The 43,560-nt window shown below is 60.7% G+C and carries 30 protein-coding genes (1 of these 30 only partly in view); 7 read left to right on the top strand and 23 right to left on the bottom strand.

What is annotated here, in order from left to right; genetic code table 11:
* The 13 genes from pseC to glnE form a co-directional block, all read right to left on the bottom strand.
* Nucleotides 1-914 carry the 5' portion of a UDP-4-amino-4,6-dideoxy-N-acetyl-beta-L-altrosamine transaminase gene (gene pseC / locus B7O88_RS09980; RefSeq protein ID WP_088275694.1) on the bottom strand. The gene continues 247 nt to the left of window position 1, outside the view, so the window shows 914 of its 1,161 coding nt (coding positions 1-914); its start codon is at nucleotides 912-914; its stop codon lies off the left edge, out of view.
* Nucleotides 915-917: 3 nt separating this feature from the next.
* Nucleotides 918-1,916 carry a UDP-N-acetylglucosamine 4,6-dehydratase (inverting) gene (gene pseB, locus B7O88_RS09985; protein WP_088275695.1) on the bottom strand — a complete coding sequence of 333 codons (999 nt, stop codon included), beginning with the start codon at nucleotides 1,914-1,916 and terminating at the stop codon, nucleotides 918-920.
* An 11-nt stretch (nucleotides 1,917-1,927) separates the two neighbouring features.
* Nucleotides 1,928-3,028 carry a hypothetical protein gene (locus B7O88_RS09990; protein WP_088275696.1) on the bottom strand — a complete coding sequence of 367 codons (1,101 nt, stop codon included), beginning with the start codon at nucleotides 3,026-3,028 and terminating at the stop codon, nucleotides 1,928-1,930.
* Nucleotides 3,029-3,031: 3 nt separating this feature from the next.
* Complete coding sequence (locus tag B7O88_RS09995) at nucleotides 3,032-4,780, bottom strand: carbamoyltransferase family protein (RefSeq protein WP_088275697.1); 1,749 nt, start codon at nucleotides 4,778-4,780, stop codon at nucleotides 3,032-3,034.
* A gap of 33 nt (nucleotides 4,781-4,813) precedes the next feature.
* Nucleotides 4,814-6,235, bottom strand: a complete 1,422-nt coding sequence (locus B7O88_RS10000; RefSeq protein WP_088275698.1) for a lipopolysaccharide kinase InaA family protein — start codon at nucleotides 6,233-6,235, stop codon at nucleotides 4,814-4,816.
* Nucleotides 6,232-7,008: a lipopolysaccharide kinase InaA family protein gene (locus B7O88_RS10005; protein WP_088275700.1), complete on the bottom strand. Its 777-nt coding sequence runs from the start codon at nucleotides 7,006-7,008 to the stop codon at nucleotides 6,232-6,234. Before B7O88_RS10005 ends, B7O88_RS10000 begins: the two co-directional genes overlap by 4 nt.
* On the bottom strand, nucleotides 7,005-7,751 hold the full coding sequence (locus B7O88_RS10010; RefSeq protein ID WP_088275701.1) for a lipopolysaccharide kinase InaA family protein: 747 nt from the start codon (nucleotides 7,749-7,751) through the stop codon (nucleotides 7,005-7,007). The genes B7O88_RS10005 and B7O88_RS10010 overlap by 4 nt, the downstream gene beginning before the upstream one ends.
* Entirely contained in the window at nucleotides 7,748-8,569 is an 822-nt protein-coding gene (gene rfaP / locus B7O88_RS10015) for a lipopolysaccharide core heptose(I) kinase RfaP (RefSeq protein ID WP_088275702.1), read from the bottom strand. Before rfaP ends, B7O88_RS10010 begins: the two co-directional genes overlap by 4 nt.
* A complete protein-coding gene (locus B7O88_RS10020; protein ID WP_088275703.1) occupies nucleotides 8,566-9,687 on the bottom strand; it encodes a glycosyltransferase family 4 protein in 1,122 nt (373 codons plus the stop codon). Before B7O88_RS10020 ends, rfaP begins: the two co-directional genes overlap by 4 nt.
* Nucleotides 9,687-10,748 (bottom strand): lipopolysaccharide heptosyltransferase I, encoded by a 1,062-nt coding sequence (gene waaC / locus B7O88_RS10025; RefSeq protein ID WP_088275704.1) that lies wholly within the window; start codon nucleotides 10,746-10,748, stop codon nucleotides 9,687-9,689. Before waaC ends, B7O88_RS10020 begins: the two co-directional genes overlap by 1 nt.
* Before the next feature lie 5 nt (nucleotides 10,749-10,753).
* Nucleotides 10,754-11,800: a lipopolysaccharide heptosyltransferase II gene (gene waaF / locus B7O88_RS10030; RefSeq protein WP_088275705.1), complete on the bottom strand. Its 1,047-nt coding sequence runs from the start codon at nucleotides 11,798-11,800 to the stop codon at nucleotides 10,754-10,756.
* Nucleotides 11,801-11,882: 82 nt separating this feature from the next.
* Nucleotides 11,883-12,806, bottom strand: a complete 924-nt coding sequence (locus B7O88_RS10035) for a branched-chain amino acid transaminase (protein ID WP_088275742.1) — start codon at nucleotides 12,804-12,806, stop codon at nucleotides 11,883-11,885.
* Nucleotides 12,807-12,879: 73 nt separating this feature from the next.
* Entirely contained in the window at nucleotides 12,880-15,834 is a 2,955-nt protein-coding gene (gene glnE, locus B7O88_RS10040) for a bifunctional [glutamate--ammonia ligase]-adenylyl-L-tyrosine phosphorylase/[glutamate--ammonia-ligase] adenylyltransferase (RefSeq protein ID WP_088275707.1), read from the bottom strand.
* 279 nt (nucleotides 15,835-16,113) lie between these two features.
* On the opposite strand from glnE, the gene aceE reads away from it, so the two are divergent.
* Both aceE and aceF read left to right on the top strand, forming a co-directional pair.
* Nucleotides 16,114-18,771 carry a pyruvate dehydrogenase (acetyl-transferring), homodimeric type gene (gene aceE / locus B7O88_RS10045; protein WP_088275708.1) on the top strand — a complete coding sequence of 886 codons (2,658 nt, stop codon included), beginning with the start codon at nucleotides 16,114-16,116 and terminating at the stop codon, nucleotides 18,769-18,771.
* 11 nt (nucleotides 18,772-18,782) lie between these two features.
* Nucleotides 18,783-20,420 carry a dihydrolipoyllysine-residue acetyltransferase gene (gene aceF, locus B7O88_RS10050; RefSeq protein WP_088275709.1) on the top strand — a complete coding sequence of 546 codons (1,638 nt, stop codon included), beginning with the start codon at nucleotides 18,783-18,785 and terminating at the stop codon, nucleotides 20,418-20,420.
* Between the two features lie 408 nt (nucleotides 20,421-20,828).
* On the opposite strand, the gene clpB is transcribed toward aceF, so the two are convergent.
* The 3 genes from clpB to rluD form a co-directional block, all read right to left on the bottom strand.
* Nucleotides 20,829-23,396: an ATP-dependent chaperone ClpB gene (gene clpB / locus B7O88_RS10055; RefSeq protein WP_088275710.1), complete on the bottom strand. Its 2,568-nt coding sequence runs from the start codon at nucleotides 23,394-23,396 to the stop codon at nucleotides 20,829-20,831.
* A gap of 129 nt (nucleotides 23,397-23,525) precedes the next feature.
* Nucleotides 23,526-24,257, bottom strand: coding sequence for a peptidoglycan editing factor PgeF (pgeF, locus tag B7O88_RS10060; protein WP_088275711.1), 732 nt, complete (start codon nucleotides 24,255-24,257; stop codon nucleotides 23,526-23,528).
* Nucleotides 24,254-25,213, bottom strand: coding sequence for a 23S rRNA pseudouridine(1911/1915/1917) synthase RluD (gene rluD / locus B7O88_RS10065; protein WP_088275712.1), 960 nt, complete (start codon nucleotides 25,211-25,213; stop codon nucleotides 24,254-24,256). The genes pgeF and rluD overlap by 4 nt, the downstream gene beginning before the upstream one ends.
* 178 nt (nucleotides 25,214-25,391) lie before the next feature.
* Between rluD and B7O88_RS10070 the strand changes: the two genes are divergently transcribed.
* On the top strand, nucleotides 25,392-26,384 hold the full coding sequence (locus B7O88_RS10070; protein ID WP_088275713.1) for an outer membrane protein assembly factor BamD: 993 nt from the start codon (nucleotides 25,392-25,394) through the stop codon (nucleotides 26,382-26,384).
* A 172-nt stretch (nucleotides 26,385-26,556) separates the two neighbouring features.
* Here B7O88_RS10070 and B7O88_RS10075 read toward each other — a convergent pair whose 3' ends face one another.
* Nucleotides 26,557-28,188 (bottom strand): NAD+ synthase, encoded by a 1,632-nt coding sequence (locus B7O88_RS10075; protein WP_088275715.1) that lies wholly within the window; start codon nucleotides 28,186-28,188, stop codon nucleotides 26,557-26,559.
* Nucleotides 28,189-28,316: 128 nt separating this feature from the next.
* Here B7O88_RS10075 and B7O88_RS10080 point away from each other — a divergent pair, with 128 nt between their 5' ends.
* From B7O88_RS10080 to B7O88_RS10090, 3 genes are read left to right on the top strand one after another with little or no spacing between them, the layout of a single operon-like run.
* Nucleotides 28,317-28,556, top strand: coding sequence for a PP0621 family protein (locus B7O88_RS10080; protein ID WP_200818442.1), 240 nt, complete (start codon nucleotides 28,317-28,319; stop codon nucleotides 28,554-28,556).
* Nucleotides 28,537-30,129 carry an ATP-binding protein gene (locus tag B7O88_RS10085; RefSeq protein ID WP_088275716.1) on the top strand — a complete coding sequence of 531 codons (1,593 nt, stop codon included), beginning with the start codon at nucleotides 28,537-28,539 and terminating at the stop codon, nucleotides 30,127-30,129. The genes B7O88_RS10080 and B7O88_RS10085 overlap by 20 nt, the downstream gene beginning before the upstream one ends.
* Nucleotides 30,130-30,167: 38 nt before the next feature.
* The gene (locus B7O88_RS10090; RefSeq protein ID WP_088275717.1) at nucleotides 30,168-31,511 is read left to right on the top strand and encodes a sigma-54-dependent transcriptional regulator; all 1,344 of its coding nucleotides are present in this window, start codon (nucleotides 30,168-30,170) and stop codon (nucleotides 31,509-31,511) included.
* A gap of 15 nt (nucleotides 31,512-31,526) precedes the next feature.
* On the opposite strand, the gene thiO is transcribed toward B7O88_RS10090, so the two are convergent.
* Nucleotides 31,527-32,621, bottom strand: coding sequence for a glycine oxidase ThiO (gene thiO / locus B7O88_RS10095; protein WP_088275718.1), 1,095 nt, complete (start codon nucleotides 32,619-32,621; stop codon nucleotides 31,527-31,529).
* A gap of 473 nt (nucleotides 32,622-33,094) precedes the next feature.
* Here thiO and mqo point away from each other — a divergent pair, with 473 nt between their 5' ends.
* Nucleotides 33,095-34,576 (top strand): malate dehydrogenase (quinone), encoded by a 1,482-nt coding sequence (gene mqo / locus B7O88_RS10100; RefSeq protein WP_088275719.1) that lies wholly within the window; start codon nucleotides 33,095-33,097, stop codon nucleotides 34,574-34,576.
* Here the strand turns inward: mqo and B7O88_RS10105 are convergent.
* From B7O88_RS10105 to B7O88_RS10125, 5 genes are all read right to left on the bottom strand, one after another.
* Nucleotides 34,573-35,634, bottom strand: coding sequence for a M48 family metallopeptidase (locus B7O88_RS10105; RefSeq protein ID WP_160003168.1), 1,062 nt, complete (start codon nucleotides 35,632-35,634; stop codon nucleotides 34,573-34,575). The genes mqo and B7O88_RS10105 overlap by 4 nt on opposite strands.
* A complete protein-coding gene (locus tag B7O88_RS10110) occupies nucleotides 35,612-36,943 on the bottom strand; it encodes a YjgN family protein (RefSeq protein WP_088275722.1) in 1,332 nt (443 codons plus the stop codon). Before B7O88_RS10110 ends, B7O88_RS10105 begins: the two co-directional genes overlap by 23 nt.
* A 118-nt stretch (nucleotides 36,944-37,061) precedes the next feature.
* Nucleotides 37,062-37,820: a substrate-binding periplasmic protein gene (locus B7O88_RS10115; RefSeq protein ID WP_160003167.1), complete on the bottom strand. Its 759-nt coding sequence runs from the start codon at nucleotides 37,818-37,820 to the stop codon at nucleotides 37,062-37,064.
* A gap of 131 nt (nucleotides 37,821-37,951) precedes the next feature.
* Nucleotides 37,952-39,205: a serine hydroxymethyltransferase gene (glyA, locus tag B7O88_RS10120; RefSeq protein WP_088275724.1), complete on the bottom strand. Its 1,254-nt coding sequence runs from the start codon at nucleotides 39,203-39,205 to the stop codon at nucleotides 37,952-37,954.
* A gap of 105 nt (nucleotides 39,206-39,310) precedes the next feature.
* Nucleotides 39,311-43,186: a bifunctional diguanylate cyclase/phosphodiesterase gene (locus tag B7O88_RS10125; protein WP_140418576.1), complete on the bottom strand. Its 3,876-nt coding sequence runs from the start codon at nucleotides 43,184-43,186 to the stop codon at nucleotides 39,311-39,313.
* Nucleotides 43,187-43,560: the final 374 nt, after the last annotated feature.

The following is a 43,560-nucleotide window of genomic DNA, read 5'->3' on the forward strand; positions in this document are numbered from 1 at the left end:
AGCTGCAGACGGATTGGGTAGAGATGCAGACCGGAGTAACTGTCGGCGTGTTGCCAGGGACAGGTGACGGGCAACGCCGCCAGCAGCTGATCATAGCGGCGGGCGAGCGCGTGGCGGCGAGCAACAAAGTCGTCCAACCGAGCCAACTGGCTGACACCCAGCGCCGCCTGCAGTTCGGTCATGCGGTAATTAAAGCCCAGTTCGATCTGCTGGTAATACCAGGGGCCGTCAGACTCACCGACCATCAGCGACGGATCACGGGTAATGCCGTGGCTGCGGTAGAGCGCCATGCGCGACGCGAGCGTTTCGTCATTGGTGACCGCCATTCCTCCTTCGGCGGTAGTGATGATCTTCACCGGATGAAAGCTAAAAATAGTGATGTCACTAAAGCGACCACTACCGACATACTCACCCTTATAGCGCCCGCCGATGGCGTGCGAGGCATCCTCGATCACGGAAAAGCCAAAGCGTTTGGCCAGCGCGCCAATGGCCTGCATGTCACAGGGCTGGCCGCACAAATGAACCGCCACCACTACCTTGGGCAGCCGCCCCTGCTTTTCGGCGTCAATCAGCTTGTGCTCAAGGGCCACCGGACACAGATTGTAGGTACGTGGATCGATGTCGACAAAATCCACTTGCGCCCCACAGTAAAGAGCGCAGTTAGCCGATGCCACAAAGGTCACCGGAGTTGTCCACAGCCAGTCACCCTGCCCCAGCTCTAGCGCCAGACAGGCGATATGCAGCGCCGAGGTCGCACTATTGACCGCCACCGCGTGAGCCGCACCGACCTTGCGGGCCAGCGACTGCTCAAATTGCGGCACCATGGGGCCTTGCGTCAGAAAGTTCGAGCGCAATACGGCGACTACCGCCTCGATATCCTGCTCGCTGATCTCCTGGCGTCCGTAGGGGATCATTTATCAGATACTCCCGATCTTTTCACGGTTGGCGTCGATCCACTCCTGCAGCTGAGCGTCAGTCATCCACTCGCTGTTGTTGTCACTGGCGTAGACAAAGCCCTCAGGCACCTTCTTGCCATCCTTGATCCGCTTGGCGCAGGTAGCCCACTCGTGGATGGTCGGGAGAATTTTGAAGTGCTCCGGGTACTCGTAGGTGTAGTAGGCATCTTCAGCGCTGATCATTTGCTCGTGCAGCTTTTCGCCTGGACGAATACCGATAACCTCCTGACGGGCATCCGGCGCAACGACCCGCGCCAGATCGGTCACTTTCATCGAGGGAATCTTCTTCACGTAGATCTCGCCCCCCTCCATGTCAGCAAAGGCATGCCACACCAGCTCAACGCCCTCCTCCAAGGAGATCATGAAGCGCGTCATGCGCTGATCGGTAATCGGCAACACCCCCTTGTCTTTGATCGACATGAAGAACGGAATGACCGAGCCGCGCGAGCCCATGACATTACCGTAGCGAACCACTGAAAAACGGGTACCGTGCTCACCCGAGTAGGAGTTGCCGGCAACAAACATCTTGTCGGACGCCAGCTTGGTCGCGCCGTACAAGTTGATCGGCGAGCTGGCCTTGTCGGTCGACAGGGCCACAACACCTTTGACGCCCTTGTCGATACAAGCGTCGATCAGGTTCATCGCGCCGTTGATGTTGGTCTTCACACACTCGAACGGGTTGTACTCGGCGGTAGGAACAATCTTGGTTGCAGCAGCATGGACCACATAGTCCACGCCGTCTAGAGCCCGGTACAGGCGGTCCTTGTCGCGCACGTCGCCAATAAAGAAGCGCAGGCGTGGATCGCCTTCGTATTTTTTGGCCATGTCCCACTGTTTCATTTCATCACGGGAGAAAATGATGATCTTCTTGGGGTTGAAGCGCTCCAGCGTCATGGGGACAAAGGTGTTGCCGAACGAGCCAGTGCCGCCGGTAATGAGAATGGTCTTGTTGGTCAGCATGGGAATCCCCTTCAGAGCAGATGCGTTTGGATGGCACGAGCGACCCGCTCGTTGGCCATGCGATCACGAGAGCCAAACACCCAGGAGAAATAACGCTCACGTTGGGCGGCATAGGCAGTCTGATCGGTCAGGGCCTTATCTAGTACAGTTGAAAAATCCGGTGTCTGATCACCGATATAAAGATTAGGTCCGCAATCATACAGGGTCAGCAACCGCGATAGGTCATCAGGGTGCATGGCTTCACGCTCGCCAATCTGACGAATGACGTCTCGCGAGCACTCGGGCGTTTCTATCATCAACTGCGGAACATCATAAAACAGCGCTTCCTCGCTGGGCGAGTTGGCATCCGAGACCACCAAATCCGAGACTGACAGCACCTCCGACAGTGCGCACTCACTCAAATCCAGAAACACATTGCCTCGCGCCTCAATCAGAGCACGCACCCGTTTGAAGCTGTCCCTATCGGCACGACGAGAGGTCAGAGACTGGCTCGGATGGGGACGCAGGATCAAATTGAAATGCGGCGCCGCTGTGTTTACCAATTGTTCCGCTGCGCGCTGCCAGGAGCCGAATCCCCGCCGACTAGAAGTGTAGAGCACAGTCTGACGCTGAGGATCAAGCCCCAGTCGCTGCAAGACCGTTGATCGCTGCTGTACCGAGCGTTCAGGATACTCGCAAAACGGCAGAAACCCAGTATCTACAATATTCAGCCGCTCCGCCTCTGGAAAGCGCTCAAGCATCCCTTTCATACGCGGCCCAATGGCACAGAGCAGGTCAAAGTGACTATTGCGCAACAACGCCTCCCTACTGAGCATCATGTAGGTGCCGTGAAAGACCGTACCCTTTTTTGCCCCGTACGGTTTAAGAAAGCTACCATATGGCGAGCCGGTAACAATCGCGTCTGCATCCTTCAATAGCCGGTTGCCGCGCACCAGAAAACCGAATCGCTTGGAATAGCGCGCAACCTCAAGCTCAGGGTACAGGCGCCGAAAAGCACGCAGAGTCGAAGTGCGGCTGGATACAAAGGTTCCAGGTAATACACGTGCGACCTGGGCCAGGTGCGGAACCGCCTGAAACATCTTTGAGAAATAGACAACGCCATCCGCAGTCATCGATCAGTGCCCGCCGTCCTTTTCCTTCATCACCAGAATATCTTCCATAATCAAAAATTGCAGATCCGACCCGTAGAACATGTTCAGCGCATCGGTCGGTGAGCAGACCATCGGCTCACCACGGCGGTTAAGCGAGGTATTGAGCACCACCCCGTTGCCAGTCATTGCTTCCAGTTCCTTCATCAGATCGTAGTAGCGCGGATTGAATTCGCGCTTGAGTACCTGGGCACGCGCGGTACCGTCCTCGTGCACAACCTCCGGTACACGCTCGGCCCAGCCTTCCTTGACGTCGAAGGTGAACGTCATGAAGGGCGACGGGTGATCAACGCTGAGCATCTGCGGGGCAACGGTATCCAGCATTGAGGGGCAGAACGGGCGCCAGCGCTCGCGGAACTTGATCTGCTCGTTGATGCGATCGGCTACGCCTGCAATACTCGGGCAACCGATAATCGAACGACCGCCCAGTGCCCGCGGGCCAAACTCCATGCGACCCTGGAACCAGGCGACCGGATTACCTTCAACCAGCACCTTGGCGATTTCCTGCGGCACATCGTCGATCTTTTGCCATTGGGGCTTGTTCGGATGACGGGCGCAGGCAGCAATGATGTCTTCGTTACTGTATGAGGGGCCCAGGTAGACGTGTTCCATCTTCTCGACCGGCACGCCGTTCTTGACCGAGACAAAGGCAGCAGCACCCACAGCGGTGCCGGCGTCACCAGAAGCCGGCTGTACGAACAGCTCCTTGACGTCCGGCCGCGCGATGATGCGCTGGTTAAGCTTGACGTTCAGTGCACAGCCACCGGCAAAGGCAAGTCGGCCGGTTTCCTTCAGAATGTCGCCGAGATAGTAGTCAATCATCTCCAGCGCCAATTTTTCGAACAGCGCCTGCATCGCGGCAGCGTAATGAATATAGGGGTCGTCGGCGATGTCGCCTTCACGCTTGGGCCCCAGCCATTCGATCAGCTTGGGCGAGAAGTAGTAGCCCTTGCCTTTTTCCTTGTAGCGGCGGAAGCCGATAACGTTGGCGTAATCGGTGTTGATGATCAGCTCGCCATTTTCGAACTTGGCCAGCCGGGAGAAGTCGTACTTGGCGGCGTCACCGTAGGGCGCCATACCCATGACCTTGAACTCGCCGTCGAGCATTTCGAAGCCGAGGTATTCGGTAATTGCGCCGTACAGACCGCCCAGCGAATCCGGATCGTAGAATTCCTTGATCTTGTGGATCCTGCCGTTTTCACCCCAGCCGAAGAAGGTGGTGGCGTACTCACCCTTGCCGTCGATGCCGAGAATCGCAGTCTTTTCGCTAAAGCCCGAACAGTGATAGGCACTGGATGCATGCGCCAGGTGATGCTCCACCGGCTCCAGACGCACCTTCTTGGCCTCAAAGCCCAGCTGTTCGAGGCACCAGAGAATCTTCTTGCGATAACGTTTGAAGCGGCGATTGCCGGTCAGCAGCGCGTCCAGTGAACGATCAGGGGCATACCAGTAACGCTTGGCGTAGTGCCAGCGCGCCTTGCTGCCAAATAGACTGATGGGCGCAAACGGAATGCAGACAACGTCCACATCGGCAGGCGTGATGCCGGCCTGCTCAAGACAGAACTTCGCCGACTCGTAGGGCATCCGGTTCTTGGCGTGCTTGTCACGCACAAATCGCTCTTCTTCGACGGCAGCAATCAGTTTGCCATCAATATAAAGGGCCGCAGAAGGGTCATGGCTCAGGGCGCCAGACAGGCCAAGTACAGTAAATCCCACGGGAATCCTCTTTTTTCGAAGTCCAAAATTAGGTTAAAAACGCGGCATGCGCTCTTCCAGCCAGCATGCAAGCGGGCTTGCAGCAGGCCAGTTACGGATAAACCGTTGTCGATCCTTCTGCCATGCACGCTGCCAGCCAGCAATACGTGTGTGCGCCTGCATCGCGTCCAGATCGATCAAAATCACCCTTCCATCCAGCCACAGCAGATTCGTTGCCTTGAAATCTCCGTGACTGATTCTGGCCTCGACCAGTTGAGCAAAAAGCTTAAGCAGTGCTGTCGCGGTAGCATCGTCTGGCAACCTCTGACCATCTTCGCCGAGATGGCGCAGCAGGTCGACCCCGTAACAGTATTCAGTTATCAGCCACGACCGCAGTCGCAGCGGGCCGAAACGCTGCTCCATCATGGCCAGCGGTGCCGGGGTGGGGATGCCGAGAAACTGCAGCCGATGCGCTGCCAGCCAGGAGTGCCAGGCGCGGCTTGGTCGCCAGAAGCGGGTCAGCCAGTGACCGAACCCCTTGATGTTATAGCGCTTGATAACCACCGACTTTCCATCAGCGACAGCGCAGCCAACCGTACTGCTTCCGCCGTCCTTGAGCAGCGTTTGGCCGGCCAACGCGTCATCTGGTGCAGCGAGCAGCGATGCCAGACGTTGATACTCGGTGCGCACGACTGCAGTAAACCGCGCCCAGCTGCGTTTGACCGAGAACTGGGTGCAATCACGCAGAGTCTTGCCGAGAAAGTCGTCGAGCCGGCGCTGACGCACGCGCTTGATCTGAGCTGCCAGCCGGTCGGGATTGAGCACCAGTGGGTTGTGCTGCAGGTAACCGATCAGCAGCAGCTCGCAGAGCTCATCCCACTCTGGATCAAGCTGGGCAAAAAAGATCGCCAGGTTGTCTTCTGCCTGTGCCGGAGTAAGCGGAGTGCCCGGGCTCAAGGCCTCTACGGCATCGCCATCAATGACGTACAGCTGCGCTTCGTGATACAGGAAGTTGCCCAGATGCAAATCGGTCTGAACCAGGCCGCGGTGGTGCATGGTGCCAATCAGGCTGAGAGCTTGACCGAGCAGATTCAGCGCGTCAGCGTCGCCCGGCTGCCGGGCGGGCAGCGCTTCCCAGCGTTGCTGCAGGGTTTCAGCACCAATCAGGTAGGCGCTGAGCAAATAGCGGCCGCCCCCTTCAATTTCGCCCTCGCCCAGCAGCTCAGGCGTGGCGACGCCCTGCGTTTGCAGCGCCCGAATACCGGACGCCTCGCGCGCGCAGTGACGCTCGGCACCTTGCGCAATAAACAGCTTGAGCAGCCGCACCGAGCCGGCAATTTCAACCTGAGCGACCAGTCGCTTGCCGGGCAACACGCGCAACCAGCGCTGTACCCTCGCTTCTCCCTCAGGCAGCGACAGGACAAGCGACAGCGGCGGTTCGCGACCAGCGCCGCACAGATCGGTTGTCAGGCTCATCGCTTCATTCCCTTTCCAGTGGTACGGCGCAGCAGGGCACGGACAAAGGCTCGTGCTTCAGCGTCAAGGCGAGGCTTGCCCAGATAGGCCAGGACAAAACGCAGGCGCTGACTTCGGCTGGGCACCAGACTGCGCCGATGCAGGGTATCCAGATCCCGAATCTGATCGCGCTGCCCGAAAATGGCCCGTCGGGTTTTCTCCAGATCGATCAGTCGTGCGCCAGCACCATCGCTGTGCAGTCGTAAAAACACATGCTTGGGATACAGGCAGTTATGAATACGATCGGCATTATGCAGTGCGCGAACCAGCGCAGCCGCAGACTGGATCAAGGTACGAATTTCGGCTGACGACAGCTGACTCCAGCGCTCGAACCACTCATCCAGCGGAGCGTAGTCGTCCAGCGCACGGGTCAACAACACCGCCTGCGCATGCCCCCTTTCGTTGCGCTGGGCGAAGAACGCCGCCTCGAGCGCCGGAATACCCTGCCTGGCATAGGTTTGAATGGCGCGGAACTCGCGGGCGAAGGTCGGCTCCCCCAGGGGGCTTTTAAGGGTACGGGTGCAGTGGTTGTCCTGTCGCTTGAGATAAAAGCGCTGCACTTGACCGTTGGCATCCTCCAGCTCCAGACGACAGACACTGCTCCAGCCACCGCGCCCCGTATTCGGCGCGTCAACGGCATCAGCCTTGAGCGTCCAAAGCGCCTCGAAGCTGTCGAGACTATGCCGGGACAACACATCCCGGGCGTTGACGGCAATGAAGGGAGTACGCGTCATTCTCGGCCCTTGAAGAAGCTCAGGATCGCGCGCAGTTGTTTGCGATCTGCACCATCGAGACGCTGTTTGCCCAGATACAGCTTGTAGAACGCCAGCCGCTGGCTACGGCTAAGGTGATGCTTGGCAACTTTGTCGAGGCAGGCCAAATCCTTGATGATCCGGTAGCGCAGCATGGGGCCCCACCAGAAACTGCCGCCAGGACAGTCAATGAAGTACACATTGCCAAGCGCACGTTTGTCTACCAGCAAGTTGCGCCACTTCAGATCGTTATGGGTAAAACCCTGATCGTGCATCATCTTGGTCGACCATGCGATTTGCCGCGACACATGGGCAACCCATTTCCGATCTCGCAGACGCACATCATCACGGTTGGCGAGCTCGGCCAGATCTCGCGTATCAGCCAGTTCTTCGGTAACCAGCGCTCCTCTGATGAACTTTCCAGCGCTTCGTTCGAGCCCGAATGCCGCCACGTTGACTGAAGGAATACCCCAGGCATGGAACATCAACAGGTTCTTCCATTCGCTCTGCACTCGGCAGCGCCCAAAGTATTGCCGAATACCTTTCCCATTGCTGGTGTAACGCTTGACGTAGTAGTGACGATCCCCGACAAATACTTTATGCACAGTGCTAATCGGGCTGAAGGTAATCAACTCACCTTCTAGCGCAAACACCTTATCCAGATCGGCGAACAGCCGACCACTCTCCCCGGTAGCGTACTCGGGGTTCAGGGTCCAGCGTTTCATTCATCGGCCCCCGGCGCATACTTGCGCTCGAAACGGGCCAGCAACTTCTGCGCCTTACGCTCGAGCAGAGCCAGCAGAGGCGCTTCGAGCCGCAGGGTCTCACGCAGCGGGGCTGCAAAATAGGCGCGCAGAAACCGCAGCTTGTCGCGTCGGGTCAGGCTGATCTCGAGTGCCGAGAAATACAGCCCGGCCAGATCCTTGTCGCGCCAGCGCCGGGGCACGGTCGGACGAATTTGCGCGCGGTGCAGATCGATGATCGACAGCTTGAAATCACTCGCATCCATCGGCCGGTCGGTATGCAGCAGGAAGTGACAGATGTAGCAATCGCGGTGATTGACGCCAGCTCGGTGCATGGCCGCAGTCATCTCGGCTACCCGGCGGATCAGCGCCCATTTGATGCCCGGAGCCGGCGGCTTATGCAGCCAGTCACGACTGTAATCTTCAAGACTGATGGTCGGCGCCAGCTCTTCGGTAATGATGAACGAGTGCTGTGCAGCAGGGTTGCTGCCCCGCTCACCAAAGGCTACCGCCGTCATGGTATTGATGCCGGCAGCGGTCAGTGCCTTTATCGCCTGCCACTCCTGCCCTGCGCCCAGCACCGGGCGCTTGAGGGTCGACCAATTCTTGAAAATCTCGGCCCACCCGACGCCACGATGAATCTTGACGAAATAACCCTTGCCATTGACTTCCGTGCGCAGCGTGCGGCGTGCTTCAAGTTCGCGAAATACCTCGCCTTGCAGCGCTTCCACCGCATCGAAGGCGTCGCGATTGGCCCACAGACTGAGGAAAGGCTCGCGCAGAATCAGGGTATTGCTCACGCGCCAGCTCCCAGGATCACATCCGCAGCACGCTCAGGCAGGCTGTAGAGATCGGCCTGATCGGCAAACCGCAGGGCATTGGCTTTCCACTCCTTGCGCAAGGCTGAGTTGTTCAGCATGTCGCTCAACATCTGGTCGAGCTGACTCTGCTTGAATGGTGACGGCACAACCAGGCCACAGTCTGCCTCGCTGATGTAATGGGCGTAACCGCACACATCCGTCACCAGCACCGGCAGACCCGCCACCAGCGCTTCAAGCAGCACAGTGCCAGTGTTTTCGTTGTAGGCGGGATGAATCAGCAAATCGGCGCCCAGCAAAAAGCGCGGTACATCGCTGCGCCCCTTCATGAAGATCACCCGGTCATCCACCGCCAGCGAGCGCGCGATGCGCTGGAAGGTGCCGGGATCATCCTGACCGATCACCATCAGCCTGGTGCGCTTGCGCAGGTCAGCTGGCAGCGCCGCGAGTGCGCGAATCGAGCGGTCCACACCCTTGGTGATAAACCCGGAGCCGATCTGCACCAGCAGCAGTTCGTCGTCCGCCAGACCGAACTCAGCGCGGAATTCGGCGCGAATCTCGGCCGCGTTGGCCGGTGCCCGACGATCCGGTGCGATGCCCGGCGGCAGCAGATGGAAGCGATCCAGCGGGGTTTTATAGTGTTTGGTAAACAGCGGCTGCTGTACCTCGGAGATCATCAGAATCTGCGTCTTGCCAGCAGGCGAGAATACCGCCCGCTCGTACTCGGCAAAGTGGCGGTAACGGCTGGAGATGCGATACAGCGGGTTGCGCAGGGTCTGCGCCTTGTCTTCGAAGCAGGGATCGGCAGCATAGTAAACATCCAGCCCCGGCATCTTGTTGAAGCCAACCACCCGGTCGACAGGGCGTTTGGCCAGGTCAGCCTGGATCCAGGCGGTGAATTTCTCGTTACGGCGATGATTACTCAGGGCCTTGACGGGGGCCACCAACACTTCAAACCCCTCGGGAGTATCACCTTCCCAGATCAGGGTATAGACGCGAATACGGTGTCCGCGCTCCTGACACACCTTGGCGATGCGCATGAAGTCACGCTGCAAACCGCCAAAGGGAAAATACTTGTAAAGCACAAAAGCCAGCTGCATCAGACGATTCTCTTGTTGGACAGCAGCGGTCGCAGGTGCTGCATGACCCTGTCGGGGTCAAGTCGAGTAAAGCACAGTGGTTGCTCGCGGGTCAGATCGAACCGGCGGGCATCCTCAGGGGTCGGCTGGTAGCTGCACTGCTTGCGCAGACAGGGTGCACAGGCAAAATCACTGGCCAGATGCTGCTGCGCGCGACCGTAGGCGCCGGTGAAGCCCGGATTGGTTGGCCCGAACAGCGACAGGGTCGGCACATCCAGCGCCGCTGCCAGATGGCCGAGCCCGGTATCGACTGCGACACAGGCGCTGGCACCGGCCAGCTGGCGGGCAACATCGCGCAGCGGCAGCCGAGGCAGTACGATAGCGCCTTCGAGCCCCTCGGCAATGCGCAGCGCACGGGCCTGCTCATCGAGGCTGCCCCACGGCAGGCGCACGTCAACACCGCTGGCAACCAGCCGCTCGGCCAGTTGCCGCCAATACAGCTCGGGCCAGTGTTTGGTCACCCAGGTGGTGCCGTGCAACAGCACCACGTAAGGGGTGCTGGCAGATTCGGCACCCAATGCCGCGCGGTCGAGACCGTAATCCCCCAGCCCTTCCTCCAGCGTGTAGCCAAGCGCCTGGGCAAACAGCTGACGTGTCCGCTCCACCGCATGCTGGCCCCACGGCACTGGCAGCCGACGTTGATAAAAGCGTGCGGCCAGCGGCTCACGGGCCGAGTCCCGATCCAGCCCTACCACCTCGGCGCTGGTATAGCGGGTCAGCCAGGCGCTCTTGAGCAGGCCTTGGGCATCGATCACCAAATCATAGTCAGTCTCGCGCAGACGGCGTTTGAAGTTGCCCCACTCACCGCTGCGCACTGCCTGAAACGGCTTCTTGCGCCAACGACGAATGGCCACCGGAATCACGGCCTCCACGGCCGGATGCCAGTACGGAATTTCGGCAAAGCCCTCTTCCACCACCCAGTCGAAACGGATGCCGGGGATAGCGCGCGCAGCATCGGTCAATGCCGGGAGGGTATGAATGACATCCCCGAGCGAGGACGTCTTGATCAGCAGCACCCGCATCAGGATCAGCTGTCCTGCGGGTCGGGCAGCAGATCGCCTACCAGCCGATCCAGCGCTGCGTCCACCTGGGCAGGTGCCAGATCACGCAGACAGTTGTAATGACCAAATCGGCAAGTCCGATCAAAGCAGGGGCTGCAATCCAGGCCCAGCCGCACCATTTCCACCTGGTCAGCCAACGGCGGCGTAAAACCGGGCGAGGTCGAGCCGTAGACCGCCACCAACGGGCGATTCAGCGCCGCAGCCACATGCATCAGCCCCGAGTCATTGCTGACCACCGCATCAGCGCACGACAGCAGGTCAATCGCCTGAGCCAGACTGGTATCGCCACACAGGTTGGTCGACTCTTCGCGCAACCCTGGAATCAGGCGAGCGCGAATTTGTTCGGCAACCGCATGGTCATTTTTCGAGCCGAACAGCCAGACCTGCCAGCCCTGCCGAATGCGCGCTTCGGCCACGGCAGCATAGTGCTCCGACGGCCAGCGCTTGGCCTCGCCAAATTCGGCCCCCGGGCACAGCGCCAGCACCGGACGATCACGCTCCAGGCCAAAATGCGCCAATGCCGCATCACGCGATGCCGGATCAATCTGCAGCGACGGACGCGGATAGGGTGTCGGCAACTCGGTGCCCGGCTCATAGGCCAGCGCCATAAAGCGCTCGATCATCAGCGGGTAGGCGTCCTTGTCCAGCTTGCGCACGTCGTTGAGCAGACCGTAGCGCATCTCGCCACGCCAACCGGTGCGCAGCGGAATATCGGCAAAGAAGGGAACCAGCGCTGACTTGAGGGAGTTGGGCAGCAGAATCGCCTGATCGTACTGACCGGCCAGACTGCGACCAATGCGCCGCCGGGTAGCAAGCTCCAGCGCGCCATGACCGAGCGGAAAGCTCAGCGCGCTGCGCACTTCCGGCATGCGCTCGAGAATCGGCCGGCTCCAGTCAGGCGCCAGCACATCGATCATGCAGTCGTCACCATGGCGTTGCTTCAGACAGGTGAACAGCGTCTGCGCCATCACCATGTCGCCAACCCAGCTGGGACCGATAATCAGGATGTTCATAAGCTTCAAGCTTCAAGCCTCAAGCAACAAACCCCGAGCGGCGCGCAAATACTTGCCGCTTGAGGCTTGCCGCTTGCAGCCATCAACCGACCAGTGTCCGCCATTCGGCGTGCTCTGCGGTCTGGCCGGTGACCAGATCGAAGTACGCCTTCTGCAGTTTTTCAGTGATCGGACCGCGACGGCCTGCACCGATCTGGCGGCAATCCAGCTCGCGAATCGGCGTAACTTCGGCGGCGGTACCCGTGAAGAAGGCCTCGTCGGCGATATACACCTCGTCGCGGGTAATACGCTTCTCGACAACCGGGATATTGAACTGCGACGCCAGCGCCAGCACAGTTGCGCGAGTAATGCCGTTCAGGCAGGCAGTCACTTCCGGGGTGTAGATGGTGCCGTTCTTGACGATGAATACGTTCTCGCCCGAGCCCTCGGCAACATAGCCTTCCGGATCCAGCAGCAGCGCCTCGTCGGCACCGGCGGAGACCGCTTCCTGCAGCGCCAGCATGGAGTTCATGTAGGCACCGCTGGCCTTGGCACGGGTCATGGTGATGTTGACGTGGTGACGGGTGAAGGAACTGGTGCGAATCTTGATGCCGCGCTCAAGTGCTTCTTCGCCCATGTAGGCACCCCAATGCCAGGCTGCGATGGCAACATGTACCTTCAGGTTGTCAGCGCGGATGCCCATGCCTTCGGACCCGTAGAACACCAGCGGGCGAATATAGGCGGTTTCCAGGTTGTTCTCGCGAACCACGGCGCGCTGCGCCTCGTTCAGCTGTTCCTTGGTAAAGGGAATCTTCATGCCCATGATGTGGGCGGAATCGAACAGGCGATCGGTGTGAGCGTCCAGACGGAAGATGGCGGTGCCATCCGGGGTCTTGTAGGCACGGACGCCTTCGAATACGCCCATGCCGTAGTGCAGCGAGTGCGTGAGCACGTGAATATTGGCTTCACGCCAGGGAATCATTTCACCATCAAACCAGATTAGACCATCACGATCGGCCATCGACATAGCAGCCAGCTCCATACGTATCTATTCAATCAGTCTTGCGTTCTTGGTTTCTGCCTGAGCGCGCCCTAGCCGATCACACCCGCGTATCGGGGATCGGCTCCTGGGGTGGCAGCACCTGCTGCCAGAGCTTGATGACCCCGTGTCGGAAATCATGAAACTGGTCGCCGCTTACTTTGCCCGGCTGATTCTGTAGAGCCAGGCGATGAGCTGCAGCCCGGTAGGCCTTGTAAGCCTCCTGCAGGCTGGTGACATCCTCACCGGCGATCAGACCGGCGTTTTGCAGCTCATCAAGAATCCTGATGTTGTCGGTGTAGCGCAGTAATTCGGGGTACCGGCACGACCAGGCAAGAACCGCATATTGCACCATAAATTCGATGTCAACGATACCACCTGCGTCCTGCTTGAGATCAAACAATTGCGCTGCGGTGAAGGCATCTGCCGTTGTACCGGCCCGCGTTGCCTTGGTACCGAGGTTGTCGCGCATCTTCTGGCGCATGTCGCTGACCTCGCGCAGCAGCGTTTGCTCATCGCGCTGGCGGCCCAACACCTGAGCCCGAAGCGCCTGAAAGCGTTCGGCAAGACGTTCACAGCCGACCAGCGCACGTGCCCGCACCAGTGCCTGATGCTCCCAGGTCCAGGCCTCATCCAGCTGATAGCGCGAGAACGACGCCAGCGAGCTGACCAGCAGCCCGGAATCGCCGGACGGCCGCAGGCGCATATCCACCTCGTACAATGCCCCGGAAACCGTCTGGGTATTGAGCATGTGGATCACCCGCTGCCCCAGCCGGGTGAAGAACTTGCTGCCCTCAATCGGTCGCTCACCATCGGTATCGGCCTGCGGATCACCGTCGTGGATAAACACCAGGTCCAGATCGGAGCCATGCCCCAGCTCAATACCGCCGACCTTGCCATAACCAACAATGATGAAATCCAGTTCGCAGCGCGATCCGTCGGCCCGCGCCGGGCGGCCGTGGCGGGCAACCATTTCGCGCCACGCCAGCATCAGCACCTGCTGCAGGATCGCTTCCGCCATCCAGGTCAGGTAATCACTTACCTTCATCAGCGGCAGGGTGCCCGCGATTTCCGAGGCAGCAATGCGCAGCACGTGCGCACGCTTGAAATAGCGCAGGGTTTCCATCTGCTGCTCAAGATCGTCCTCGGGGATGCGCAGCAACTGCTGACGCAGCTCGTCGGCCAGCTCCTCTGCGACCGGTGGCCGGTAAAGTCGTCCGGCGTTCAGCAGCTCATCCAGAACCACCGGGTAGCGGGCAATCTGCTCGGCGATCCAGGGGCTGGCCGCACACAGCACCAGCAGCTCACGCAGTGCACCCGGATTCTCGGTCAGCAGCACCAGATAGGCAGAGCGCCTCGCCACTGCCTCGACCAGGGGCAGCACGCGCTCCAGAGCCAGATCGGGATTATCCTGCTCGCAGGCCATGGCCAGCAGCCGCGGCATGAAGATATCCAGCCGCTCACGCCCCGCCCGCTGCATGGCGCGCACCCTGGCCGAACCGAGCAGATCCTGCAGGCGTTTCCAGGCCGCCGGCGCTTCGGTGTAGCCAGCCTCTGTCAGTTGCTGCAGTCCCTGCTCCGGCTCCAGGGTGCCATCCCACAACGGCACCCAGTCAACCTGACTCGACTGCAGCTCGCCCTCGTCTTCGTCCGGGTCTGCAATCACGCCGGCAAAATGCCGGGCTACACGCCAGCGCTCTGCATCCAGGTGTTCACGAAAAGTCTCCCAACCGGAGAAACCGAGCATCCAGGCAATCCGCGCCTGACCTTGCGGATCAGTCGGCAGCATCTGCGTCTGACGGTCATCAACCGCCTGCAGGGCGTGTTCGGTATCACGCAAAAAGCCATAAGCATCGGTCAGTTCCTGCACTGCTTCAGCAGGCAGGTAGTTATTCTCACCCAGGGTTTTCAGTACCCCCAGAATCGGCCGCTGCTGCAAGCTGCGGTCACGCCCTCCGTGAATCAACTGGAACGCCTGACCGATAAACTCGACCTCGCGGATGCCACCAGAGCCCAGTTTGACGTTGTCGTGCAGGCCCTTGCGCTGCACCTCGCGCTGAATCATCTGCTTGAGCGTGCGCAGCGCATCAATCGCGGCGAAATCCAGGTAACGCCGGTAGACAAACGGCCGCAGCATCGCCAGCAGCTCGGCGCCGGCCTGCTGGTCACCAGCCACCACCCGCGCCTTGATCATGGCATAGCGCTCCCAGTCGCGCCCCTGGCTCTGGTAATACTGTTCCAGCGCGTCAAAGCTGAACACCAGCGCACCGCTGTCGCCATAGGGTCGCAGGCGCATGTCAACACGGAACACAAAGCCATCGACCGTGGGCGCATCCAGCGCCTTGATCAGCTTCTGCCCCAGGCGAATGAAAAACTCCTGATTCGACAGGCTGCGACGACCACCGCGGGTCTCACCTGCCTCGGGATAGGCAAAGATCAGGTCAATATCGGACGACAGATTCAGCTCGACCGCGCCCAATTTGCCCATACCCAATACCACCATGTGCTGCGGCACACCGTCACGACTGACCGGCTCGCCGAAGCTGGTACAGCAAAGCCGGTACAGCCACTGATAGGCCTCGTCGATGCAGGCGTCGGCCATATCCGAGAGATCACGGGTGGTTTCCTTCAATGCCGCCCGGCGGGTCAGGTCGCGCCAGATGATGCGCACCTGCTGCCACTGACGAAAGCGGCGCAGACGCTGCGCCAGTTGCTCCTCACTGTCACAGCCTTCCAGCACCTGCTGCAGCAGGCCACGCAGCTCGCCCTCTTCGAGTGAGCGGGTCAAACGCCCCTGCTCCACCAGCCGCCAGGCCAGCAAAGGATCACGGCGTAACTGCTCTGCCACGAAGTCACTGGCTGCCAGCACCTGCGCCAGCTCTGTTTCAAAAACCTCACCGAGCTCCGACCGACGCTCGGCCAGCCCCGCCTGGGCGAGCGCGGCCGCCCACTGGGCAAGATGATGATCACGGGTTGCCTGCAGGGACTCCGGCAGCGGGGGCAGCGTAGATGGCATGGTCTATCCTGTTCATGAACCGAAACAGCAGCTTGCCACGATGGCTGCCGACGGGGAAGCGGCGCAACATGACCAGATAGTCTGAATGTAGTACAACTACAAATTAGACCTTTGCGGACTGGATAAAGCTGATTTTATGTAGTAAAACTACAGAACAAATTCCAACACACCCTGTCACAACACCCACAGGTGTTTGGCAAGCCCAGGTCGACACCCTCCGATCGGCAGGTTCGCGACCGCTTCCGGCACTTGCAAGGCCCACAAGGTCTGGAGACCACAATGAAGCACGATGATATTGATCCACTCGAAACCCAGGAATGGCTCGACGCGCTGGAGTCCGTCCTCGACAACGAGGGTGAAGACCGCGCGCACTACCTGATGACCCGGCTTGGCGAGTTGGCCAGCCGCAGCGGCACCCCGCTGCCCTACGCCATTACCACACCGTATCGCAACACCATTCCGGTCACCCACGAAGCCCGCATGCCAGGCGACCTGTTCATGGAGCGCCGCATTCGCTCGCTGGTCCGCTGGAACGCGCTGGCCATGGTCATGCGCACCAACCAGCAGGACCCGGATCTGGGTGGCCACATCTCCACCTTCGCCTCCAGCGCGACTCTGTACGACATCGGCTTCAACTATTTCTTCAAGGCGCCAACCGAGGAGCACGGTGGTGACCTGGTCTTCTTCCAGGGCCATGCCTCGCCCGGCATCTACGCCCGCGCGTTCATGGAAGGCCGCATCAGCGAAGAGCAGATGGAGAACTTCCGCCAGGAGGTCGACGGCAAGGGGCTGTCCTCCTACCCGCACCCGTGGCTGATGCCCGACTTCTGGCAGTTCCCGACCGTCTCCATGGGCCTGGGCCCGATTCAGGCGATCTATCAGGCGCGCTTTATGAAGTACCTCGAGCACCGCGGCTTTATCGAGCCGGGCAAGCAGAAGGTCTGGTGCTTTGTCGGCGACGGTGAAACCGACGAGCCGGAAACCCTCGGCGCCATCTCACTGGCCGGTCGCGAGAAACTGGATAACCTGATCTTCGTGATCAACTGCAACCTGCAGCGTCTGGACGGCCCGGTGCGCGGCAACGGCAAGATTATCCAGGAACTGGAAGGCAGCTTCCGCGGTGCCGACTGGAACGTCATCAAAGTCATCTGGGGCCGCATGTGGGACCCGCTGTTCGCCAAGGACGACAACGGCCTGCTGCAACAGCGTATGGAAGAAGCCGTCGACGGCGACTACCAGAATTACAAGGCCAAGGACGGTGCGTTCGTGCGCGAGCACTTCTTCGGCACCCGCCCCGAGCTCAAGGAAATGGTCAAGGACCTCTCCGACGAGGAAATCTGGAAGCTCAACCGGGGCGGCCATGATCCGTACAAGGTGTATGCCGCGTACCATGAGGCGGTCAACCACGAAGGCCAGCCGTCGGTCATTCTGGCCAAGACCATCAAGGGCTACGGCACCGGTGCCGGCCAGGGTCAGAACACCGCGCACAACACCAAGAAAGTCGATATCGACAGCCTGAAGAAATTCCGCGACCGCTTCGACATTCCGGTCAACGACGACGAACTGGAAAAGCTGCCGTTCTTCAAACCGGAGGAAGGCAGTGCCGAATACAAGTACCTGCACGCCCGCCGCGAAGCACTGGGTGGCTACATGCCCCAGCGCCGCGTCGAGAGCAAGCGCGTGCCGGTTCCGCCGCTGGACACCCTGAAAGCCATTCTGGACGGCACCGGCGACCGTGAAATCTCGACCACCATGGCTTTCGTGCGCATCCTGTCGCAACTGGTCAAGGACAAGGAACTCGGCCCGCGCATCGTCCCCATCGTGCCGGACGAAGCCCGTACCTTCGGCATGGAAGGCATGTTCCGTCAACTCGGCATCTATTCCTCGGTCGGTCAGCTGTATGAGCCGGTCGACAAGGATCAGGTGATGTTCTATCGCGAGGACAAGAAAGGTCAGATCCTCGAGGAAGGCATCAACGAAGCCGGTGCGATGTCCAGCTGGATTGCGGCCGGTACAGCCTACAGCACTCACAACCAGCCGATGCTGCCGTTCTACATCTTCTATTCGATGTTCGGCTTCCAGCGTATCGGCGATCTGGCCTGGGCCGCCGGCGACAGCCGCGCCAAGGGCTTTTTGATAGGCGGCACCGCAGGCCGCACCACCCTGAACGGTGAGGGTCTGCAGCACGAGGACGGTCACAGCCACCTGCTGGCATCGACCATCCCCAACTGTCGCAGCTACGACCCAACCTACGGCTATGAACTGGCGGTGATCATCCGCGAGGGCGCGCGCCGCATGATGGAGGAGCAGGAGAACGTCTACTACTACCTGACCGTCATGAACGAAGCCTACACCCAACCGGCCATGCCCAAGGGCAAAGGTGTGGAAGATGGCATCATGCGCGGCATGTATCTGCTCGACTCCACCGGCAAGCCGGGCGATCTGCACGTGCAGCTGATGGGCTCTGGCACCATCCTGCGCGAAGTACGCGAAGCCGCCGCCATCCTCAAGAGCGACTTTGGCGTCAGCGCCGACATCTGGAGCGTTACCAGCTTCAACGAACTGCGCCGCGACGGTCTGGCAGTCGAGCGCGACAACCGCCTGCACCCGACTCGCAAGCCCAAGACCAGCTTCGTCGAGCAGTGTCTGGACAAGCGTCAGGGCCCGGTCATCGCCGCTACCGACTACATGAAGCTGTATGCCGATCAGATTCGCCAGTGGGTGCCGGCGCCCTACAAGGTGCTCGGCACCGACGGCTTCGGCCGCAGCGACAGCCGTCGCAAGCTGCGTCACTTCTTCGAGGTGGATCGCCACTGGGTTGCCTATACCGCACTCAGCGCGCTGGTCGAGCAGGGCAAACTCAAGCCCAAGGTGCTGACCGATGCGCTCAAGGCCTTTGGCCTGGATGCTGACAAACCCAATCCGCTGGACTGCTAAGGAGCGACGCCATGAGTGAACTCATCAAGGTGCCCGACCTCGGCGGTGAAGGCGAGGTCATTGAAATTCTGATCAAGGAAGGCGATCAGGTCGAAGCTGAACAATCGCTGGCTGTTGTCGAGTCCGACAAGGCCAGCATGGAAATCCCCTCGCCCAAGGCAGGCAAGGTCACGTCGATCAAATTCAAGCTGGGCGACAGCCTGAAAGAGGGCGACCCGCTGATCGAACTGGAAGTCGAGGGCGACGCACAACCAAAGCAGGCTGACAGCAATGACAAACCTGCCGAAACCGCGTCCAAGGCTGAGCAGAAGCCCGAGCCGAAAGCCGAAGACAGCAAGCCTGCCGCCAGCGCCAGCAGCCGCAGCGAAGCCGTCAAGGTCCCGGACCTGGGTACCGACAGTGCACGCGTGATCGAAATTCTGGTCAGCAAGGGCGATCAGGTCGACGCCGACCAGTCGCTGCTGGTACTGGAGTCGGACAAGGCCAGCATGGAGCTGCCCGCGCCCTTCTCCGGCGTGATCGAGTCGATCGACATCAAGCTGGAGCAGGACGTCAAGACCGGCGACGTGATCATGCACATGCAGGTCAAGGGCGGCGACAGCTCGGCCAAGCAGGATGCTCAGCCGCAGGCCGCTCCGAGCGCAGAAGCCAAAAGCGAGGCGCCCGCTGCAAACAGCAGCAAGGCCAGCGAAGAGCCGGCCAGCCCGCCGCCCGTCGGTGGCCCCAGCCGCGAAGGCGCCAAGGTCCATGCCGGCCCGGCCGTACGCATGCTGGCCCGCGAGTTCGGTATTGATCTGACCGAGGTCAAGCCGACCGGCCCGCGCGAGCGCATCCTCAAGGAAGATGTGCAGAAGCACGTGCAGGCGGTCATGCAGCAGCGCAAGGCTGCACCTGCTGGCGCAGCTGGCGGCAGCGGCATCCCGCCGGTGCCGGAGGTCGACTTCTCCCGGTTTGGCGAGATCGAAACCGTCGACATGACCCGCCTGCAGCAGGTCGGCGCCAGCAACCTGCACCGCAGCTGGCTCAACGTGCCGCATGTCACCCAGTTCGACCTGGCCGACATCAGCGCGCTGGAAGCCTTCCGCAAGGAGCAGAAAGCGGCTGCCGACAAGGCCGGCGTCAAGCTGACCGTGCTGCCGTTCCTGCTCAAGGCCTGTGCCCATCTGCTGCGTGAGCAGCCGAACTTCAATGTCTCGCTGGCGACCAATGGCAAGCAGCTGATTCAGAAGCAGTACGTGCACATCGGCTTCGCCGTCGACACCCCGGACGGCCTTTTGGTGCCGGTGATCCGTGATGTCGACAAGAAGAGTCTGCTGCAGCTGGCAGCCGAAGCGGCCGAGCTCGCCGACAAGGCGCGCAACAAGAAGCTCGGAGCCGACGCCATGCAGGGCGCCTGCTTCACCATCTCCAGCCTGGGCCACATCGGCGGCACCTACTTCACGCCGATCGTCAACAGCCCGGAAGTGGCGATTCTTGGGGTCTCCAAGGCGACCATGCAGCCGGTCTGGGATGGCACCAGCTTCCAGCCGCAGTTGATGCTGCCACTGTCCCTCTCCTACGACCACCGCGCCATCAACGGCGCAGCGGCCGCGCAGTTCACCAGGCGTCTGGGTGAATTGCTGGGGGATATTCGGACGATGTTGCTGTAAGCGTTCGCTAGCACTAAAAAAGCCTCGGGATTTCTCGGGGCTTTTTTGCCTCTGCGACGTCGCTTTTCGCCCTGACGGCGACCAGGGGGAAATGCTTGGCCATTTCCCCCTGCACCCCCTAGGCCACCCCGACTACGCGGCCCTTCGGGTTCGCTGCGTTGCTCGGTCTGGCGGGGGCCGGCAGAACTCGGCTCTGCGAGCCTCAGACATGCTGCCGTCCTATTTCCCGCCAGCCCTGCGCTACTCGCCCGCGTAAACGGGGACCCATAGACCGTGCAATCTGGCCCCCAACTTGTAGGGCCACAGCATGCTGTGGCCGTGCTGCCACCCCAACCTACCGACACCCGAAAACCAACAAAAAACCCCGCACGGTCTCCCGTGCGGGGTTTCTCATCAATACAACATCAATCAGGCCGTAAACACAAACTCGTCGCCTTCGACCTTGGCGTGAATAGTCACGCCCGGGGCAAAGTCGCCAGCCAGGATACGCTGAGCCAGCGGGTTTTCGATCCAGCGCTGGATCGCGCGCTTGAGCGGCCGCGCGCCATACACCGGGTCATAGCCAACCGAGATCAGTTTCTCCAGAGCCTCATCGCTGAGCTGCAGATCCAGTTCGCGTTCGGCCAGACGCTGACGCAAACGGCTGAGCTGGATATCAGCGATACCGGCGATCTGATCCTTGCCGAGCGGCTCAAACACAACCACCTCGTCAACCCGGTTGATAAACTCCGGCCGGAAGTGTTGCGTCAGGGCGTCCATCACCGCCGCATGCTGCGCTTCGCGATCACCCACCAGTTCCTGAATCTGCGCAGACCCCAGGTTGGAGGTCATCACCACCACGGTGTTGCGGAAATCGACGGTGCGGCCTTGGCTGTCGGTCAGACGGCCGTCTTCCAGCACCTGCAGCAGCACGTTGAACACATCCGGATGCGCCTTCTCGACCTCATCCATCAGGATCACCGAGTACGGCTTGCGACGTACCGCCTCGGTCAGATAACCGCCTTCTTCATAGCCGACATAGCCCGGAGGCGCGCCGATCAGACGAGCCACCGAATGCTTCTCCATGAACTCGGACATGTCGATCCGCACCATGGCGTCTTCGGTATCGAACAAAAACTCGGCCAGCGCCTTGCACAGCTCGGTTTTACCGACACCGGTCGGACCAAGGAACATGAACGAGCCACTCGGGCGGTTCGGGTCGGCCAGACCGGCCCGCGAACGGCGCACCGCGTTGGAAACCGCCACCACCGCTTCGTTCTGACCGATAACCCGCTTGTGCAGGGCATCTTCCATACGCAGCAGCTTGTCACGCTCGCCTTCGAGCATCTTGGCCACCGGAATCCCGGTCCACTTGGAGACGACCTCGGCGATTTCCTCGTCGGTGACCTTGTTGCGCAGCAGCTGGTTTTCCGGCTTGGTGTGCTGCTCGGCCATCTGCTGGCTGCGCTCCAGATCCGGGATCACGCCGTACTGCAGCTCGGCCATGCGGTTCAGATCGCCCTTGCGACGGGCCTGATCCAGCTCGGCCTTGGCCTGCTCGATCTTTTCCTGAATCTGCGCCGAGCCCTGTACGTCTGCCTTTTCCGCCTTCCAGATTTCTTCCAGATCGGCGTATTCACGCTCGAGCTTGGCGATATCGTCCTTCAATTTCTCCAGTCGCTTGAGGGCGGCGTCGTCGTCTTCCTTCTTCAGCGCCTCACGCTCCACCTTGAGCTGAATCAGGCGACGCTCCAGACGGTCCAGCGCTTCGGGCTTGGAATCAATTTCCATGCGAATGCGGCTGGCCGCTTCATCGATCAGGTCGATGGCCTTGTCCGGCAACTGACGGTCGGTGATGTAGCGGTGCGACAGCTTGGCTGCGGCAATGATCGCGCCATCGGTGATGGTGATCTTGTGGTGCACTTCGTAGCGCTCTTTCAGACCACGCAGAATCGCGATGGTGTCCTCTTCAGAGGGCTCATCGACCAGCACTTTCTGGAAGCGGCGCTCCAGCGCGGCATCCTTTTCAATATACTGACGGTACTCGTCCAGCGTGGTTGCGCCAACGCAATGCAGCTCGCCGCGCGCCAGCGCCGGCTTGAGCATGTTGCCCGCATCCATGGAGCCTTCGGCCTTGCCGGCGCCGACCATGGTGTGCAGCTCGTCGATAAACAGAATGACGCGGCCTTCCTGCTTGGACAGTTCGTTCAGCACCGCCTTCAGGCGCTCTTCAAACTCGCCACGGAACTTGGCACCGGCGATCAGCGCCCCCATATCAAGTGACAGCAGGCGCTTGTCTTTCAGGCCATCCGGCACTTCACCGTTGACGATACGCTGGGCCAGGCCCTCAACAATGGCGGTCTTGCCCACGCCGGGCTCGCCGATCAGCACAGGGTTGTTCTTGGTACGACGCTGCAGCACCTGGACGGTACGGCGAATTTCGTCGTCACGGCCGATCACCGGGTCCAGCTTGCCCTCTTCGGCGCGCTTGGTCAGGTCGACGGTGTACTTGTCCAGCGCCTGGCGTGACTCTTCGGCATTCGGGTCGTTGACCGACTCGCCGCCGCGCAGGTTGTTGATGGCGTTTTCCAGCGCCTTCTTCGAGACGCCCTGCCCCAGCAGAATCTTGCCGGCGGTCGTGTGGTCGTCCATCGCCGCCAGAAGCACCAGTTCGCTGGAGATGAATTGGTCGCCCTGCTTCTGTGCCAGCCGGTCAGCCTGGTTGAGCAGACGTGCCAGCTCGGTAGACAGGCTGACGTCACCAGTTGGATTGCTGACGGTCGCCAGTTTGTCGATGGCCTCGTTCAGCGCTGCGCGCAGGGCGGCGATATCAAAGCCGACCTGCATTAGCAGCGGCTTGATCGAGCCGTGCTGCTGCTCAATCAGCGCCAGCACTAGGTGCAGCGGGTCGATCTGGGAATGGTCGCGGCCGACGGCCATGGATTGTGCGTCGGACAGGGCGACCTGAAGCTTGCTGGTCATACGGTCAATGCGCATGAATAAAAGTCCTCTAGTCTGAGCCCGGCCGAACAGTTCGTAGCGGGCGTATTCATCTGCGATGACACAGTTATGAGGTCGATTATTACGCTTTCAAGTGACCCCATGATGATTGGGGTCAATTTTTTGTCACTCAGTAAGCCAAATCAGGGACGCAAGCCGCCCCGTCTGCCCATCACGACGGTAGGAGTAGAAGCGTTCGGCATCGGAAAACGTGCATTCGCCACCACCATAAACCGACGTAACACCTGACGCTGCGAGGCGCTGGCGCGCCAGTTGATAGATATCCGCCAACCAGTGCCCTTCGCGTTCGGACGGCACAAAGGCACTTACTGCTTGTGGATCGGCAGCGATAAAGGCTTCACGCACTTCGGCACCCACTTCGAACGCCGCCGGACCAATGGCCGGACCGAGCCAGACCAGCACGTCAGCAGGCGAGCCGCCAAGTGTCGCGACCGTCTGTTCCAGCACCCCGTCGAGCAGGCCGCGCCAACCCGCGTGCGCAGCCGCAACGCGCTGCCCGTCACGGGTACAGAACAACGCCGGCAGACAGTCGGCGGTCATGATGGTACAGGCGATGCCCGGCTGATCAGTCCAACTGGCGTCCGCCTCAAGCACCTGCGTCGGGTCGGCCTTGCACACCTCAGTGCCATGCACCTGGGTCAACCAGGCGGGCTGACACCCCAGCACCCGCCCCAGCTCGGCGCGGTTGGCAGCGACATGGGCGGGGTCATCGCCCACATGGTCACCCAGGTTGAATCCCTTCCATACGCTCTGGCTGCAACCACCCTGACGCGTGGTGATACAGGTGCGTATATTGGCCGGTGCGGGCCAGTCGGCGGTCAGCCAGAGGGTGCTCATTCGCCGATCTCACCGTCCTCACGCAGCAGCGCCAGCAGATGCTGCATGTCTTCCGGCAGCGGCACCTGCCAGCTCATGTGGCGACCGTCGGTCGGATGCTCCAGCTCAAGACGGCGTGCGTGCAGCGCCTGACGCGGAAACTCGCGCAGTTCCTTGATCAGCTCAGGGCTGGCCCCCGGCGGAATACGCAGACGGCCGCCATAGACCGGATCGCCGACTAGCGGAAAATGGATGTAGCTCATGTGCACGCGAATCTGGTGCGTGCGCCCGGTTTCCAGCTTGACCTTGACGTGGGTGTGCGCGCGAAAACGATTGATCACCCGATAATGGCTGATCGCCGTCTTGCCACCGGCAACAACGGCCATCTTCTGACGCTGGGTACCGTGACGGGCAATCGGCTGGTCGACCTTGCCGCCCGCCGTCATCACGCCAATCACGACACATTCATATTCACGGCTGACAGTGCGTGCCTGCAGCTGGGCGACCAGGTCGGTCTGCGCCTCGATGGTCTTGGCCACCACCATCAAACCGGTGGTGTCCTTGTCGAGCCGGTGGACGATGCCGGCACGCGGCACCTTGGCCAGTTCAGGCGCGTGGTGCAGCAGGGCATTGAGCAGGGTGCCGTCCTGATGGCCGGCAGCCGGATGCACGACAAGGCCGGCAGGCTTGTTGATCACCAGCAGCGCGTCGTCTTCATAAATGATGTCCAGATCGATGGCTTCGGCCTGCCACTCGCCCTGAATCTCGCGCTCGGCATCCAGCTCCAGCCGCTCACCACCCAGCACAATGTCACGGGTGCGCTTGACCTCACCATCGACCAGCAGACTGCCGTCCTTGATCCAGCCCTGCAGGCGGGAACGGGAATAGTCGGGGAACAATTGCGCGGCCACCTGGTCCAGGCGTTGACCACCCGATTCCGGGCTGACCTGTGCGGACAAACGAATACGATCTGACATGGGGAACTCACTGGAAGGCGTTGTGCGCCGGAACCGGCCGCAATCCCTTTTGGAATCGACCGGACGCTGTGGTTAAATACGGCTGGTCCGGGAAGTCCGGACAAGGCTGCAAAGGCCCAAACTATAACAGGACGGCCGCACTGGAAACAGCGCACGCCAACCATTCGGGTGTCATGATATGTCGATGAAACATCTGCTGCTGGTCGGAGTACTGGCACTGCTGGCAGCGTGCTCTTCCAACGCACCGGTGATTGACGAGTCGCTCAGCGAGTCGGAGCTGTATCGCAAGGCCCAGACCGATCTGGACGCAGAAAATTACGGTTCCGCTGTTGAAACCCTGCGCGCCCTTGAGGCCCGCTACCCCTTCGGCCGCTATGCCGAGCAGGCTCAGCTTGAACTGATCTACGCCTACTACCAGAACTATGAGCCGGAAGCCGCGACCGCGTCAGCCGACCGTTTCATCCGCCTGCACCCCACCCACCAGAACGTCGACTACGCCTATTACATTCGTGGCCTGGCTTCCTTTACCCGCGACCAGGGTATTATCGAACGCTTCCTGCCGCTGGACATGACCCGTCGTGACCCGGGTGCCGCCCGCGACTCGTTCAACGATTTCGCCCAGCTGATCAACCGCTTCCCGAACAGTCAGTACGCACCGGACGCCCGCGCGCGCATGGTTTACCTGCGTAACCTGCTGGCAGCCTACGACGTACATGTCGGCCACTACTATCTCAAGCGCGGCGCCTATCTGGCCGCGGCCAACCGCGGTCGTTACGTGGTCGAGAACTTCCAGCAGACCCCTTCAGTGGGTGACGGCCTGGCACTGATGGTCGCCGGCTATAACCGCCTGGCCATGCAGGATCTGGCAGACAGCGCACTGGAGACACTGAAGCTCAACTATCCGGAACACCCGGCATTGGTCGATGGCGAGTTCAAGCATCACGTCGAGCCGGCCGTGGCCGAAATGGACTGGCTGGAATCCGCTTCCGTTGGCCTGATCGACGCTGTTACCGCCCCGCCGCCGCGCATGGCGAAAACGCAAATGGAGCGCGAAATGGAGCGCCAGTACCAGGACGCCGCTGCCTCACTGCCGCGCGAAATTCGCGTCAGCCAGAACGGCGAACCTCGCCGCAGCTTCTGGAACCGCATCACCTTCGGTCTGCTCGACTGAGCATTGCCCGACTAAAAAGCCCGCCACGGCATTCGCCATGGCGGGCTTTTTTGTGGGGCAGCGGCAAGCTACAAGCCTCAAGCTGCAAGTAAAAGCAGCGCGGTTTAGTGTTTAGCTTGTAGCTTGTAGCTTAAAGCTTGCGGCTTGAGGCTGCCGGCCAAAGGCCGGCTGGCTAGTCCTCCATCGCCCACCCTGACGTAATCGGATAACGGCGATCACGGCCGAAGCCACGCTGGGTGATACGCGCCCCGACAGCCGCCTGGCGGCGTTTGTATTCGTTGAGATCGACCAGTCGCACCACGCGCTTGACCTGATCCTCATCGAAGCCGGCAGCGATGATGGCACTGGCAGACAGGTCGTGCTCAATATACAGACGCAGAATCTCGTCCAGCACCGGATACGGCGGCAGCGAGTCTTCATCCTTCTGATCAGGTGCCAGTTCGGCAGACGGCGGACGATCGATTACCCGTTGCGGGATAACCGGGCCCAGCGTATTGCGGTATTCGGCGAGGCGGAACACCAGCGTCTTGGGCACGTCCTTGAGTACATCAAAGCCACCTGCCATATCGCCATACAGCGTGGCATAACCCACCGCCATCTCACTCTTGTTGCCGGTGGTCAGTACCAGCGAACCGGTCTTGTTCGACAGTGCCATCAGCAACGTGCCGCGACAGCGAGCCTGCAGGTTTTCTTCCGTGGAGTCGCGCGGCAGCCCTGCAAACACCGGCTCCAGCGTCTGCATGAACGCCTCGACCATCGGGGCAATCGGCAGCACGCGGTAGGTTACGTGCATGGCATGTGCCTGCGCCTCGGCATCTTCCAGACTCATGCCGGAGGTGTAGTGATACGGCATCATTACCGCCTCTACCCGCTCGGCGCCGAGCGCGTCGACGGCAACCGCCAGCGTGAGGGCCGAGTCGATACCACCGGACAGCCCAAGGACCACACCCTTGAAGCCATTCTTGTTGACGTAATCACGCACCCCGGTAACCAGCGCCTGATAAACACTGGCCTCCAGCTCCGGCATGGCCGCCAGCGCGCCCTGACGCAACCGCACCTGGCTATCGTCGAACTGCACATCAACCGGATACAGCCCTTCGCAGAAGGGGGAAACCCGGCAGGCGATCTGACCATCGCTGTCCATCGCTACGGAGCCGCCATCAAACACCAGCTCGTCCTGGCCGCCGACCTGGTTAACATAGATGATCGGCATTGACCCTTCGGCGGCACGCTCGGCCAGCATGGCTTCGCGTTCACGCTGCTTGTCCATGTGAAAGGGCGAGGCGTTGAGGTTGAGCATCAACCGGGCTCCGGCGTCACGGGCCTGCGCCATCGGCTGGGGATGCCAGATATCTTCGCAGACCGTGATCGCCACAGGCAGGCCGTCAATCTCGAGGCAGCACGGATCGGAACCCTCGGCAAAATAACGCTTCTCGTCGAATACCCGATAGTTCGGCAGGTGCTGCTTTGCGTATGACGCCAGGATGCGGCCATCGGCAATGACCGCCGCCATGTTGTAGCACAGGTCATCCTGCTGCCAGGGATAACCGACTACGACATAAATGCCCTGAACCTGCTCGCACAACTGATCCAGCGCCCGACTGATGCGCGCCTGCATGCTGGAGCGCAGCAGCAGATCCTCGGGCGGGTAGCCGCACAGCGACAATTCCGGGAATACGATGACCCGGGCACCCAGCTCGTCACGGGCATGTCTGGACGACTCGATAATTCGCTCCAGATTGCCCGGGATGTCGCCCACCCGCATGTTCAGCTGGGCCATCACGATGCGCAAGGTTGCCGTCATGTTGTTTCTCCTGAGTCAAGATGCGCCTATTGTCCGGCAAGCGCCTGTGCCCCGCAATCGCAAGATGGTTTTGGCAGGCTGTGGCCTTGGGATACACTGGAACACCCCGCACGGAACACAGCGACACCATGGGACTGATCAAACTGATAATTCTGGCCGCGCTGGTATGGGCAGCCCTGCGTTTCTGGCGCGCGATGCAGCAGCAGCGCAACACGGAAAACCCCGCCTCACAGCGGCCGCAAACCGATGCACCGGTGATGGTCCGCTGTGCGCAGTGTCAGGTGCACCTGCCCGAGTCACGCGCGTTGCGCGCCGGCGACCAATGGTACTGCTGCGCGGAACACCGAGATGAACACGACAACCGCTGAGCGGATCGACTCCCAGCGCCCTCGCATCCTGCGACTGTACAATCTGTATCGGGTCATTCTCGGCTTCGGCCTGACCCTGCTGACCAGCTCGTCGCTGCGTGAGGGCGTGCTGTCCCTGAGTAATCCCGAGGTCTACGCTCAGGCCAGCTGGATCTACCTGTTCATCAACGTGCTGATCGCGCTGTCACTGCACAAGGGCCGACGGGATATTCACCTGTTCGTGCTGGCAGTGCTGGATATCACCCTGCTCGGCATCATCTTCTACGCCGCTGGAGGCATAGGCAGCGGCTTCGGCAACCTGCTGATCATTCCGGTCGCAATCGGCAACGTGCTGCTGCATGGCCGTATCGGACTGCTGCTGCCGGCAATGTCCAGCCTGGTTCTGATCTATCTGACGTTTTTCCTCAGCCTGACCCATCCCTACATAGGCCAGAACTACCTGCAGGCCGGCGTGCTGGGCGCGATCTATTTTGCCGTCGCCCTGTTCGTCCAGCGCGTCACCCGCCGGCTGTACCTGTCGGAAATTCTGGCCCGCGAGCAGGCCGCCAGTCTGGCCAGCCTGGAACAACTCAATCAGTTGATCATCCAGCGCATGCGCACCGGGATTATGGTGGTCAGCGCCGACAATCGAATTCTGACCAGCAACGAGGCCTGTTCGCAGATGCTCAACCGCGACGTGCCCCAGGGGGAGCGGCTGGATAAGATCGCGCCAGAGCTGGAGCAGCGACTGCGTCAGTGGCAGCGCAACCCCTCGGTTCGGGCACGCTCATTCCACAGTTTCAATGGCAGTACCGAGCTGATGGCCAACTTCAAACACCTCGGCAGCCAGACCGGCGACAACATTCTGGTGTTCCTGGACGACAACACCCAGGTCGCCCAGCAGGCACAGCAACTGAAACTGGCCTCGCTGGGCCGCCTGACCGCCAGCATTGCACATGAGATCCGCAATCCGCTGGGGGCAATCAGCCACGCGGCGCAACTGCTGGCCGAGTCCGAACAGTTGTCAGTTCAGGACCAGCGGTTGACAGAGATCATCCAGCAGCACTCCCAGCGCATGAACCGGGTGATTGAAACCGTGCTCGAACTCTCCCGCCGCCGCCCCAGCGAGCCGCAACTGGTCGATCTGGCGCTGTGGGTATCCCACTTCGCCGCCGATTTTCGCAGCGCCCATCCGCCAACCGATGCGCTTGAGTGCGACATCGAGAAAGAGGGGATTCTGACCCGAATCGACCCCAACCAGATGACCCAGGTTCTCAACAACCTGTGCAATAACGCACTGCGTTACAGTGGCGAAGCGGGGCAAGCCCGCGCCATCCTGCTCAAGCTGTATGTACGACCGGACACCGAACTGCCGGTGCTGGAGGTCATTGATCATGGCCCGGGGATCTCCGAAGAACACCTGGGTCACATTTTCGAGCCCTTCTATACCACCGAAGCCACCGGTACCGGCCTGGGCCTGTATATCTCCCGCGAACTGTGCGAAAGCAACCAGGCACGACTCGAGTGCGACCGGGTGCAGCCCCACGGCTGCTGCATGCGCATCACCTTCGCGCACCCGAAACGACTGGTATGATGCCCGGTAATCAACTGACAGGAGTCAAGCAGCAAGCCATGATGCAACCCACCGTGCTGATCATCGACGACGAGCCGGACATTCTCGAATTGCTGGAGCTGACCCTCGGGCGCATGTCGCTGCAAACCCGCAGCGCCAAAACCATGAGCGAAGCCTTGAACCTGCTGCAGTCTCACCACTTTGATCTGTGCCTGACGGATATGCGACTGCCTGACGGCGATGGCCTGAGCATCGTACGCCATATCCAGCAGCACTTTACCAGCACCCCGGTGGCGATGATCACCGCCTATGGCAGTCTGGATACGGCGATCAGCGCACTTAAGGCCGGCGCATTTGACTTTCTGACCAAACCGGTCGACCTCGCCCGCCTGCGCGAGCTGGTCTCGACCGCACTGCGCCTGCGAGATTCGCAGACCGAACCCGGGCCGCAGGCACAGGACCCGATCCTCGGCATCTCGCCACCAATCGAGCGACTGCGCAACCAGATCAGCAAACTGGCGCGCAGTCAGGCGCCACTGTATATCAGCGGCGAGTCCGGCAGCGGCAAGGAACTGGTCGCCCGTCGCATTCACGCACTCAGCCCCAGAGCCGAACAGCCCTTTGTACCGGTCAACTGCGGCGCCATACCGTCCGAGTTGATGGAAAGCGAATTTTTCGGCCACCGCAAAGGCAGCTTTTCCGGTGCAGTTGCCGACAAGCCGGGCCTGTTCCAGGCCGCCAATCACGGTACTCTGTTTCTCGACGAAGTCGCCGACCTGCCGATGGCCATGCAGGTCAAGCTGCTGCGGGCAATCCAGGAGAAGGCGGTTCGCGCAGTCGGCAGCCAGCACGAGGAAGCGGTTGACGTACGTCTGCTGTGCGCCACCCACAAGGATCTCGCCAACGAGGTAGCCCAGGGGCGCTTCCGCCAGGACCTGTTCTACCGCATCAACGTTATCGAACTGCAGGTGCCGCCGCTGCGGGCGCGCCGCGAGGACCTGCCGCTGCTGGTCCGCAGCATCCTCGGCCGCCTGGCCGAGCGCGCCAAACGTCCCGCGCCCGCGGTCACCGAGGCAGGCATGGAGCGGCTGCTCAATTACCGCTTCCCGGGCAACGTACGCGAGCTGGAAAATGCGCTGGAACGGGCCTTCACCCTGTGCGAAGGCCAGCAGATCGACGCCAATGACCTGTGGCTCAGCGCCTGCCCGAGTGCTGCCCAGGATGACACTCCCGATTTCAGTCAGATCGACCATCTGGAGGATTATCTGGACAACATCGAGCGCCAGGCGATCACCCAGGCGCTGGAAGAGACCCGCTGGAACAAGACCGCCGCCGCCAAGCGCCTGGGTCTCACCTTTCGCTCCCTGCGCTACCGCCTGAAGAAGCTGGGCCTGGACGACTGAGCCATCAGCGGCCCGTCAGTTCAGGCGCGTATCCGGCAGATAGGGTGTCGGATCAATCTCCGGGCTGCGCTGCAACAGCAAATCGGCGAGCAGCCGACAGGATGCCGGGGCCAGTACCAGCCCATTGCGGAAATGCCCGGTGTTCAGCCACAAGCCAGGCAGCGAAGACACCGGTCCGATATAGGGCACACCATCCGGCGATCCCGGGCGCAAGCCCGCCCATTGGGCAACGGGCGACTGCTGCGCCAGATCAGGCAGCAACGCCTGCGCACTGGCCCGCAGCGATGCGAGCGCCTCGTCAGTGGTGCGCTTGTCGTAACCTTCATACTCCAGCGTGCTGCCGATCAGAATATGACCGTCACGACGGGGAATCGCATAGCGCCCCCTGGCCATGACAATCGACGGCAGCCAGCCCGGCGCCATCCTGTACAGCAGCATCTGGCCCTTGACCGGCTCAACCGGCAGCGTGAGCCCCGCCTGCTGCAACCAGTCGCCGCTCCAGGCGCCGGCGCACAGCACAACAGCGTCCGCCTCAATCCGCCCAACCGGGCACTGCACTCCAACCACCGCGTCGCCATCACGCAGCAACGATTCCACCGCGCAGTGCTCGCGCAGGGTGAAGGCGTCAAACTGCAGCAAACGGGCACGAAGCGCCTGCATCAGGCGCGGATTACGAACGTTCGCCAGATCAGCCTGCCAGAGCGCACCAGCAAATCCCGGGGCGAGCTGCGGCACCTGCCGGTAGACGAAGTCGGCATCCACTGCACGCAGCGGCTTGCCGTGGGCCACCGCCCAGTCCAGCGCCTGACCCTGTTCATCGTGATCAAGCCACAACAGGCCGCAGGTGTGCACTTGCGGATCCCGCTCGGTCTGCTCCAGCAGCGAGGTTGCCAGCTGCGGGTAGTATCCCTGCGACCACTCGGCCAACGCACTGACCGCATCGCAGTAGCGCCAGGGGTACAGCGGCGACACGATACCGCCGCCTGCCCAGGACGCTTCACGTCCCAACTCGCCGCGCTCCAGCAGCGTCACACGACATCCCGCCTGCAACAACTCGAGCGCACTCAGGCACCCCATTACTCCGCCACCGACCAGCACTACCTCACGCATTCACTTCCCCCTGACCCGCCTTGCCGCACTCAGCTACCGCTATTGATCGTCTACCGCGAACACCGCCATCGCGGCGCCGGGAAGACTAACGCAGAATCGACCTGTTTTAGACCAAAGTCGGCCAAAAAAGCCGTTATAAAGGCGGCATAAGCCGAATCATGTGCCTGTCCCCGCCTGACAGAAACCGGTATGATACGCCTTCTCTGAACTACTCCAATGGCCGATCACCGTCAGACCATTGAGCCCCGGCAGGCAATTCCACACGAAGCGCCGCCGCTTTCCATCAGCCAACCACTGATACCCACGTACCGGGGCGTTCGGAGCAGACAGCACACACTGCTTGCCGCGCTCTCGACACAGCCAAAAGCGACCGTCGGGATCAAGCCCGTTTGCTAGCCGCCCCGACATTGGCCAGTATGATCACTGGAGAGCTCAAGAGGCTCCTTGATTTTTACCAAAGAGGCGACATGTAAATGACAGCAACGAACGTAGATGTATTGCTGGTCGGTGGTGGTGTCATGAGCGCTACGCTGGGAATGTTGCTCAAACAGTTGGATCCCGCCATGACCATTACCCTGGTCGAGCGTCTGGACCATGTGGCTCACGAAAGCACCGACGGCTGGAACAATGCCGGCACCGGCCACGCCGGCTACTGTGAGCTGAACTACACTCCCGAAGACCAGAATGGCAATGTCGCAATCGAACGCGCCCTGGCCATCAATGCATCCTTCGAAGTAACCCTGCAATTCTGGAGCTACCTGGTAGAACAGGGCATCATTCAGAACCCCTCGGACTTCATCAACGCCACCGCCCACCAGAGTTTTGTCTGGGGTGAAAAAGACGTTGCCTTCCTGCGCAAGCGCCATGAACTGCTGAGCCAGCATCACCTGTTCGCCGAGATGCAGTACAGCGACTCTCCCGAGCAGCTGCGCGAATGGATGCCGCTGATCATGTCCAGCCGCGACACCAGCCAGCCGATTGCCGCCACCCGCGTTGATCATGGTTCGGATGTCGATTTCGGATCGCTGACTCGCCGGATGATTGCGCACCTTGAGCAACAGGACGGATTCGAACTGCGTCTGAGCCACTCGGTAAAGAGCCTGCGCAAGAGCAAGCGCGGTTACTGGCGCGTGGTTGTCGAAGATGAAAAGTCTGGCAAGGACATCGAATTCAACGCCAATTTCGTATTCCTCGGTGCCGGTGGCGGTTCACTGCCGCTGCTGCAAAAGTCGAATATCGACGAAAGCCAGGGCTACGGCGGCTTCCCGGTCAGCGGCCAATGGCTGGTCTGCCAGGATCAGGACGTGGTCAAGCGCCACAGCTCCAAGGTCTACGGCAAGGCTCCGGTCGGCGCCCCGCCGATGTCGGTCCCCCATCTGGACACCCGTATCATCAACGGCCAACCTGCCCTGCTGTTCGGCCCGTTCGCCGGCTTCACCACCAAGTTCCTGAAGAAAGGTTCGATTTTCGACCTGTTCTCCTCGGTCAAGCCGTACAACGTGGCGCCCATGATGGCGGTTGGCCTGGACAACATGGACCTGACCAAGTATCTGATCGCGGAGTCTTTCCAGTCGCACAAGGATCGCGTTGCCTCACTGCGCAACTTCTTCCCTGACGCACAGGAGAAGAACTGGAAACTGCAAAACGCAGGCATGCGCGTGCAGATCATCAAGAAGGACGCCAAAGGCCACGGCAAGCTCGAGTTCGGTACCGAGATCGTCGCTGCCAAGGACGGCTCCCTGGCAGCGCTGCTGGGCGCCTCCCCTGGAGCATCGACTGCCGTCCAGGCGATGATCGATGTCATCGAGCGCTGCTTCAAGAACCGTATCGCCAGCCCAGAGTGGCAGGCGCGCATGAAAACCCTGGTGCCATCCTATGGCCAGTCCCTGGTCAAGGATGCAGACCTGCTCAAGCAGGTCCGTCAGCGTACCCTGAGCACACTCAAGCTGGTCTAGTATCCGGTTTGAAAGCGCTCGATACGCTCTGGCGTAGATGGATGGGTTGAGAGAAAGCCGCTCAGCTCATCCAGTTCGCCCTCCTCCCCGGAGGGCGGATCCAGACGCAACATGATATCGGCAAAGCGCTGTGGCGATATCTGCTGATCCTGCAGAAACGCCAAGGCAAACTCGTCGGCTTCCTCTTCCATGCCCCTCTGATAGCTGAGCGTCGCCAACAGCGCAGGCACCCCGGTGACCAGATCCGAGGCGGCCGACACATCGCCAGTCAGCGACACCATGACAAAGACCAGCAACGAGCCCTGCACCAGGTTACGCATGCTGTGCCGGTGCACCGCGTGCCCAGCCTCATGCGCCAGCACCGCGATCAATTCCTCGTCATGCTGCGCCAGCTCGATCATATCGTCGGTGAATACCAGATTGCCGCCCGGCAGCGCAAAGGCATTGGCGCCCAGCGCCTCGCTGGCGCGAAAGTGCACTTTCAAGCGATGATCCGGATGACGCTGCTGCAGGGCCAGAAGCGCAGGTTGCATTACCTGCAATAGCGCCTGCTGCCGCTCCTCGCTCAGCGTGCTGGGCGATGTCCAGAGTCTATCCATGGCATCCAGCCCCTCCTGGCCGGCTCGCTGCTCCAGCGCCACCGGCAGCTGGTACGCCAGCTCCCTGGATAACCAGGGCACACCCCATACGACGCCGCCCACCAGCATGGCCAGCACGACCACCAGGGACACCAGAACCAGCGGAATATTCAGTTCCAGCCGTCGCAGCCAGACTGTACCGCCATCAGCCGCCTTCAATCCCTCAGCGATAGCCTGCAGTCCGGCCACATCGGCCGACTCCAGCGCAGCGCGCTCGCCCAGGTGCAGATAGCTTTTGGCGCTGCCCACCTGCATGCCGAGCCTGACCTGCGCGGCAGCGAAGTGCTCCACCCGGCCATCGTCCAGTTCCAGCCGCAGCTGGTTCCCCTGCAGACGGGCAATCGCGGCGCAGGCGCCGCTCGACTCGCCATCGAAAAAGTGCCCGCTGACCCCGGCATTAACCGAAGGAGAAACCGACATCGAAGGCGTCCCCCAACTCCATACCAACGGCACCTGCGCGTTGGGCTTCACCTGCAACAAAGCCATTCAGATCGCCGGCAATGTCCATCTGCGTGCAGCTGGCCCGGTAGCGCGCCATACGCACCTTGGCCCAGGCAGTGTAAAACCCCATGGTCAGGGCAATCAGCAAAGAGTTGGTAACAAAGATCCAGACCATGCGGCGCTTGCCCAGCGTAGAAACGAATCCGTGCTCACCGAGTCGGGTCGCATTGGTCACCAGATTGGTCACACCGGCCATCATGTAACCGAACAGCGCAAGGTACGCCAGCACAACCCCAATAATGCCCAGCGCGGAGTGAGCCATCGAAGCCAGCCCACCGAGCAGGGCGAAACCAATAAACACCAGAACCATGCGCAGGAAGAACAGATAGGTTTCACCCACCGTCAACGACAACTGGAACGGGCTGCTGCCAAACCGGGTATTGTCCACCAGGAAGCGATACCAGCGCTGGGCCGACAACGGCAACAGCAGGCCCAGGCTCAGAATACCCACCAGCGGCCACAGGTAGATCACCTGCACGGCTTGCCAGTAGGAGCCGGCAAAGTCGAATCGGATATTGCGGTAGGCGCTGTTAATCGCATGGAACTTGAGTGATCGGGTGATAATCCAGGGAATAAGCGGCAGAAACAGCAATAGCAAGCCAACGGCCACGATGGGGAAGAAATTCGAGGCCACCGTCCAAAGGATTACCGCAACCAGCGCGACCAGACGCCCGCGAAAAATCACCCAGGGGTCAGCCAGATACTGAAAGCTGCTCCCCTCCAATACAGTGTGACCGTAAAAATACTGCAGGTTGCGAACCTTCGCCCAGGGCGCGTAGAAGCCGAGCGTCACTATCAGCAGGAGGATATTGACGATCCAGACACCGAAGTACTCACCACCGCTGCCGGTAAATTGCAGCTGCGACAGCCGTTTTGCCGGCGATGCCGGCGCCACTGGCGGTGGCAGTGGCGTGTCACCAATCACCGGCTCGCGGCGTGCATCCGCACCCGGGGACGCACTCGATGCGGCTCCATTGGGCACAACTGGCGATCCGGCGCCCTCCTCGGCAACGATTTCGGTGATCAGCCCAGCGTCGTGCAAACGCTGGCGGTAGCGCTCGGCCAGAGATGCCGTCAGGCCGGACTTGATGGTTACCGTGCGCCCCGCCAGCAGCATGTCGACTTGCTGCCTGCCGAACCCCAGGCGCAGAAGGTTCTGCTCCAGTTCGGGCGTTTCGACCTCGCCGGTCAGCCGGCCCCTGAACACAACCTTGAACAATTCGTGCATATCGGCCCTTCCCTGTCTGAAAATTCCCTAACTTACTGCCGGCATCTGCCCGACGTTGCCGGGTGCCGACGCCATTCAAACAACTACCGACAACCTGCGCAAGTGGCAAGCTGTCAACCTAGCGCCGGGTCACATCCATCACAACGCCTTCTGCAACCAGCGATTCAAACGCCCGGTCCAGTTCACGGACAACCGCCATGGCATCCGGCCTGCTGCGCGACACAAACAGCCGCATGGGGGGCTCATCCACAAGGATATGGGGAAGCGGCTGCATACCCAGTTCGGCCATGGCCGATACCGCCTGCCCCCGGTAATCGAGCAAATAATCTCCCCGACCACGCAATAACATCCGTATGGCACCCACATGAGAGCTGCTGGAACGCTGATCGATTTGCCAGCGCGGGTCCTGCAACACCCGCAAGATCGGCAAACTGTAGTTGTAGTTGGTAATCAGGATAAGCGCCTTGCCCTGCAGACTGTCAGGCCAGTGCGGCACCGGCTCGTCGGCGCGGTAGTAAAGATGAATCGGCAATGCTCCGAAGCTGGACTCGCTCTGCACGACATAGGCCTCAAGACCGACCTGATTATTGACCCCAAGCCAGACATCAACCTCGCCCGACACCAGCCCCCGGCGGACCCTTGCAATGGGCAGCAGATTAATCTGGTAGGCGTATCCGGCCCGCTTGAACAGCTGCTCCAGCACATCAGCGGTAGGGCCTACCACCCGGCCGTGCTGGTCGTAGTCGGAATAGCCCGGATAGGGTAGCAGTACCACCTTCAGCGGCCGCTCCAACGGAGCCGCATACCCGCCTTGCGCAGACAGCGCCAGCAACCCGAAACAGCAATACGCCGCCAGCATTCTTATAATTTTTTTCACGCCATCCTCTGCTGCCCGAGTCATCTTGCCGGACACCAACTGCCAGTTGAGTCAGGCATCAGAATGCCATGATCTGCAGACAAAAAAAAACCCGCGCCGATTGGCGCGGGTTTTCATGTCACTGCTCGAACTCAGGCGCCATAAACCGGCAAGCGGGCACATACGGCCTTGACCTGCTCGCGAACCCGATCAATCACGGACTCATCACCCATGTTGTCGAGAATGTCGCAGATCCAGCCAGCCAGCGCTTCGCAATCAGCCTCAACGAAGCCGCGGGTAGTGACCGCCGGCGTACCGATGCGCAGGCCGGAGGTTACGAACGGCGAACGCGGATCGTTCGGCACGCTGTTCTTGTTGACGGTGATGTACGCGCGGCCCAATGCGGCATCTGCGTCCTTACCGGTAATGTCCTGCTTGATCAGCGACAACAGGAACAGATGGTTTTGAGTACCACCGGATACGACGTCGAAGCCGCGCTCAATGAACACCTTGGCCATCGCCTGGGCATTCTTTACGACCTGCTGCTGGTAAGCCTTGAATTCAGGCTGCAGCGCTTCCTTGAAGCAAATCGCCTTGGCCGCAATAACGTGCTCCAACGGACCACCCTGCGCACCCGGGAATACCGCGGAGTTCAGTTTCTTTTCGATTTCTTCGTTGGCACGGGCCAGAATCAGACCACCACGCGGACCACGCAGGGTCTTGTGGGTAGTGGTGGTGACCACATCCGCGAACGGAACCGGGTTCGGGTAGACGCCTGCAGCAACCAGACCGGCAACGTGGGCCATGTCAACAAACAGGTAAGCCCCGACCTTGTCAGCGATCGCACGGAAGCGGGCAAAATCCAGCACCTGGGAATAGGCGCTGAAACCGGCCACGATCATCTTCGGCTTGTGCTCAACGGCCAGACGCTCGACTTCGTCGTAGTCGATCAGACCCTGGTCATTGATGCCGTACTGAACGGCATTGTAGAGCTTGCCGGAGGAGGAGACCGAAGCACCGTGGGTCAGGTGACCGCCGTGCGCCAGGCTCATGCCGAGGATGGTGTCACCAGCCTGCAGCAGCGCCAGGTAAACCGCCGCGTTGGCCTGGGAACCGGCGTGCGGCTGAACGTTGGCGTAATCCGCACCGAACAGCTCCTTGGCACGGTCAATGGCCAGCTGCTCAACGACATCGACATACTCGCAGCCACCGTAGTAGCGCTTGCCCGGGTAGCCTTCGGCGTACTTGTTGGTCAGGACGGACCCCTGCGCCTGCATGACCGCCGGACTGGTGTAGTTCTCCGAGGCAATCAGCTCGATGTGCTCTTCCTGACGTACCGCTTCCTGCTCCATGGCAGCCCAGAGATCGGCATCGAATGTGGCAATATCGTTGGAACGGCTAAACATGTAACGGCCCCCTGCTAGGTCGTTCTGATGAAAAAAGAAGCCGCATTTTAGCGCAAGCGTCACCGGCTGGCACTTGAAAAGCGTTCAGGCACCGACAAAAAGCATTCATGCTCCCGACTGCAGCCAGCGCCGCTCGAACTCCTGCGCCGCCACAGGCCGCCCCAGATGGTAGCCCTGCACCTCGTCACAACCGAAGCTGCTGACCAGTTGATACTGCTCCTCGGTCTCAATCCCTTCGGCGATGACCCGCAGCTGCAGACTGCGGCCCATGGCAACAATCGCCTGGACCAGCAGGGCGTCACGGCTGCCGGGGTGCATTGTCTGTATGAAGCCCCGGTCAATCTTCAGCGTATCAATCGGAAAGTCGCGCAGGTAATTGAGCGCCGAGTACCCGGTACCGAAGTCATCAATGGCGATCTGCATGCCACGCTGCTTGAACTCCTCAAGCGTACGCATGGTTTCATCGATGTTGCGCAGCAGGATACTCTCGGTCAGCTCCAGCTCCAGCGCCTCAGGCGCCAGATTGTAGTGCTCCAGCACGCTGGCGATCTGAACGGACAGCGCACCGTCATCAAACTGCATGGCCGACAGGTTGACGGCCAGACGCGGCAGATGCAGGCCCCGGTCCCGCCAGTCGGCAACCTGGCGACAGGCTTCATTGAGCACCCATTCACCAAGCGTACGGATCAGCCCCAACTCCTCGGCAATAGGGATGAACTCTGCAGGCGACACCACACCACGCTCGGGATGGCGCCAGCGCAGCAAAGCCTCGGCACCGGTCAGCTGTCCGCTGTGACAACTGAACTGCGGCTGATAGTCCAACTCGAACGCCTGGTCCTGCACCGCACGGCGCAGGTCATTTTCCAGCGCCAACCGCTCCAGCGCCTTGGCATTCATGCCGCTCTGATAGAACTGGAACGTTGCCTTGCCTGCTCCCTTGGCGTGATACATGGCAGTGTCAGCGTTTTTCAGCAACACACTGCTTTCCGCTCCGTCCTGCGGGTACAGTGCGATACCGATACTGGCAGACACAAAGAAGTCACGCCCCTGCAGCACCACTGCACCCGCCAGCGCATGAAGCACCTTCTCCGCCACATGCATCGCCGTCGACAGCGCCACATCACGATCCGCCAGACCCGACAACAGCATGGTGAACTCATCGCCACCCATCCGGGCCACGGTGTCGCTCTCGCGAACGCAGGCACAAAGTCGCTGCGCCACCTCCTTGAGGACATGGTCACCAGCGGCGTGGCCGAGACTGTCGTTGATCGGCTTGAAGCGGTCAAGATCCAGAAACAGCACCGCAACCCATTCGTCCCTGCGGGCAGCCAATTGCAAGGCCGCCTTGAGACGATCCTGGAACAGCGTTCGATTGGCCAGCCCGGTCAGCACGTCGTAGTAGGCCAGGCTTTGGATCCGCTCCTCCGATGCCTTGCGCTCGCTGATATCAACAAAAAAGCAGACATAACTGACCAGATCACCGTCGTTATCATGCACCGCGGTTATTCCGGCCCAGCTGGGATAGACCTCGCCGGAACGACGACGCAGCCAGACTTCTCCCTCCCAGTGCCCCTGCTGGTGAACTGCGTCAACGATCGCCCGGTAAAACGCCGGTTCATGCGCCTGGGAGGTCAGAATCGCCGGCAACTGGTCGATCACCTCGTCGGCATCGAATCCGGTAATACGGGAGAAGTTTTCGTTGACCTGAACGATATAGCCCGCAGGGTCGGTGACCACGATACCGCCGGTGGTGTTCTCGAATACCGTGGCAGCCATCCGCAAGCGGTTTTCGGTACGACGCTGTTCGCTCACATCCCGCGCCAGCCCCAGCAGACCGAGGAACCGCCCCTGGGCTGACCACATCAGGGTAATACGTACTTCAAGCGGACACTTGCGGCCGTCCGCCTTGATACCGTCAAACGTGATCTGACGCTGATACCCCTGCTCGCGCAATGCGGCGGCGCGCTCGGGTACGTGCACCTGATCCCGCAGCTCGGCGCGAATCTGCTCCAGGAACTCGACAAAGCGCTGGTCCGCAAGGCTCTCGACGTAGGATTTGCTGAGCATGAATTTCGGGCTGTACCCGAGCAACCGCTTGACCGACGGGCTGATGTAGTCGGTGCGAAAATCGCTGTTGGTCGACCATACAATGTCACTGATGCTCTCGGTCAGCTGCCGATAGCGCGCCTCGGAGCGCTGAACCTGCTCACTGGCCAGCGTCTGTTCGTGAATATCGCGGACAAACCCGATGATCTGCACCACCCTCCCGTCAGGGCCGCGCTTGAACACCTTCGAACGGATACTGAACCAGCGCCAGCCAGCGTCACGGTGGCGCCAGCGCACCCGCCATTCAAGTATCTGCTCGTCACCCAATGCCAGCTGCAGGCGACGGTTGATCTGCATGTATTCAAGATCATCAGGGTGCAGCAGCCGATTACGGTAATCGGCTCCCATCGACGCCTCTTCCTCAGCGCTGTAGCCCAGCATCTCGGCCAATGTCCGATTACTGAACAGAAAATCGCCGGCGCCCATCCACTTGGTATCGCGGATATAAATCAGGTCAGGCACGGAACGCACAACCTCGGCCCAGAACTCGCGGCTTTGGCGCAGGGCCAGCTCCGTGGCTCGACGCTGACTCAGATCGGTGACGCTCATGGGAACGGCATGCAGCGCTTCGGCACTCTCCGGCAGACGCATCACCACCCATACATACAAGGTGCTGCCGTCGGGCAGACGCAGCGGCGTCTCTACCTCGAAACGCTCGTCACCGTTGATCAATGCCAGTAACAGCCGGTAGCGCCCTCCGCCCGGGCGCAGGTGGCGTTCCCCCCGGAACAACCGCTCGATCGCAGCCACATTGGGTAGCCCCAGCAGCGCCAGCGCAACCTGGTTGGCTTCAAGAAAGTGAATACGTTCCAGCAGCTCCCCGTGCCGCTCGGGGTTTTCCAGCAACCAGCGATCGAGCTGCTCGGCGTTGAAGATACCTTCACGCAACAGCGCCTGTTTGATATCCACCAGGTCGACCAGGCACAAAGCCATGTCAACGCCCTGAAAAATATCGCGATAGCGTCGTTCGGTGTCCAGCAGACTGCGGATGGAGCGATCCTGGTCAGCCTGCATGCGTCGATTGGCATGAGCCTGGCGCCCCATGAACCAGAGCGCCGCCACCAGAACCAACAGGCAACCGCTGAACAGCAACGCCTTGCCCAGCAACAGCGGCGCCAGCTGCTGAGCGTAATAATGCGGCTCGACCAGTCCGCGGACCTGCCAGAGTGTGCCTGGCACCGGGGCACTGACCACAACACGCGCGCGCTCTTCAGCCGTCATGGACGTGCCACCGAGAAACGCCAGCCGGTCCTGCTGCTGTCTGGCCAGTACCTGCCCCTGACCGGTATCTTCTAGCAGCCAGCGATAGCCCTGCCCGCTGCGCGCCGACACCAGCGACGAGAGCACGCGCTCGTCCAGCCGCAATACCCAGTAACGATTATCCTGCCTGCTGTTCAGCGTCCAGAACAGCAGGTTGTGCGCCGCATCCGATACCAACGCGAAGGGTTCGCCGCCTATCTGCAGCTGACGTACACTCTGCGCCCAGGGCTCACGGCTGTCTTCCGGGCCGGCATCGGTGTCAATGCGCTGCACACCGTACACCCCGGGCAGCAACACCTGCGCCGCCACAGCAACATCCCCGAGCGGCTTGCCGTCGAGGCTATCGAGCAGCGCGATCAGGGCGTGCGAGGTTTTAGCGAGGTTGAGCTCCATCTGGTCGGCGGTCAGCCAGACCGCCTCTTCCACCATCGTCTGGTGCTGACGCTTGAGCACTTTAAAGTCGACGTAGGACTGCCAGCCAAGCAGCGCCATAAGGAGGCCACTGGCGACCGCAAACATCGCGATACCCAGACGGTTGGCTGCGGGCTGGGTGCCAACCCGACTTTGAGCCTGAGCGCGCGGCTCGGCTGACCACGTTTTCTTATTTTTATTCAAGGCATATCACTTGTCGGTTCGCGGTCCGAAAAAAAGGGGCTGACACCACCGGCTGCGGGCATCGGATCCGCTGCAAACGGTTTGCCCTTGCAGGCCAGTTGGGCTAGCCTTGCCACCACATTTCGCCGCCCTGGCGAAGACCTTTCCGTACACTCCCATTCAACAGGTTCTGCCAACATGGCTCAATTCGGTTAAGAGAGCCATTGGGGTTTTGTAAAGAACGAAAATCGTACTTAAAACCCCTCAAATCATGATCAAATCGCCTGTTAAATAATAATTTCAACAAATTTTTTAGCTAAACAACACAGAATCTGTAAAGAAAAGCTGATTTTCGCATTTTTTCGCCCTTCAAACTTTACAAATTAATCCCAGGG

This window comes from Halopseudomonas aestusnigri, assembly GCF_002197985.1.
GTDB classification, from domain to species: Bacteria; Pseudomonadota; Gammaproteobacteria; order Pseudomonadales; family Pseudomonadaceae; genus Halopseudomonas; species Halopseudomonas aestusnigri.

Excerpts from the sequence above, each read along its gene's own strand:
- pseB (WP_088275695.1), bottom strand. The coding sequence starts at position 1,916 with ATGCTGACCAACAAGACCATTCTCATTACCGGCGGCACTGGCTCGTTC.
- B7O88_RS09990 (WP_088275696.1), bottom strand. The coding sequence starts at position 3,028 with ATGACTGCGGATGGCGTTGTCTATTTCTCAAAGATGTTTCAGGCGGTT.
- B7O88_RS10000 (WP_088275698.1), bottom strand. The coding sequence starts at position 6,235 with ATGAGCCTGACAACCGATCTGTGCGGCGCTGGTCGCGAACCGCCGCTG.
- B7O88_RS10005 (WP_088275700.1), bottom strand. The coding sequence starts at position 7,008 with ATGACGCGTACTCCCTTCATTGCCGTCAACGCCCGGGATGTGTTGTCC.
- B7O88_RS10010 (WP_088275701.1), bottom strand. The coding sequence starts at position 7,751 with ATGAAACGCTGGACCCTGAACCCCGAGTACGCTACCGGGGAGAGTGGT.
- B7O88_RS10020 (WP_088275703.1), bottom strand. The coding sequence starts at position 9,687 with ATGCAGCTGGCTTTTGTGCTTTACAAGTATTTTCCCTTTGGCGGTTTG.
- waaC (WP_088275704.1), bottom strand. The coding sequence starts at position 10,748 with ATGCGGGTGCTGCTGATCAAGACGTCCTCGCTCGGGGATGTCATTCAT.
- waaF (WP_088275705.1), bottom strand. The coding sequence starts at position 11,800 with ATGAACATCCTGATTATCGGTCCCAGCTGGGTTGGCGACATGGTGATG.
- B7O88_RS10035 (WP_088275742.1), bottom strand. The coding sequence starts at position 12,806 with ATGTCGATGGCCGATCGTGATGGTCTAATCTGGTTTGATGGTGAAATG.
- glnE (WP_088275707.1), bottom strand. The coding sequence starts at position 15,834 with ATGCCATCTACGCTGCCCCCGCTGCCGGAGTCCCTGCAGGCAACCCGT.
- aceE (WP_088275708.1), top strand. The coding sequence starts at position 16,114 with ATGAAGCACGATGATATTGATCCACTCGAAACCCAGGAATGGCTCGAC.
- aceF (WP_088275709.1), top strand. The coding sequence starts at position 18,783 with ATGAGTGAACTCATCAAGGTGCCCGACCTCGGCGGTGAAGGCGAGGTC.
- clpB (WP_088275710.1), bottom strand. The coding sequence starts at position 23,396 with ATGCGCATTGACCGTATGACCAGCAAGCTTCAGGTCGCCCTGTCCGAC.
- pgeF (WP_088275711.1), bottom strand. The coding sequence starts at position 24,257 with ATGAGCACCCTCTGGCTGACCGCCGACTGGCCCGCACCGGCCAATATA.
- rluD (WP_088275712.1), bottom strand. The coding sequence starts at position 25,213 with ATGTCAGATCGTATTCGTTTGTCCGCACAGGTCAGCCCGGAATCGGGT.
- B7O88_RS10070 (WP_088275713.1), top strand. The coding sequence starts at position 25,392 with ATGTCGATGAAACATCTGCTGCTGGTCGGAGTACTGGCACTGCTGGCA.
- B7O88_RS10075 (WP_088275715.1), bottom strand. The coding sequence starts at position 28,188 with ATGACGGCAACCTTGCGCATCGTGATGGCCCAGCTGAACATGCGGGTG.
- B7O88_RS10080 (WP_200818442.1), top strand. The coding sequence starts at position 28,317 with ATGGGACTGATCAAACTGATAATTCTGGCCGCGCTGGTATGGGCAGCC.
- B7O88_RS10085 (WP_088275716.1), top strand. The coding sequence starts at position 28,537 with ATGAACACGACAACCGCTGAGCGGATCGACTCCCAGCGCCCTCGCATC.
- B7O88_RS10090 (WP_088275717.1), top strand. The coding sequence starts at position 30,168 with ATGATGCAACCCACCGTGCTGATCATCGACGACGAGCCGGACATTCTC.
- thiO (WP_088275718.1), bottom strand. The coding sequence starts at position 32,621 with ATGCGTGAGGTAGTGCTGGTCGGTGGCGGAGTAATGGGGTGCCTGAGT.
- mqo (WP_088275719.1), top strand. The coding sequence starts at position 33,095 with ATGACAGCAACGAACGTAGATGTATTGCTGGTCGGTGGTGGTGTCATG.
- B7O88_RS10105 (WP_160003168.1), bottom strand. The coding sequence starts at position 35,634 with ATGTCGGTTTCTCCTTCGGTTAATGCCGGGGTCAGCGGGCACTTTTTC.
- B7O88_RS10110 (WP_088275722.1), bottom strand. The coding sequence starts at position 36,943 with ATGCACGAATTGTTCAAGGTTGTGTTCAGGGGCCGGCTGACCGGCGAG.
- glyA (WP_088275724.1), bottom strand. The coding sequence starts at position 39,205 with ATGTTTAGCCGTTCCAACGATATTGCCACATTCGATGCCGATCTCTGG.